Consider the following 57,671-nt stretch of genomic DNA (forward strand, 5'->3'; position numbering starts at 1 on the left):
GTCCACAAACGGTTGGGTTTAAAACCTGTGAGCAATTTTCCAAAAGATGAAACCGGACTGTCCATTTCGATGGAAGTATTGCCAGAATACGATGCAGATCACCTGATTATCCAGCTTGATGATGAGGAAAATCCGGAAATTCAGAAGAAATATAATGACATGATGAGTACATCCATCTGGAAAAACCTGAAGGCTGTTAAAAACAATCATGTGTATCTCGTAGGCGGCAAAGAGTGGTTCAATCTTGGAATGGCACCGATGTCAGATAATTATGCAATCGATGATCTTGTAGCTGCTTTTGAAGAGAAAAACAAATAAACATCTGGAAATGGCTTCGATACCTTGTGGTTAATATGAGCGGTGAACATAAGATAGGAGGTGTTAAGTCATGCATGATCAGGATATTTTTGATGTAACGATTATTGGCGGTGGTCCAGCAGGAATGTATGCGGCTTTTTATGCAGGCATGCGTGAAATGAAAGTGAAGCTGATTGAAGGAAAGGATCAGTTAGGTGGTTTTCTGCACACGTATTCTGATAAAACGATATGGGATGTGGGCGGATTACCCCCAATGAAATGTGCCAAGCTGATCGACTGGCTTGTTCAGCAAGCGGGTACTTTCGAACCGAATCTGGTGTTCGGCCAGAGTGTTGATGCAATAACCCGGCGGGACGATGGAGTAATTGCATTACACACACTTACAGGTGAGGTGCATTATACGAGGAGTGTCATTGTTGCCATTGGTCGGGGGATCGCCGAGGTGCAGAAACTTGAACTGGACAGTGCACATCATTATGAACGGAGTAACTTGCATTATACGGTACAGAATCTGAACTATTTTGCTGAAAAAAAAGTATTAATCTCGGGCGGTGGCAATAGCGCCGTGGATTGGGCTCTTGAACTTGCGGACTTGGCTGACACGGTAACCGTAGTTCATAGACAGGATGCGTTCCGTGCAATGGAGCATAATGTGAAACAGATGAAAAGCAGGACGAAAGTGCTCACACCCTTTAAGATTGATCGCTTGTATGGCAATGGAGAATGTATACACCAAGTTGCCATATCCAATGTGGCTACAGGTGAAAACATAAAACTAGAAGTCGATGAGATCATCGTAAGCCATGGTTATACGAGTCAAGCAAGCAATCTTGCCCGCTGCGGTCTGGATATGGATGAAGGGATGATTGCCATGAACCAACGGGGTGAAACCAATATACCTGGTATTTTTACAGCAGGAGACTGTGCGATACGCGAAGGCAAAGTGCGTTTGATCGCAGGAGCTTTTAATGATGCGATTGTTGCGGTCAACAGTGCCAAAACATACGTTGAACCAACGGCAGCTGGAATGGCCTACGTTTCGTCCCATAATGAACTGTTTCGGGAGAAAAATCGTGATTTGGAGAAAAGTGACTTATTAAAAGGATAAATTATAAAAAAGGAAAAATTAGGTTGTATGCTTCTTTAATTTTTATATCCTTAAAAATGGGAGGAATGGAAAGAGTATCGAATCCAAGAATGTAATTTGTAAAATTTGATCGAAAAAACACAAAAAATCTTGTAAAATTCACAAGAAAAATAGGGAGTACTCTTGCAATCTTTAACCAAAACCCCGAAAATAGAGAGACAGATATAGAAGATTTCTCTTTGGGAGGATTGGAAAGAACATGTGGGGTGCTCCTTTTTCGGCTCAAGCCAAAAAAATGCTGCTGCTAGGCAGCGGAGAATTGGGTAAAGAGGTCGTGATTGAGGCTGCACGTCTCGGTGTGGAAACAATCGCTGTTGATCGTTATGAGAACGCACCGGCCATGCAGGTCGCACATCGATCTTACTGCATCGACATGTTAGATGGCGAGGCATTGAAACAATTGATCCGTAAGGAACAACCGCATTACATCGTACCTGAGATTGAAGCCATTGCTACTGAAGCATTGCTGGAACTTGAGGAAGAAGGCTTTTGTGTCGTGCCAACGGCCCGTGCCGCTCGTTTGACTATGGATCGTGAAGGCATTCGTCGTCTGGCGGCCGAACAATTGAATCTCCCTACAGCCGCTTATCTCTTTGCGGATAGTTTAGAACAGTTGCAAGAGGCTGTTCGTGAACTAGGTACACCTTGTGTTATCAAACCATTGATGAGTTCATCTGGTAAAGGCCAGAGTGTATGCCGTATACCGGATGATGCAGCAAACTGCTGGGACATAGCTCTTTCGGGAGCGAGAGGCAAGTCTGTTCGTGTTATCGTGGAAAGCTTTGTGAAGTTTGAGAGTGAAATTACGCTACTTACCGTCAGATCGGCATCAGGCACTGTATTTTGTCCGCCGATCGGTCATATTCAAAAAGATGGGGATTATGTCGAATCATGGCAACCTCATGCGATGACATCGGAGCAATGGAAGCAAGCTTGTCACATCGCAAAAACGGTTACGGATGAGCTCGGCGGGTACGGCCTTTTTGGCGTTGAACTCTTTCTCACAGCTGATGGAGTGGTATTTAGTGAAATCTCGCCACGTCCACATGATACAGGTATGGTCACGATGGTTACACAGGATAATTCAGAGTTCGCGCTTCACGTGCGTGCCATTCTTGGATTTCCCGTCACAGAAGTACATTTGCTGACACCAGGAGCCTCAGCCACGCTGAAGGCCGATGTCGAAACATCTGATTTCACCATAGGTGGAATTGAAGATGCACTTGCATTACCTCGTACTCAGGTTCGTGTGTTTGGCAAACCTGAAACGAAACAAGGACGCCGAATGGCTGTAGCCCTTAGTGCTGGAACAGATGTGGAAGAAGCTCGTAAAACAGCGGTTCAAGCCGCAAATATGCTGAAAGTGGAGGTAAATCATGTCCAATAATGTGGAGGCCCCTGTACTGATGATCCGAGAGTGTGAACTGCGAGATGCTGAAGCGGTAACAGGATTGATGCGAGAGGTTAGCTATCCGACAACCACCAATGTAATGAAAGAACGCATTGAAGGTTTGGAGAGCAATCCGAACGCGTGCATGCTCGTTGCCGAAGTGGATGAACAGATTATTGGTGTGATTGGCTTGCAATGTGTTCAAAGTCATGCATATCCGGAACCTGCTGCCCAGATTACTTCGTTGATCGTAGGTCAGGAACATCGCGGTAGCGGAATTGGTCGCCGTTTAATGGCTCGTGCTGAAGACTGGGGCAAAAAGCAAGGTGGTAAGCAATTGTTTGTCACTGGGGCGAATCGTGAAGTAACTTCAACGACGTATTCCTTCTATGAGCATATTGGCTTCCAGAAAAAAGGCTATCGTTTCAGTAAAGTTCTTTTATAATAGATGAAACGGCATTCAGCAAGTGAAAACTTGACTGAGTGCCTTTTTTTATATGGTGTGTACATCATTTTATTGAAAAGACACACTAGGAACTCCGTTATTTGTGACTCATAAGGCCGAGCGTAGAGCCTATATATATAAACTGTCCAAGGTTGCTTTGAAACAATCAATAATGACAAAAAAGTCATTTTTCCAGTATTTACGGGTTCACAATCTCCTAATGAATTGATATACTCCTAGAGTAGACATTACAAAGTTGTAATAATTAATTCTAAGGAGATGAATGAATTTGAAGAAGAACTGGATGAAAAAAGTTGTGACAGGCAGTCTGACAGCTGCACTCGCCGTAGGGATTATGCTTCCTGCCTCCGCGTCTGCTGCAGATTCAACATATAAAGCAACGACGGTTACAACGTATAAAGTGGTCAATGCGGATAGCTTGAAAGCTTATATTGAGCAATGGCTGAAACAAAACGGATACAAAGTCTCGGAAGGTCAAACAGCTGAGCAACCAACAACGCAGCCTGTAACCAAGCCTGAACAACCAAGCACACCTGCGAAACCAGTACAAGAAGAAAAACCAGCTACGACTACACCAGCTAAAGATCCTTCAAGCACAGGTAATAACGGTGGCACACAAAGCACACAATCCGATTTTGCTACACAAGTGGTGAAACTTGTGAACGCTGAACGTGCCAAAGCAGGTCTTGGTGCATTGACATCCGACGCTCTTCTGGACAAGGTCGCTATGGCAAAAGTAAAAGATATGAGCAACAACAACTATTTTGATCATCAGTCTCCAACGTACGGTTCTCCGTTTGACATGATGAAACAATTCGGAGTAACGTACAGCTACGCTGGTGAAAATATCGCTAAAGGTCAAAAAACACCTCAGGAAGTTGTAACAGCCTGGATGAACAGTGCGGGTCACCGTGCAAACATCCTGAGCAAAAACTTTACGCAAATTGGTGTAGGCTACTATAACGGATATTGGGCTCAAGAGTTTATCGGTAAATAAGAGTTGGAAATGAATAATATATAACTTATTTTATAATAAAAGAAGTCATATGTGCACATAGCCGAAAAGCTGTGTGTACTATGGCTTTTTTCCATTTTTTGAGTTGTGGAAATGGCTGCTTTCCGAATATAACAGCAAAATTTGCAAATTAACGACAGAAGACTTATGTTATTTAGAATAAGCAATATCTTGATGTGAAAGCCATTATAAATTATTTGTAACTGACTGGAGATGTGATGGATGAAAAAGAACAAAAATCTTGATTCAGCGCCTTGGATCTGGAGAAGTGTAAGCACGATATCCATAGTAGCAACACTGCTATTGATATTTGGATTTGCTTACGCCATAAAAGATGTTATTTTTCCGCAAGGGGATTCAACGTTAAATGAGGGACAGAAGGCTGCGGCTCCAGCTAAAGATGCTCAAAATGGGGGCAATAAAGCGATTGTAGAAGACGGCAAAATCCGAATGGCTGTCATTGGCGATTCCCTTGCAAGAGGAACGGGGGATGATGAAGGACTTGGATTTGTTAGACGGGCGGCTAATCTGCTCAAAGATGAGGGTCATGATGTACAGGTACTTAACAATCTGGGTGTAAACGGTCTGCGAACAGATGCGTTGTTAAAAAAGCTGGATGAACAAGGGGTTCAATATGTTTTGCAACAATCCAACTTTATTTTACTCTCTATCGGTGCGAATGACCTGTTTCAAGGTGGACAGGTTCTTCAAGGTGAAGACCCGCCAACAGCCGAGAAACTGGCTGCCGCCTTGCCGGAGACATCCAAACGTCTACAGGAAATTTTGAAGAAAGTGAAAGAAATCAATCCGAATGCTCAGATTGCATATATCGGATTATATAATCCGTTTGGTAATGTGAAGGAACTGGAGAAGCCGGGCAATGCTGTTGTTGCAGCCTGGAATGACGCGGCGATGTCCATCTTGAACAATGAAGATAACATGACACTTGTGCCAACCTTTGATCTGTTTGAGAATCATCTGGACGAGTATCTTTCATCTGATCACTTCCATCCGAATGGACAAGGTTATCAGCAGATGGCCGTTCGCATTGCACAGGAATATAAAGGGAATAAACCGGCAGAAGGGAGCGCGAAATAAATGGCAGAGAAGCAGTATGATTCCGTCTTGTCCGTACAACACCTGAAGAAAAAAATTGGACGGAAATGGATTATCAAAGACGTCACTTTTGATGTCAAACCTGGTGAAATTTTCGGTTTTTTGGGGCCGAATGGTGCGGGGAAAACGACAACGATTCGTATGCTGGTTGATCTGATTAAACCTACAGAAGGAAAAATTTCGGTCTGTGGTTACGACGTGAATCGTGATCCCGAACGAGCGCTCAAATATGTCGGTTCCATCGTGGAAAATCCTGAGGTATATACATATTTGACCGGGTGGGAAAACCTGGAGCACTTTGCCCGGATGCAACCAGGCGTTGATCATGACCGTATTCAGGAAGTGGTCAATATTGTGCGTCTGGATCAACGTATTCATGATAAAGTTAGAACCTACTCACTAGGTATGCGCCAGCGGCTCGGAATTGCCCAGGCATTACTTGGAAGACCACGGTTGCTGATTCTGGATGAACCAACGAATGGACTTGATCCCAAAGGGATTAAAGAGTTACGTGAATTTATCAAACAGCTCGCCAGTGAGGGGATGGCAGTGTTCGTCAGCAGTCACTTGTTAAGTGAAATTCAACTTCTCTGTGATCGGGTAGCCATAATCAGTACCGGCCGTGTGCTCGCAGTTGGTGGTGTGAATGAACTGATCGAAGACCATTCCAAGGTGGCGATATGGCATCTTACACCTTTTGATGCAGGCCGTCAGCTTTTACTTGATAAGGGGATTACGCTGGTTAGCCGCCCCGGTGATGTGATGGATGATACGATTGTTGCAGGGCTCGGTGCGAATGCTGTTGTTGCCGAGATGCATGAAGAACGGATACCGGAGCTGGTACAGCAGATGGTTGAAGCAGGCATTCAGGTTGAGGGCGTACAACGGATTCAGCCTACACTTGAACAACTATTCTTAAAAATGACAGAAGGTGAATCCATTGAATAATATCATGCCGCTCATTCGTAATGAGACCATTAAAATGGTCAAGAAGAAACGTCTTTATATTATTTTTATCGTTCTGGCCATCCTTGTTCCGATGTTCACGTATGCACAGATGAAATCGGCTCAGAATAATCAAGACAAGTTCGGTGGTGACTGGAGGCTTGAATTACAACAAGCGATTACGGATAATCAGAACTCACTAGGCAGTGATCGGGTTCCCGAGGAATACAAAAAGTATAGAACCGTCTATATCCAGCAGATGCAATACTATCTGGAAAATAACATTAATCCCAAAGAACCAGGCGGTGTGACGTTTACAAGGGAATTTATGAACAATGCCGTTGGATTGTTTATCCCGCTTTTGATTATGGCAATTGCTTCAGACCTGGTGTCAGGAGAACGGACAACAGGCACGATCAAAATGTTGCTGACTCGCCCCGTTAGACGGTGGAAAGTGCTTCTAAGCAAACTGATCACATTGATCATGTTTGTTTCGATCATCGTCGTTTCTGCTTATGTGATCTGTTACGGGATATCGGGGGCCGTTTTTGGTTACAAAGGTTTCGGCATGCCTGTCTTCACTGGATTCAAAGTGGTTGGCACCGAAGTGGATATGTCTGCCGTACATGCGGTAAGTCAATGGCAGTACATGCTGATGCAAGCAGGTTTGATCTGGTTTGTAAGTATCATCGTGGCTATGCTGGCGTTTATGGTATCGGTTCTTGTTCGCAGTACAGCGGCAAGTATCGTAATTATGATGGCTGCGCTGATCGCTGGAACGATTCTAACCAACATGGCAGCTTCGTGGGAAACGGCGAAGTATTTGTTTATGGTGAACCTGGAACTGCCTGATTATTTGTCCGGCGGATTGCCACCAATTGAAGGCATGAACCTTGGATTTTCCCTTATTGTGCTTAGTGTTTGGGGCGTTGCATCACTCATTGTATCATTCCTTGTCTTTACGAAACGGGATATCTTGAATTAAAATGGACAAGGATAAGAAAACATCTGTTTGCATTTCAGGCATTTTTGTAGTTTCAAGTTAAGAAGGGGGAGCATGAATGGTCGAGCAAATCGATATGTCGGCAGGTTCGACAGGCGGAGGACAGGGCGCCTCGGGCTACGACGCGGACGACATTCAAGTACTTGAAGGACTGGTAGCGGTTCGGAAAAGGCCGGGGATGTACATCGGCAGCACCAGTACTTCAGGTCTACATCATTTGGTATGGGAGATCGTAGACAACGCTGTCGATGAGCACCTAGCCAAATTCTGCTCCAAAATCGATATCACGCTGCATAAGGACGGTTCTATTACAGTTCAGGATAACGGAAGGGGAATTCCGACAGGTATACATAAAACAGGGATTCCCACTCCCCAGGTCGTGTTTACGATTTTGCACGCAGGCGGTAAGTTCGGTGGATCAGGATATAAAAAATCAGGTGGTCTGCACGGTGTAGGGGCTTCGGTCACCAACGCATTGTCAGAGTGGCTTGAAGTCGAAATTTTCCGTGATGGTAAGATCCATCGTCAACGTTTTGAATATTGGCAGGACAAAAAAGGCGTCGAACATGTAGGAGAACCCGTGACTGGTCTTGAAGTATTGGGTAATACCAATCGCACAGGCACCAAAGTTACGTTTAAACCGGATATTCGCGTTTTTCAGAATGGAATTCAGTTGAATTATGATACACTGGCAGAACGCCTTCAGGAGATTGCTTTCCTGAACTCGGGTCTGAAAATTGTGCTTAAGGACGAACGTTCAGGCAACCAGGATGAGTATATGTACGAGGGCGGCGCGAGCCAGTTTGTTGAGTTTTTGAACGAAAATAAAGATGTACTTCATGACGTTATACACTTCTACGCAGATAAGGACGATATCGAGGTAGAAGTGGCAATCCAGTATAATGCGGGTTATACAGAAACACTTGCTTCCTTTGTCAATTCGATCCCGACCCGTGGTGGAGGAACGCATGAGACCGGATTCAGGGCAGCCTATACCCGTGTAATGAACGACTACGCTCGGCGTACCAGCATGATCAAGGAAAAAGATAAAAATCTGGAAGGTAATGATCTGCGTGAAGGCATGATGGCGGTAATTAGCGTCAAAATGTCTGAAGTGGAATTTGTCGGTCAGACCAAAGATCAGCTCGGAAGTGCTTCTGCTCGAAGTGCAGTTGATTCAGTGGTCTCCGAAAATATTCAACGTTTTCTGGAAGAGAACCCGCAGGTTGCACAGACCTTGATTCGCAAAGCAGTGCAGGCGTCCAAAGCGAGAGAAGCCGCGCGGAAAGCCCGTGACGAGATGCGAACAGGGAAAAAGCGCAGTGAAAGTTCTAACTTGAATGGCAAGCTGACGCCTGCGCAATCGAAAGATTTTACACGCAATGAATTGTTTATTGTGGAAGGTGACTCTGCAGGTGGTTCAGCCAAGCAAGGACGGGATTCTAAAATACAGGCGATTCTGCCGTTAAAGGGAAAACCGTTGAATCCGGAAAAATCGAAGCTTGCGGATATTTTGAAAAATGAAGAGTATCGTGCAATTACAGCAGCAATAGGCGCAGGAATCGGAACGGAGTTTGCCGTAGAGGACAGCAATTATTCCAAAATCATTATCATGACGGATGCAGATACGGATGGCGCACATATCCAGGTGTTGCTACTTACGTTCTTTTACCGTTACATGAAACCGTTAATTGATGCAGGGAAAGTATATATTGCGCAACCGCCTTTATATAAACTCACTCGTAAATCCGGCAAAATGGCAACGGTAAGATATGCCTGGACGGACGAAGAACTTGCGAATTATATGAAAGAGTTCGGAAATAATGTCGAATTACAGCGTTATAAAGGACTTGGTGAGATGAACCCGGATCAACTGTGGGAAACAACGATGAACCCGGAGACACGCGCTATGTTGAAAGTGGAGATTGTGGATGCAGCCAAAGCAGAGCGTCGTGTATCTACATTGATGGGTGACAAAGTGGATCCACGCAAACGCTGGATTGTAGAGAATGTCGACTTTACAGAGTACGAAGAATAGAAGGTGCTTGGAATGAGTCTATCAGAACAATTTATGCCGGCCTTTCTTGAAGAGGTCGTTGGTGACCGTTTTGGTCGCTACTCCAAATATATTATTCAGGATCGAGCGATTCCCGATGTGCGGGATGGATTAAAGCCAGTACAGCGGCGTATTCTTTACGCCATGTACGACTCGGGCAATACACCGGAGAAGCCATATCGTAAATCTGCCAAAACGGTAGGAGACGTTATGGGTAATTATCACCCTCATGGTGACTCCTCGATCTATGAAGGTATGGTACGAATGGCACAGCCATGGAAAATGGGCCATATGCTTGTAGACGGACACGGTAACTGGGGCTCACAAGACGATGATCCGGCTGCAGCTATGCGTTATACAGAGGCTCGTTTGTCATCTATTGCAATGGAGATGCTTCGTGATATTGAGAAACGCACCGTGTTGTTTAAAGATAACTTTGATAATACAGCCAAGGAACCGGTTGTGTTACCTTCCCGTTATCCCAACCTGCTGGTCAATGGGGTAAGCGGAATTTCTTCCGGTTTTGCAACCGAGATTCCACCGCATAATTTGCGTGAAACGATTGATGCTTGTATTGCTGTCATGGAGAAACCGTCCATTGAACTGGACGAAATCATGATGTTCATCAAGGGACCTGATTTTCCAACAGGCGGCTTAATTATGGGCGGCGACGGTATTCTGGATGCATATCGGACAGGTAAAGGACGAATCTACATACGTTCCAAAACCGAGATCGAAAATATGCGTGGCGGCAAGCAACAGATCGTTATTACGGAGATTCCTTATCAGGTGGTTAAATCCCGTCTTGTTACGGCGATGGAAAATATCCGCCTGGAGAAAAAGGTTGAAGGTATCGCAGAAGTTCGGGATGAAAGTGGACGCGAAGGATTACGGATTGTTGTTGAGCTGAAAAAAGATGCGGATGCACAAGGGATTTTGGCTTATTTGCTGAAAAAAACCGACCTGCAAGTCACATACAACTTCAATATGGTCGCGATTGTGAACAAAGCGCCGCAGCAACTTGGTCTAAAAGCGATTCTGGAAGCTTATATTGCTCACCAACGCGAAGTAGTAACTTTCCGAACCAAGTATGAGCTGGAGAAAGCGGAAGACCGTGCTCATGTCCTGGAGGGGCTGGTGAAAGCCCTTAACATTTTGGATGAAGTAATCGCAGCGATTAAAGCTTCGAAGAATCGTCAGGATGCTCAAAACAATCTGATCTGGATGTTTGGGTTCACGGAACGTCAAGCGGATTCTATTCTCACCTTGCAATTGTATCGTTTGACGAATCTGGAGATTAATTCGTTGCAAAAAGAGCTGGATGATCTCATGAAGAAAATTTCACAGCTACGCTCGATTCTCGATAGTGATCGGAAGCTGATCGGGGTCATTCGTAAAGAACTGCTGGAGATCAAAGAGAAGTACGGAATTGAGCGCTGCTCCGCCATTCAGGGTGAAGTAGAGGAACTTAAGGTTAATCTCGAAGTATTGGTCAACGCAGAAGATGTATTTGTGACATTGTCCAAAGAAGGATATGTCAAACGTTCGAGCATGCAGTCCTTCACACGTTCTGGCGGTGAGCGAAGTGCTAGCGGTGTAAAAGAAGGAGATTATATCTCCCAGGTGCTTGAAGTAAATACATTGGAGAATTTGCTTGTCTTCACACAAAAAGGGCAATATTTCCTCCTGCCTGTGCATCAGGTGCCGGAGTTTAAGTGGAAAGATCCGGGTACCGCCATTGTTAATGTAATTCCTCTGGCGAAGGATGATCGGATCACCAGTGTACTGGCGATCAAATCGTTCGAGGAACCAGATCACAGTCTGGTATTTGTAACCCGCAAGGGACAGGTCAAACGAACTGAACTTAAGGAATACATTACAAAGCGCTCGGGTGCCGTAGCGGCATGCAAGGTTGCTAAGGATGATGAAGTGCTGTCCGTACATCTAAGTACGGGCGGGAAAGATATCATGCTGATTACCAAAGAAGCGATGGCGATTCGTTTCCGTGAAGATGAAGTGAATCCGATGGGACGTGTCTCTGGTGGTGTTCGTGGTATTCAATTGAAAGATACGGATGAAGTAGTCTCTGTGTTATGGGTAGAGGGAGATGAGGGAGAGGTAGCTGTATTGAGTGACCTCGGTTATGGTAAACGATCCTTGCTTCTGGACTATGCCCCGCAGAGCCGTGGTGGTAAAGGCGTGGTTACCTTTGAATTCAAGGAAGGTAAACGTGTTAAACCGAATGGTAGCCGTATTGCAGGTGCATTCTACTGTAAAGAGCAACGTCAGTTGACGGTGATGACCAAAGAGGGACAAGCCCATACGGTCTCATCCGAGAGCGTTCCACTCACAGAACGTAAACACATCGGTAAATTACTTGTTCCTGTAGACAAACAGGACGAAATTACCGAGCTTATTCAGGATTTTAATGAGAATCAACCGGGGACAACCTCCTAAAAAAGATAAAAGACTCTCTGCCGACAGTGCTGATTCTGTCGGGTGAAGAGTCTTTTTTTGTTGTTCTTGGGCGGATGAGAAGTGCATCATCAAGCGAAGTTTAACAACCTTCGTCGATTACAGTCGATCGCTGGGAAATTGAAAAAATGCAGCAGGAATGCGGCTTTGAAGCGCGAAAACTTAAGCAAATGAAATGATTATCCGTTGCAGGAGGAGTGATGTTCGATGTATAATTCCGATTTTGCTAAATGCTGGTCCAGATTAACCAAAGATTATAAACTGCATATGGATCAGGAATTAGCCCCTTCGTTAACAGAGGCACAGCTTGCGGTACTTGAGGTGCTCGAAGATCATGCAAAGATGAAACCATCTGATTTGATTCCATTTCTTGCGACAACACCTGCTGCAGTAACGATGTTATTGGATCGAATGGAGAAAAATGGCCTCATATGCAGAGTTCGTGATGATCAGGACAGGCGGATTGTGTGGGTTTCATTATCCGATAAGGGCAGAATGGAAACCACGCGTGGTATCACGATCCGCAATGAGTTTATGAATTCCGTACTGAGCAACATCTCGATGCACAATCAACAATTGCTTGTATATCTGCTTGGGAAAATGACTGCACCCAAAACGAATGCGCAAGAGCCTGCCTTAACGAGTTCAGGTTAAACGAGCAAAATCTGATCGTGAAATGAGTGTAGTAAATAATCTGATGATGTTAAAAAACAAAACGAATAATGCAATGATCATAAATAAGCATACTTCTGGTCATTAGGGCCAGGTGTATGCTTTTGTCTTTTTATTTTGTTGAGTATGGTTTGTAAAGAATACACATTGACAACTAAATCATTATATCGTAATATTACGTTATAACGTTTGAGGAGGAATCATTTTGGAGTTGCCTGCGTTCGATCGGAATCAATTAAAACAGTTTGACGAGCCAGCAGAGTTTCTTAAAGCGCTGTCTCATCCCGTACGTTTATGTATCGTCCGTGGTTTGATGCGCAAAAAAAAATGTAATGTTTCATATATGCAGGAATGTCTGGATCTCCCGCAGTCGACGGTGTCACAGCATCTGCAGAAGCTTCGCAGTGCGGGTATTGTTGCTACAGAGCGAAATGGCCTTGAAGTCAATTACGTACTGGCTGACTCACGCGCGGAGCAGTTAGTCATGATTTTATTTAAAGAGGATGGTTGCGAAGATGAATAAACCTAAAAAAGTGTTAATCGTGGGGGGCGTAGCAGGCGGTGCATCTGCTGCTGCACGCCTCCGTCGTCTGGACGAACATGCCGAGATTATTATGTTTGAAAAAGGCCCATATATCTCATTTGCCAATTGCGGATTGCCTTATTACATTGGAGGTACGATTGAAGAACGGGGGCGATTGCTCGTACAGACACCGAAGGGGATGGAGGATCGTTTCAATATCGATGTTCGTACACAAAGCGAGGTTATCGCTGTTGATCCAAGTAAACGAACCGTGCAGGTACGTAGTGCCGAGCGTGGTTTATACGAGGAAAACTATGATGAATTAATTTTGTCACCTGGTGCTCGTCCACTTGTGCCCGATCTGCCCGGCAAAGAGAATCCATTGATATATACCGTGAGGAACATTCCTGATATTGATCGAATCAAAGAACAGATAAGTTCTGATAACAACAGTACTTCGATTGTCATTGGCGGTGGGTTTATCGGTGTAGAGATGGCTGAAAATTTGAAGGAAGCTGGACTGGATGTAACTTTGATTGAGGGGAATGATCAGCTGTTAACCCCGTTTGATCCGGAATTGGCAGCTATGCTAGCTCAAGAGATGGAGCAAAATGGAGTAAAGCTTTTATTTTCACAGCGGGTTCAAGGCTTCCGTACGTTAGATCAAGGTATTGGTGTGGAATTGTCCGATGGCAAGATATTATCTGCAGATATGGTCATTCTGGCCATTGGGGTTATACCCGACACCTCATTTTTGCAGGACAGTGGTCTAGCTCTTGGTTCACGCGGACACATCATAGTTAATGACAAAATGGAGAGCAGTGTTCCGCATATTTATGCCGTGGGCGATGCCATCGAAGTGAAGGATTACATTCATGGCACGCAGACAGCAATTCCCCTTGCCGGTCCTGCCAACAAACAGGGACGGATCGTAGCGGATCAGATTGCCGGTCTTCCCACCACCTATAAAGGCACTCAGGGTACATCGATTATCAAAGTGTTTGGTTTGACAGGGGCATCTACGGGCACTAATGAAAAAACGCTGAAACGAATGCAAAAAGACTATCGAAGTGTTATCGTACACCCTGCATCTCATGCTTCCTATTATCCTGGTTCTAGTGCAGTTACGTTGAAATTACTCTTTGCTCCGGATGGGAAGATTCTAGGTGCACAAGCTGTGGGCTACGAAGGTGTGGACAAACGAATTGATGATATTGCAGTGGCGATTCACTTCGGGGGAAATGTACGAGATCTTACGGAACTGGAACTCAGTTATGCACCGCCATACTCTTCTGCAAAAGACCCGGTTAATATGGTCGGATATGCTGCCGAGAACATCTTGGACGAACGAGTGCATTCCTACACGTATGATCAACTTGCAGAACGTGACCCTGCCCAGTCCGTATTAGTGGATGTTCGGAGTGATCTGGAACACCGTAACGGTAACATTCCCGGGTCTCTATCCATTCCGGTGGATGAGCTTCGTCAGCGGCTTGGAGAGCTGGATGTAACCAAAGAAATCTGGGTTTATTGTCAGGTTGGACTTCGTGGTTATACCGCTACACAAATTCTACGTCAGCATGGCTATCAGGTGAAGAATTTAAGCGGGGGTTACAAGACGTATCGTCAGGCACAATTCAAACCTGCAGGCGTAGAACCCCAAAAAGAGCAAGGGAGAATTTTGATGAATGGGAATGCAAATGAAAACAAAGGATCAGGAGAAGATGCATCTAGGGAGCTCCATATTGATAATGAACTGAATGTATGTGGTTTGAGTTGCCCTGGCCCGCTAATCGAGGTTAAACAAAAAATGGATCAGTTGGCAGACGGACAGACCCTACGGGTCAAAGCTTCAGATCCAGGATTTTATGAGGATGTGAAGGCTTGGGCAACCATGTCGGGGTCTGACGTACTCAAGCTGGAGCGGGATAAGGGCGGGGTAATCGAGGCCGTTCTGGCCAAGAATACTTCGCCTGTCACAAGCGGTTCAATGCAACTTGAAAAAGCAAGTACAATGGTCGTATTCAGTGGTGAACTCGATAAGGCCATCGCCTCCTTCATTATTGCTAATGGAGCAGCAGCCAGTGGGCGGAAAGTTACGATGTTTTTCACCTTCTGGGGCTTAAACATGATTCGTAAACAAGAGATGCAGCAGGCACCTGTCAAAACAGGCATGGCCCGTATGTTTGATCTGATGTTGCCGAGCAACAGTCTGAAGCTGGGACTCTCCAAGATGAATATGTTTGGTGCAGGACCGAAAATGATTCGAGGGTTAATGAAAAAAAATAACGTAGCTTCGCTGGAACAACTCATGCAATCGGCTATCGCTCAAGGGGTTGAGATCGTAGCTTGTCAGATGTCGATGGATCTGATGGGCATACAACGTGAGGAATTGATCGATCAGGCTGTCATTGGCGGTGTGGGTTATTATCTCGGACAAGCGGATCATGCAAATCATAATTTGTTTATCTAGAGCGTGTATATTAACCAAAAGCTAAAACTGATCTTATGTTCAAACTTATTAACCGTATCAAACCTCTATTTCACCTAAAGTGGAATGGAGGTTTTTTTTATTTTACATGATGACAAGAACATCAACATCGAAGGTCTACACTACGGTGCATAATCTTATCACTCAGGGAAAAGCTACAACCAAACTGATTAGCTGCTATTGGGCTTGCTTATATAATGTATATATCAAATATAATATGTCTTAATATTATTTTCTTAAAATCATATGTAAAGAGTTGACTATGTAAATATTTTTGTTATAATAAGTAATTGTTCCCCTGATATTTCGTGTACGAAATATTATATTCCATAAGTAAAAGGATGAAACAATGACGGATACGTACGAGGTATTTTACATTATCAACTCATTTCGACAAGTGAATCAGATGCTTTTCCGGGCATTCTGGAATGAAAACAAGGAGATCGAGCTCACTTCGATCCAGTTTATGGTGTTATCCATCCTTAAGGAGCGACCTGCAATTGGCATTAACGAGATTGCTGATCTGTGCCATATGGGTAGTAGTTCGATGAGCGCTGTAGTAGAACGTCTCGTGAAAGGCGAGTACATCGTACGGACACGATCTGATGCAGATCGCCGTTCTGTGGTACTACAGATTACAGCCAAAGGGGAAAAGGCTCAACAGGAGACACAACAGCTCTGGATGGAGCGTGTATCACCTATACTGGATATTTCGAAGGAAGATCTAGAGCACCTGCTTCGCATTCATAGTCTGATGATTGAAAAGTTACAAGGAAGAGAGATGAACAACTTATGAGCACAACAACTGCTACAGCTCCGTCCTCTGCGATGGACAACATCAAGAAAGGCCCCATTGTAGCGGCCTTGTTAATTGGTGCCTTTGTGGCATTTTTGAACCAGACCCTGATGAACGTGGCTCTTCCTAAAATTATGGAGGATCTCGGCATCGGGCCGAACAAAGCCCAGTGGCTTACGACGGGTTACATGCTTGTCAACGGGGTGTTAATCCCGGTTACGGCATACTTGATTGCCAAATTTTCAACACGGCAAATTTTTATAACAGCTATGACCTTATTTACGATCGGTACGCTAGTCTGCGGACTAAGTCCGAACTTCTCGATTCTTATGGTGGGTCGTGTTATTCAAGCCGCGGGTGCCGGTATTCTGATGCCGCTGATGACCGTGGTATTTCTGACGATTTTCCCGATTGAGAAGCGTGGGCAGGCGATGGGAACGATGGGGATAGCCATGATTCTCGCACCAGCAATTGGTCCTACGTTGTCCGGTTATATCGTTGAGCACTATTCCTGGAGATTGTTATTCTACATCATTCTGCCATTCTCCGTGATCGCAACAGCGATTGGTATTGCATTTGTCAAAAACGTAACACGTCAGTCCAAGCCGAAACTGGACTCTGTTGGCGTAATTCTATCCACACTCGGATTCGGTAGCTTGCTGTATGGTTTCAGTGATGCGGGTACAGACGGATGGGGAAGTGCTGTTGTCATCAGCTGCCTCGTCGTTGGTGTCATTTCCCTGATTCTGTTTGTTATTCGTCAGTTGACGACCGATCATCCGCTTTTGGAGTTCCGTATTTTCAAATACAACATGTATACCTTAACAACCATTATTAATATGCTTGTTACGATGGCTATGTTTGCAGGCATGATCTTGCTCCCAATCTTTCTGCAAAATATCCGTGGGTTCTCACCGATTGAATCCGGCTTGCTCATGATGCCAGGTGCCATCCTAATGGGAATTATGTCTCCGATTACAGGTCGCATCTTCGATAAAGTCGGTGCACGCTGGCTCTCCGTTACGGGTCTGGCTATTACAGCGGTTACCACATGGGGACTCAGCCGTTTGGCCATTGACACCACGTATGGATATATGATGTTTATCTACACTGCTCGTATGTTTGGTATGTCGATGCTGATGATGCCGATTCAGACGGCTGGTCTGAATCAGTTGCCTCAACGACTTAATGCTCATGGTACAGCGATGTCGAACACACTGCGTACAGTGGCAGGTGCGATTGGTACAGCGATTCTCGTAACGATCATGAGTAGCAAGCTCAAGTCGCATCTGGCGGAAACGATGGCTACGGGTACAATTGACCCGAACAACAAAACAGCGGTGCTGGCTGCTACAGCAGATGCAACCATCTATGGTGTCAACTATGCCTTTACGGTAGCCACCTTTATGACAATTGCAGCGCTGATTATGGCTTTCTTCATTCAGAAAACCAAACCAGCTACCGAACCGGTAAACGCAGAGAAAGAAAAAGCCAAAAAAGTAGCAACAGCTTAAAATTAGACTTGAAATCTATAACGAATAAATAAGAAAAGAGAACTCTCAGGCTGCCAGTAGGACACATCTTCTACGGCAACGAGAGCTCTCTTTTTTTGTTTTACAGATGACATATCACTAAGCAAACGAAAGAATATACTGTCATTCATTTTCATCTTTAATTGAAGTCACATCATGCAGTAACCAATCTGGATCAGGTTCATAACCGAAACGTTGGAGATCGATGCTCCCATCCAGCTGGAATTCCACACCTTCACTGACAAGCTCGGTTTCCTGCATCATGCGTGATGCTTCATCGGTTATGGCAATTTGTCCTTTCGCATTGACGACCCGATGCCAGGGTAAGCGTTCCTTCCGGCTCATAGAGTGCAGAATACGAACGACCTGTCTTGCCGCCCTTGGGCTTCCAGCGCAGGCTGCAATCTGTCCATACGTCATTACCTTTCCTTCAGGGATCGCAGCAATAATGGCGACAACCTGCTGTGTGAACGGGGTCATGAATATCGGCTCCTGTCTTAGAAGATTAAATATTGAACGCAGATAGAAGGAGTTGTTATATGATTTTTCGATTAAAAAAGTGTCGCCCGGATGTAGCATCCGAACGACACGTTACAGGTGCAGAAAGCTACTGCTTCTAGTTGATCCAATCTGCTTATATGCAGTTTATATCTTCAATGTGAAAGCTTTTTCGTATATATCCATAGGCCATTCAGCCCAAGGAAATTCTCGCGCAGGCAGGGACTGTAGCACAACTTCCTCTTTGGTGACAGGATGGGGGAGTGCAGCAATGACAGACCATAACGCGATCTGTTGCCCCGGTTTGTTTATTTTGGCGCCATATTTCTGATCTCCGAATAGTGGACAGCCGGCTTCTTTCATCTGCACACGTATCTGATGGGAGCGACCTGTATGAAGCTCGATATGCACAAGGCTGTAACGATCGGTTTCTCCGACGACCTCGTAGTCTAGAACCGCATCTTTACCGCCAGGCGTACCTTTGGGTACAGCGGTTACGGTGTTTGTTTTGCTGTCTTTTAGCAGGGTGTGCTTCAACGTGCCCTGACGTGCTGGCAACTTGCCATGAACAACAGCTGCATAGATTTTACGGAAATGACGTCCACGCACGGTTTCGGACAATCGGGAAGCTGCTTTGGAGGTTTTGGCAAAGATCATGGCACCTCCAACCGGGCGATCCAGGCGATGCACCAGTCCCAGATATACATTGCCAGGTTTATTATAACGTTCTTTCAGATCCTGTTTGAGTAAAGTGAGCAGATCCGGATCACCGGAAGCATCTTCCTGCGTCGGGACATTCACCGGTTTTGTGATGCCTAACAGATGATTATCCTCATACAGAATCTCGATATCTCCAGTTTTTTGCACATCATGAGACATAATCAGGACTCCCAGCGGCCCAAAATACCGCAAGGCAGATCGAGACCGCTGCGTGTAATCGGCAATCCGATTTCTCCGGCAGTAATCTCTCCACCATACTTGGCAGACATCGTCATCGTCAGCATGTTTCGTAATACCGTTGAAGAGATACCTGTGGTATAAGAGTTCACTAGCATAAACAACGGATTATCCGAAAGAATCGTCATACAGGATTTCAGGAAAGGATAGAGGTTTTCCTCCAGTTTCCATGTTTCACCGTTCGGGCCACGTCCATAAGAAGGAGGGTCCATAATAATCGCATCGTATTTGTTACCACGGCGCTGTTCGCGCTGTACAAATTTGAACACATCATCGGTGATGAAACGAACAGGTCGATCAGCAAGTCCGGACAATTGCACATTTTCTTTCGCCCATTGGACCATACCTTTCGCTGCATCACAGTGTACAACAGAAGCGCCAGCGTACGCGGCTGCTACGGTTGCTCCGCCAGTGTAGGCAAATAGATTCAAGACAGAGATGGGGCGTCCTGCATTCGAAATTTTATCCATCATCCAGCTCCAGTTGGCAGCTTGCTCCGGGAACAAGCCGGTGTGTTTGAAGCTTGTCGGTTTAATATGGAATTTCAGGTTTTCATATCCGATCGTCCAGCGTTCAGGAATGGGCTTTTTCATATCCCAGTTTCCGCCGCCAGAAGAGCTGCGGTGATAGTGACCGTGAGCTTGGCGCCATTCATGGGTTTCTTGTTCAAGTGGCCAGATGATCTGTGGGTCAGGTCTGCGCAAGATGACATCTCCCCAGCGTTCGAGCTTCTCGCCGCCTCCTGTATCAATTACTTCATAGTCTTTCCAGTTCTTAGCTACGTACATAGTGGTTTATCCATCCTTCAAAATTCATTTGGATACTATTGTACAACAAAAAAGGGGCTGTACGCCAGTTAGCCTCAGGGGATTAAGGCAATGTGCAGACGAATTTCGACATATCATAAAATGAAGATCTGAATAAAATTAATTTGACAATGATAATCATTATCACTTATGATTTTGATATTGCAATATGCAATCGACGCGAAACGTAATTTAAGGAAATTCAATCCATATAACGAAACCAAAGTGAGGGACAATAGATGGCTAAATGGTTAGTGGCGTACGCCAGTATGACAGGCAACACAGAAGAGATTGCGGAACTCATTGTGGAAGGCATTACAGCAAGTGGTCATGAAGCTGACTTGAAATCCGTAACCGACTTTAATGCCGCAGAAGTTTTGAATTATGAGGGCTTTATGATTGGTGTGTACACATGGGGAGATGGTGAACTGCCGGATGAATTTCTGGACTTCTATGAAGAACTGGATGAGCTTGATTTGCATGGAAAGAGAGCGGCTGTCTTCGGAAGCGGAGATACGTCCTATGAACAATTTTGCGGAGCAGTTGATCTAACAGCGGAGAAGCTGAAGGAACGTGGGGCGGAAGTATCACCAGAGATGTTGAAAATTGAATACAGTCCGCTGGAGCAGGAAAAAGAATCATGCCGGGATTTCGGCAGACGTTTTGTTACTGCTGGTGCGGAGATATCCTGATCGAAATGTTACAGCGTGATGCCTATACAGCAAAGGCTCAGGGGAGCGATGGGCTCCCTGAACGTTTGCTTGAGGACTATAAGCTGGAAGAGATGTTGCGTAGCCCGCACCGGTTTATCCGCCCTGAACCTTCGGCTGAGCAACGTCCAGCGCTACAATGGAGACATCGTGTGCAATATGCGGTGAGCCATGCCATTAATCATTTTTACAGTGTGGACCCTGACGTACGCAAAGAAATTCCGATTCAATATGTACTCGAAAAATGGTGGCCTAGAAAAGCGGACGGTTTTGATTCCGTTCTACATTACTGGGATGTAAAGCACAAAATGATTGATGAACTGTCCCTGGCCATTGCAGCGAATGATGACTTGAAGCGGCCTGCGATCTTGTTTGAACAATGGAAAACAGAAGTACCTTCTTTACAGATGTCTTTATCCGTCATCTTTCAGGCGGCTTGGCAGCCGGAAGGCTGGGATGCACTGCTTGTTCAGAAATATATGGTGGTCCATGATGCCAACGTTGTGGAAGCCTTTCAACATATGGTCAGTGTGTTTTGCTGGGAAGCATTTGGCAAGTTGCCAGGTATGATTGAAATTTACTGTCTGCTGGAAGGGCGGAAGATCAGGTACATACCAGGTCGCCAATCATTACAGCGTTCGATGGATTATATCCGTCTTGTTCGGGATAGCATTCCCAAAGCCGAGAAGCAAGAATCAGAGCACTTTACCTCAAAGGATAAGATCCGTGTGCATGAAGAAGTGGACCGTTGGAGAACGGAAGGGACGAAGCCACAAAAAACATGGTTGATGTGACACTCGAAGCTGTTGATAACACTTATTTCGGAGGAGGGAGTACAGGTGACGACGTTATTCAGGCAAGATATCGGTAATGGAAAAAGAAGAGCAGGAACATGTGAGTTCAGCTCCATGCCTGTACCTCAAGCTGTCATAAGAAAGTTGCTGGATGAAGCTGATCCATCATTATATGTTATGAGTTCAGCGCCCTGGCGTTTTATGCTGTTTTCCGGTGAAGGGCGACAGCTCTATATGGAAGCTGTCAGACAGAGCTATCCGCCTCATCTTGCAGATTCTCACGGGAGCTGGGCTGCGTATCAATACACCGAAGCGATCCCAGCTCATTTGGTGGTGGTTGCCCCCGGCAATTCTCCAGAGGATCATGTTTTGCCTGCGAAGGCATGGAGCAAACGATTCTCTATTCTGGCTGCTGAACAGGGGGTACACGCCGTCTGGAAGATGAATGATTATCAGCAACATCCCGTATTCATGAACTTGATGGGACTTACATCGAGCGAAAGGGTGCTTGGTGTATTTCACATCGGTTACGGTGAGCAGTGTGGATTACCCAGTGTGGCAAGAGGTAGACCAGCTTCAGAACTCATGACGGTATATGACCATTTGGTGTGAAGGGCAACGAGCCTAACAGCTGCGTTGCCGGGGTGCGCTTACGGATATTTGATTCAGTGAATGTTACCGTGCAAGGTTTCCGAGGAACTGACGAACACGTTCTCGCTGAGAATGATCTTGAGAACTGGCTTTATATAAGCGATTTGAAACGGTAATGTTGTTACCAAAGAAAAATCGTTCAAACTGAGTCTGTCTGCCTCCAAATGAACCTGCACCAAGTTCCCAGATCAGGCGAAACAGTGCGTTTCGTTCTTTGGATTCCATGTCGGAGCCTTTGAGGTAGACGTTTAAAGAGTCAGCTGTTCCGGACTGGAAATCCTCTTCCTGAGGAACCATGATCATGCCGCTGGAACTGAGCAACTGCAATATCTCGATCATTTCAGGATACAGTTTCGGATAGAGAAGATTGGCAGCCATAAGCGGTTTAGGCGCTGGCAGGATATATCCTCGTCCGTCCGGTATTGCGCCTGCCTCAGCAGCTAGAGCAAGTGCTTTTAAGGATTCAAGACCTGCGAGAGCACGTGCAGTTTTTTCTAAAACATGCGCCTCGTTCGACAGATCAAGCGTATCGGTTAATAGTTGAATGGTGCCGAGCATAAATTCGGTTTTGGCAATATAACGACATAACACCTGATGCCCCGCATGGATATGGAAGTTACTGCCGCTGAAAAGAGTCGAAGACATCTGCTCATGACCTGCAAAAAAAATGCGGTTATGCGGCACAAGCACGTGGTCAAAGATGACGATATTGTCCATTTCCTCATATCTGGAGCTTAAGGGGTAATTGTAGTTGGATTCAGCTGCATACGTATCTCGGCAAATCAGAGTGATGCCAGGCAGATCATTAGGAACTGCAAACGAAAAAGCAAATGGATTTTCATCATCAAAAGGTGCAGGAGAAGGTGATGGATAGACAAAAATTTCATCTGAAGTAGCAGCCTGTGTGGCCATCATAAATGCACCGTTTATAATGAGTCCTTCATCAGTCCGATCAACAACCTTGGCAGCGATGGCATCTTCAGTAGCATCCATCTGTCCTGAAATTTTACTGGCATGTGGCTGAATAAAGGCATGGGATAGTGTGATGTCATGATCACGACAATAGGCGTAGTAATTTCTCAGATTTTCAGCATATTGTGGAGAGAGATCGTTCAATAAGTCGGCAGCGGTAAAAAACGCCATCATCGCTGTGTTCATGTAATCGGGTGAGCGTCCCAGAAAACCGTGATGAGTCTGAGCCCATATCGTCATCGCTTCACGGCGTTTGCGGAGATCGTTGACGCTGGTTGGAGGCAGGAAGGACATTCCTACAGGCTTTCCATCGGTAGGAGAAGGATACGTCATAAGTTCTGTAAGCTGCGGGTCATACTGCAGGTCGTACATATTCATTTGAGTTTTCATCAAACCGGAGAAGGCGATGTGCTCGGAGCGTTTAGCAGTAAGCAGTTCTCCTTTATACCAGCAGGGTACGGTCTGGGCGTTAATTCGTTCACAATACTGCATGCCGGTTTTAGCGGGCATAGTTCTTCACCTCTTGGTCATGGTTCATGAGCACATTTATTTCTATCCTATACTACGTGAAGCTGTTGTCTAATGTGCTACGGACCTTGGGGTGAAAAATTTGCATCGAGGGCTTGATAATAATTATCATTCTTGCTACAATAAACAAAGAAAAAGGAACCCGAGTGGGCTCCTTGGAATGAAACAGATCTTTTTATTTAACTTCAAACGTTTTGCAGTCTGTTTCAGCAGACTCGCTTGCTTCTTTGGAAGCGTGGCTCACGATGTAGATGGAAGAAGCATTACATTTGTTTTCTTGAGCCCAGTGACGACAGGAGTTTACTTCACACAATACGTCTTTTGCCATGATTGTTAACCTCACTTTTAGTTGGATTTACATTCGTTGGTATAAAGATCCGGATTCGCAAGTTGCCGCTTGAGAATCTGGAACCATTTTCACGCTCTCATGAATTTGGAGGGCTTTTTTGTGTTATACACAACGATGCACTTTCAGAATAGCAAATTTTGCTTTCCCATGCAACTGAATGGCGGCTCAGGAGACATACGGATGCAGATCAGGAGTCTAATCTTTGCAAAGAGGCATCTGTATGTTATTATTTAATAGTAATAATTACGATTAATTAGCAAGCAGTCCGCAACAACAAAATCTTTAACAATAAATAACGACGATACGAATGACTATCTTTTTTGAAGGAGCTACATATACACATGAGTAAAATGAATCACGCAAACCGCATCCCTCGTGCAAAAGGAATCGATATGGCGGCATTCTTCACGCCGAAGGAATGTAAACGAAAAGCACAACATATTGTCTTCTCGGCGGAAAATGAACGCATTGTCGAAGAGTTCATTACGATTCTTGGCATGAAAGAAAAGTTCAGGGAACATGATGTATCCATCCCTAATAAAATGGTCATGTTTGGCCCTCCCGGCACAGGGAAAACGTTAACCGCGTCATATCTGGCTCAGAGATTGGAACTGCCTCTTGTACTGGTCAGGCTGGATGCCCTTATTCACAGCCACTTGGGAGAAACGGGAAGTAACGTACGCAAGTTGTTTGAATATGCTCGCCTTAATCCTTGCGTATTGTTTCTTGATGAATTTGATGCCATTGGCCGAACAAGGGAAAGTAACGACGAGGTAAAAGAGATGGCCAGGGTGGTAAATACCCTTTTGCAATGTTTGGATGAATTCGAAGGGGACAGCATTCTGGTTGCTGCCACGAATCTGGAGACACAGCTTGATCATGCGATCTGGCGCCGATTTGATACCAAGATGACGTACGCGATGCCAGATGAAGATAGCCGCAGACTGTACATTAGCAAACTGGTTGGAACGTTTGAACAGGAGCACAAGCTGGAGGATTATATTTGTGAACGTCTGGCTGGCTGCAGCTATGCGGATGTGGAGCAGATTGTGTTAAAAGCAAAGCGTAAAGCTATTATTGGAAGCAGTGCTCTGCACAGGCAGTTGATCTCTGATGCGTACGAGGAATACAGACCCCGAGTGCTACAAGGGTAGAGGTGAAGTCAGTACCTCGGCGAATAATGAAAGCCCGGCTTCCTTTTTGTAAGGAATACCGGGCCTTTTTATTACAATGCTGATTTGGCTTTGACAGGTGAACGATAGGTTTTCTCTGGAATAGATGTTTCCTGCTGAGCAATCCAGCGTGGCAAGCTTAATCTAAACGTACTTCCATCTGGACTGCTGGAAACGAGGGTTAACGTACCACCTTGCTCCTGTGCAAGAAGACGGCTGTATGTTAAACCGAGACCCAAGCCACGATTACGGCGTTTTTTCAACTCTCCCCGATAGAATCGTTCGAATATGTTATGCTGATCCTCTATGGAAATTCCCGTGCCGTTGTCCTGCACATCGACATGTAACATGTCTTCCTCTACGCTTAAATGCATCTGGAAGAGGGCTTGTTGGCCAGGTATTGTGGCATGCAGTCCATTGTTAAGCAAATTTACAATAATCTGCTGGATCCGGAGCGCATCACCCATCACGTATAGTGCGTCTGACGGCGCATGAAGCTGAACTTCTGGCATATGTTCCTCATAGGCAATTTTCCATTGGTAAATGATCTCGCCAACAAGCAACTTCAGGTCGGTACGTTCCTTCCGAACAGCAACACTTCCAGCGGTCATGGCATTATAATCCAGTAGATCCGCAATCATTCGTTCCATGCGTTCAGATTCTTTCAGAGCAATATCCAGAAACTCTTTGCCTTCCTGCGGACTGACGACATCGTCGCGAACAGCCATCACCAATCCTTTGATCGAGGTGACAGGCGTTTTTAGCTCATGACTAACGCCTGCGAGAGAAAGTGCACGCCATTCTTCGAGTTGACGCAGACGGGTTGCCATATCCCCAAAAGAACCTACAAGTTCGTTCATTTCCCGTTCACGTGTTTTAATATCTAGGTTTACATCATAATTTCCACCTCGGATCTGTTCTGCCGCGTAAGCGACCTGACGAATCGGTCTAGATAGTTTGCTCGACAGGAGATAAATCGTGAACCAGCCGCAGAGAATAAGGCCTCCAAAAATCAATGCGACGAGCCAGACCGTTTCAGGACCGAAGGTGATAGATTGTTTGGATTGCATGACCCATACTTTGCCAATCGTTTGATTCCCGTCAGCAATATCTACCGTTACACCAGCATACTTGCTGTTACGCGGTTCAAGAAAATCATCGGACAGTCGGTAATAAACATCCTCTTGTTGCATTTTTGGCTGGGAGAAAATCAGTTTGTTGTTATTGTCGAGCACCATGACGCAAAAATAGTTATCGGTATTAAACAGCTTCTCCCGGCTGCTTACGATCGTATTCAGATCAGGTGGTACCTGAAGCTTATGATCCTTCACTGCTACTCGATCAGCAATCTCCCAACCGAGTAGCTCAGCCGTTTTCAAACTTTTCTCAATCGATGTTGTTCGTATCCAGTACAGCGCACCCGCGGCAATCACGGAGAAGCCGATACATAAAATCAGAAAGTAACGTAGTGTCCAATGTGACAAAATCGATGTTGTTCGTTTGGGTTTGGTTGATGTTAGTTGGCGATCCAAAATTGATACCCCATTCCTCGCAACGTCCGGATTTCTCCTGTGTCTGTTGTCCAGTGAGAGAGTGCCTGACGCAGTCGTTTGATCGATAGATCTACAGCACGATCACTGCCTTCATAATCGAGTCCCCAGACTTGTTCAATCAGATGATCTCTAGTGAATGTGCGGTTGGGATACTCGGATAGAAAAATCAGTAGAGACAGGTCACGTGGTGTAAGTGCGACCTCCGCACCGTTCAGTAGCACTTGCTTAGCCGCAAGGTCAATGACCAGATTGCCAAAAGAACGTTTGTCCTGCCCTCCGGAAGTCCAGTGCGGGTTCCGCCGCAGTACAGCGTTCACGCGTGCAACCACTTCTTCAGGTACAAACGGTTTGCTCATATAATCGTCAGCACCGGCATTCAGACCGTTAAGCCGATCTGTAATATCGTCCAGTGCAGTTAACATAATGACGGGACAAGCACTCTTTTCCCGAATAATTCGTAACAGATCCCATCCATCCATTCCGGGTAGCATAACATCGAGTAATACGATAGAAGGATTTTCGGAATCAAAAAGGGTTAAAGCAGTCTTGCCATCCGCTGCATGATGAACTTCAAATTCAGCTTTTCTCAGATAAGCAGCCAGAACGCGTGCGATTGCTTGCTCATCCTCTACGATGAGTACAGATTTCAAACAGGGTGTTCTCCTTTCACAGACAAGCTTGTGTACTGATTTTACATGAGGCGGGACATAAAGCCAATCCTGTTTTCACATTTTGAAAAAAAATGAAAAAGAATTTCATCTTGACTTCTTCCTGACACATTGGACTGTTACTATCCATATCAAGAGGTAACGAAACCATACTGTACTGGAGGAATAATAGAGATGAGTAAAAAGGCCAAAACGTGGATTATTACAGGGGTAGCAGCAGTAGCCATTATTGGTGGGGGCGGTTATTACTTTGCAAATAGTTACTTGGGTAACAATGTTGAGATTGAACAGGTGCTTCCGGCAAACGCGGCTGCATCCACTACAGCTGCAGATAGCGGCACGGGCAAAGCAGTGGAAAATAAAAAGGTTGGAGCAGACCAGCTGAACGGAGACTGGAATATCAGTCAGGGGTCGAAAGTATATTTCTCAGTAACCACTTCACAAGAAACCGTAAATTTTGTGGACGAGCAGGTTAGCGGGAAATGGACGATTAATGTGAATGACCCGGCCCAGTCGAAAGCAGAAGGAACAATCGAGGTAAACGGCATTGATTCCGGTAATGGACAGCGCGACGAGCATGTGAAAAGTGCAGACTTCTTCGATATGGCTAAACATCCGCAAGCAACATTCAAAGCCACTTCATTTGAAGGTATGCCTTCCGAATGGACAGAAGGACAGACGGCTGATTTGAAAATGAAAGGCACACTTACCGTAAGAGGTATTGAAAAGGAAGTTACGTTTGACGCTAAAGCGGCTTATCAAAATAATGAAGTGCTGCTGTCCGGCACAACGATGGTTACATTTGAAGATTTTGGCATGAAAAATCCACACTCGGTTGTACTTTCTACTGAAAATGATATCCAGGTTCGTCTTGAATTGAAGCTGGCGAAATAATAGATGGATTTAAACTATTCTATTGAAATATTCTAGTAAACAATTCTATTAAACGATTTTAATATAGTAAGCCACTAAATCTGTTGTGTTCCGCCTCCGGGCGGGCAAACAGATTTTTTGCTTTTGGTAAGCTTTTGCCGGAAAAAGAATACACATGTTCATCTCCCTGAGGCTGGAAAATAAGGATTACGCTAGGCTGGATTATGTTTAGAAAAGTCGACATTGTTAAAATAACTGCTGTTTCCTTTGCATAATGCCGTGTTGCTAAGGATCATGAAGCGCTTACAATGGGGAGGATTCATGACATTCATTGATCCAAGCACAAACAAACACAAGAAGGGGAGATCAAGGGTGAACAAAAGGTACATAAGCGGCTGTCTTGTTTTGTTGTTGTTATTCTGTGATCTGGGTCTGATCGCCAGGCCCGCAGAGGCGGCAAAAAATAATATCGCGCTGAACAAAACGGTAACGGTGAGTTCGGATGAAAAAAGATGGGGAGGCGATAAAACGCATCTGGTAGATGGGGATGCGAGCACCTATTGGAGTACAGAAACGGGAGTAACTGCTGAAAAACCGGAGTGGGTCATCATAGATCTGGGTGAAACGTACAATCTATCCGGAGCGGAAATAACATGGAGAGACAGTACGGTAGTGAAGTATACGGTTGAAACGTCTGCTGACCAGCAGCATTGGTCTACCGTTACGGATCAAAGTGATAATGCAGATGCGAAACAGATTGCTGATCTGACATTTCAACAAAATAATGTACGATACATTAAGCTCAACATAGCCTTTTATAAAGAGGGCGGAGCGTGGCCACAAATATTGGAGTTTAAAGTGTGGGGAGAATCGGAGGGCATGGAACCGGCTAATATTACCCATTTTGATTCCGTTCAAGTGAGCACACTTCCACGAAGTGCGCCGGTTCTGCCGGCAGAAGTCAAAGCCAATTTTACGAATAATAAGTCGGGTCTCGTTCCTGTCACATGGGACAGCATTGATCCAACGAAATATGAAAAAACAGGTTCATTCTCTGTCACGGGTGCCGTATATGGTACGAATCTTAAACCCGAAGCAACAGTTGCTGTACAAGGTTATCGTTCCGATTATGTGAGGGGCGTCGATATTTCCACACTCACGGCTATCGAGGATAAAGGTGGAAAATACCTGGATATCAACGGCACCGAGCGGGACTTGCTTGATATTCTCAAAGATCGAGGTGTCAATTATGTACGTCTGCGGTTGTGGAATGACCCACAAAAATCAGGCGGCTATAACGATAAAGCTGACGTCATCACCATGGCCGTACGCGCGAAGCAAAAAGGGTTAAAGGTGCTGCTGGATTTCCATTACTCCGATGAGTGGGCACACCCGGGTCAACAGCTCAGACCGAAAGCGTGGGAAAAGTTAAGTTTCGAAGAGCTTAAGCAAGCGGTGTATGATTATACGGTTGAAGTCGTTGGGGATCTGAAGAAGGCAGGAGCCATGCCGGATATGGTGCAGATTGGTAACGAGATCAACAGTGGTCTCCTCAATGGACTAAGCAGCGATGTGAATTTTGAGGAAAATGCAGCTTTGCTGAAGCAGGGAATCAACGGGGTTCGCGCAGTTGAAGGAAACGTTAATGCAGCTGATCGGGCGAAGATCATGATTCATCTGGCTGAAGGTGGCAAGGCAGAGACATTCAAATGGTATTTTGAGGAGTTGAAAAAACAAGGACTGGGCTCCGATTATGACATCATTGGACTATCCTATTATCCGTTCTGGCACGGGACATTTGCCGATGTGCAGAAAACGATGAACGAAGTTTCAGCAGCCTTTGGGAAAGATGTCATTATAGCTGAAACGTCTTATCCGTTCACTTATAAAAACGGGGACGCGCATGGAAATATTATCGGTTCGGATCAAGCGCTCTTTCATGGTGGAGCCACATTCCCGGCAACAGTGCAAGGTCAATACGATGCCATCGCTGGCATCATGGATTTGATTGCCAATGTACCGAATAATCGCGGTGCAGGTTTCTTTTACTGGGAGCCGGCATGGATTCCGGCAGATGTAGGCTGGATTGCATCCGAAGGCGATGCGTGGGAGAACCAGGGCATGTTTGATTACGATGAGTATCCAGCGAATGGCGGGCATTCTTATGAAGGAAGAGCGTTATGGTCACTCGATGTGTACAAAAGAGGAATGGAACAGATGCCGACAGATCGGCAGCAGCTCGCAGCGGCACTGACACGAGCAAACTCGCTTGTAGAAAGTGATTTTACACCAGAAAGCTGGGGCAGTCTGGCTCCTGCAATTGTTGAAGCTAAAGGGGTATACGCCAAAGCGTATACGTCAGGTGGTGTGAGTCAAGAGGAAACCGATGCTGCATCAGCATCTTTGGAAAATGTGATGTTACAGCTTGGCGTGATTACACCAGAACTGGAGCCACTTCAAGCGGCAATTGCAGAAGCAGAGAAGATTCAACGGAATAACTGGTCGGATGCAACATGGAGCGTATTCAGTAAAGCACTGGAACATGCAAAATCCGTTGTGGCTAACTCACGAGCTACTCAGACTGATGTAAATAAAGCGGTAGAGCGTCTCGAAGCAGCCATTAAGGGCTTGTCTGACGTGGATAAAACAGAACTGCACCAGTACATTCAGCTCATGCAGCTGGAAAATGAATCTTCATATACACACCGCAGCTGGTCAGTTCTACAGCAAGCTTTACAGGCTGCTATTCAGGTGAGAGACCAAGCAGATGCGATGCAATCTCAGGTGAATGCAGCACTGGATACATTAAAACAAGCTTTTACAAATCTGGTTAAACTAGAAGCCTTGACCACGGGTAAAACCGCTACTGCATATAGTAGTGCTGGAAATGGAGGCGGTAAAGACAACGCCCCGTCAGGTGCAATTGATGATAATCCAAATACGTCATGGGGAACGGATCAGGGCCCGGGTAACGATACTTGGTGGAAGGTGGACTTGGGACAGGTTGCCAATCTTCGGAAAATTGAAATGTCGATGTGGAGCGGTGGGATCAAATACAGAATAGATGTCTCCGATGATAATGAGCATTTCAAGACCGTAGTGGATACAACCAGTGATGTTGTCGTATCGACATCCCCAAGTCATGTTCTCCCCGAGGGAACAGATGGGCGTTATATTCGTGTAACCATTACAGCTGGTCCGACATGGGTTGGATTCATGGAATTTGAGGCATATGGCACAATTCCGGGTGACAGGACCGTATTGAAATCAACCGTTGCATCTGCGGAAGCATTGAAACAAACGGATTACACGGCCTCAAGCTGGAGTGTGTTCAGTAAAGCGTTGGGGCAAGCGCAGCAGTTGGTTCTGGATGCGGAAGCTACAGAAGAAGAGCTCACCATTGCGGAACAACTTCTGAAGGAAGCCATGGCACAATTGGCACGTCAGACGACAAATCCGGGCACAGGACAGCCATCTCAGCCTAGTAATCCGTCCGGGTCATCGGCACCTTCAACAAGTACGGACAACCCATCAACAACTTCTCAGCCAACACCTGGTAGCGAAACTGCGAGCGGTTCTATTATTGTAAAAGGAACAGCAACTGGAGATGGCACATATGCGGTGCGTCCAAGTACAGCGGAGCTTGCTCAGGCCTTGAAATCAATGGACACAGGAAAACGTACATTGAAGCTGGTGGCCGATGTACCAGACAGTTCCAAAACAGTGAAGTTCCAAGTACCAGCAGGTCAGCTCTCTTCATGGGTTCGTTCAGAGGAAGTGCAGTCTATTGAGGTGGTTGCAGGCAAAACGACAGTTCGGATCCCGCTTCGGTCCCTGCCCCTCACGATTGCCGAGAACACAGGTGCGTTTGACGTTATCGTTGCGGAAGGCTCAGCTGCGCAAGTGAACGATACCCAGCGAGCCAATATGGGCAATCATCCTGTAGTTGATGTGCAGATGCTGCTCAATAACAAGTCAATCCAGTGGGCTGACAAGACGGTTGAAGTGCTTTTGTCCGATGTGCAACCTGTCAAAGCAGGTCACACGGTCATGGTTGTCAACTCCATCTCAACAAACGGTGAACTCCATCCTGTGACGTATACGAAGTATGAGCAGACCACAGCTACGATGGCATTCAAGCCGTCTAAGCCTGGAAGTTACGTTATAACCAATATTGAAGTGCCGTTAACCGACTTGCAGCAACACGCCTGGGCAATTCAAGAGGTTCAACATCTCTATAGCAAAGGCATCATCGCGGGAATGAGTGACACACGTTTTGAACCGCAGGGTGAACTCACCCGTGCCCAATTTTTACAGATGCTCGTTAAAGGGATTGGCAAAACAAATCTCACTGATTCTTCGGCTACCCAACTACCGACAGACGTCAAGTCAGATCAATGGTATGCGGATGCGGTTCGCGCAGGTCTTGCAATGAACATTATTCAGGGCAGAGCGGACGGAACATTCGGTGCGAATGATCTCATTTCCCGGCAGGATATGGGTGTTATGCTACATCGAGCGATGGAAGCAGCAGAACGTAATAACAACTCTGCTACTGTAAACACGGGTCAGATGAAGTTCAGAGATCAAGCAGATATTGCCGATTATGCCAAAGACGCCGTGGCATTCATGTCGCATCTCGGTGTGCTAAACGGCTTGCCTGATAACACATTTGCTCCCAAGCAAACCGCTAATCGTGCGCAAGGCGCCGTTGCAGTAGCGAGATTGATGGAACAGCTGTATTAGAAACGGTAACTTGATTTAATGGAAAGTAAATAACATGTAGACAAGAAAGAGGTCGAATCCAAGATTCGGTCTCTTTTTTCGTGCGGAATTTGTTAATGTCGTATTGACAATATCGAGATCGTTTGTTATCATTTCGATAATATCAAAACGACATTAATAAGAAATGAGGAATGAGCCATGTTAGGATTCCGATTTGTAAAGTTTCAGCCGAGTGAATATGTTATGAAAGTGAAGAACGGCAAGGTACAGCGCCAAGGCGTGGGCTTATCTTTTTATTATTATGAGCCGACGACTTCGGTGGTTGTATTGCCTGTTTCTTCGGTGGATGTGCCGTTTATGTTTGAAGAGATTACAGCGGATTATCAGACGGTTACCGTACAGGGACAGCTTAGCTATCGCATTATGGATTACAGCAAGATTACACAGAGCCTGAATTACACGTACAATTTGCGCAAAAATCAATATATGTCTGACGATCCTCACAAGCTGGATCAGCGGGTGATTACCATAGCAAAAGTGCTCACGAAGAAATATTTGGAGCAGTTGCCGTTAAAAGAAGCGATTCAATCCAGCGAACGGCTTGCCAGCAACATGAAACGAGAGGTCGCACAACATGAAGAGTTGGAAAAGCTGGGCGTAGAGCTGATGAATCTGTCCATTTTGGCTATTTTGCCTAATAAGGAAACGATGCGTGCGCTGGAAGCACAGGCGCGGGAAGAAATTCTGAAGCAGGCCGACGAAGCTTTATATGTGCGGCGCAATGCTTCCATTGAGCAGGAACGCCGTGTGAAAGAAAATGAACTGAATACCGAGATTGCGGTGGAGACGAAGAAACAACAGATTCGGGAAACCCAATTACAGGCCGAACGCTCGGTGAAACAGAAGCAGAACGAGATGGAACAGGAGCAGCTCCAGTTTAATACCGCGATGGAAGAGCGCAAGCAACAGTTAATCGAGCTCACCATTGCGAATCAGAATGCGGAAGCGGATGCCAAAGCGTATGAGATTGCAGCAGTCATGAATTCGCTTCAGCATGTACAGCCGAACGTATTACAGGCCATGGCCAATATGGGCATGAATTCGGATAAACTGATTGCACTTGCGTTCCAGGAACTGGCCGAGAATGCTGGCAAAATCGGGCAGCTGAATATCTCACCAGATCTGCTACAGGGTCTGATGGCACCAGCAGAAGGAAGAGGTAAGGGAGGGGCAACACGATGATTGTTGGATGGGGGAAACAAACCAATCTATCCGCTTCCAGAACACGGTTTATACGATCCAGTCGAGTTAGTCAAAACGTGTCAGATAATCAAGTCAATCTGGTGAGTCGGGCAAGTGAGACAAGTGAGACAAGTGAGACAAATGAAACAAGTGAGACAAGTCGAAAAATTCAAAAAAACCAAAAAAATCAATAATGGTTTTCCTCAAGTCAAAGGGAAAGCGGGAGGTGGAATCACAGATGGTTAAGATAAATGAACCCATGAGTGAGCATAAATTAATTTTGGTTAAGCGCAGAACCCGGCTGGAGGAATTGATTGTACGTTACAACACTGTACAGCAGGCTCAGTTTTACATTGAACGTCTTGGTGCTGACTTTAGCGATTACGTCGAGGAAGATCGCCGTTATAAGCAATCGATACAGCTTGCTCAGCAACAACTGAGTCAACTTGGACGTGTTCAGATGATTGACCGAGAGCATGTGCCAAACTTTATTTTTGGAGAGCAAGATATTGTAGTAGTGGTCGGACAGGATGGTCTGGTTGCCAATACGTTGAAATATGTTACCGAGCAGCCGCTTATCGGTGTGAATCCAGATCCGATGCGGTGGGACGGGGTGCTGTTACCTTTTACAGTGGAGGATTTAAGCTTCATTGTTCCAGACGTGATTCGTAGACAGCGCGCGCTTAAGGAAGTTACACTTGCCAAAGTTGAGTTAAATGACGGACAGGTGCTGTACGGTGTCAATGATCTCTTTATTGGTCGGAAGACACATGTATCTGCCCGTTATGAAGTGCGTTTGGGAGCCTCTACTGAAAATCAATCATCCAGCGGTATTATCGTATCTACAGGCATGGGATCAACCGGATGGTTTAAGAGTGTGCTGGCTGGTGCTTCAGGTATTGTCCGTTCAGCGGCTTGGCAACATGTGAGCAGGGGGGAGCACCAGCAATTGACTAGTGATGAAAGATCAGTTGATTTAAGAGGAACGGCTTCTGAGGGAGGATTGAACAAGAACGAGTTTTCGTGGGATTCCCCTTATTTATATTTTACGGTACGTGAACCGTTCCCGAGTCGAACCACGGCGGCAAATCTCGTGTTTGGACAGATTCATGCGAAGCAACCCCTTCACATTGTTTCACAAATGCCGGAGGATGGAGTTATTTTCAGTGACGGGGTGGAGCAGGATTTTCTGGAATTTAACTCGGGTGTGCAAGCAACGATTGGTTTGGCGGAAAAGAGAGGACAATTGGTAATATGAATGAGTTTCTCCTATTATAATATGGATATATATTATATTGGTATTTGTTCTTGTATTTACTGATATATAAAACAAGTGATATTTTAGAATGTAAATCCTGAATTCACGCCTGCATTTTCTTGATTTGAATCAAGGAGTTGCAGGTTTTTTTGCGTTAAGATGAATACATAACCAGAACAAATACAGGAGGATGATGATCATGAGTATCACGTCATTACAAGAAGTTAAAGCATACAGTACGGAACGTTTCACGAAACGGGTGTTGTTTCAACAAGGAGGCGGTGTAACCTTCATGCTTCATTTTCTGCCAGGACAACAGCTTCCCGTTCACAAACATCCCGGTGCAGACCTCACGTTGCTTGTTGTTGAAGGCAAGGGCACACTGATTCTGGACGGAACAGAGCATGAGATTCAGGCAGAAGATGTGGTATCCTGCGGAGGAGAGACGGAATTCGCGTTCCATAACACAAGTAATGCGGAAGTTCGTTTGTTCGTGGTATTGAATAAAGTGCCGGAAGCTTCTTACGCCAAGGATATCTAATATCCGATAGAGCCGGATGAATAATAGGGAATGGGGACTCCGCGAGGAGTTCTTTTCTTTGGTGCGGTGCATCTCTTTTCCGTGCAAAAAGGAACACATACAAAAACGTACCTTTGGCCTGACTGGATCAGAGCTTGGGCACGTTTTTTTGGGTATTGATGTTCATCAGACAGGGTTGTTTGGACATATATCCTTCTACCAACATCCTTGATGATCAGCACGGTTTAAAAGTATCCGAGCATTACTTTGGCTTCTCTGGACATCAGCTGCGGAGACCATTGCGGTTCCCATACCACCTGTACGTCAATATCGGTTTTGTCCGTATTTTCTTGTAAAACCCATTTCACCGCACCAACAATGGTGTCATGCAGCGGACATCCTGGCGTAGTCAGCGTCATACGCACCTGAATGTGATCCGGCTCTTCCTTTACTTCATAAACAAGGCCGAGGTCAACGATGTTGACACCAAGCTCCGGGTCATATACTTCTTTTAAATACTCTAGTAACTGTGAGGTTTGTTCCATCTTTTCCACGCTCCAATCCATCTTGTTAACGTCTGAATACCAAGGCGATATTTGAAATATACACGATAGAGATCATAGACAGTAATGTTCCGCCAACCATCATCACTTCCGCCAAATTAATCAGAATACCGCTGACTAAGAGCAGACTGGCTGCGACCATCGCAAGTATTCCATGATTGATCCTTTTTTCACTTAACATGCCGGCCATGAGTGGAGTGCCAGGACGTCCGGCAAGCTTGCCGTATTTGTGGGTCCACCATAGAAAAGGCACGATTTTGGAAGCATACCCGAGGATCGTCAGAGATACCCAGCCTCCAAGGTATACCCAGCCAGTCAGAAGCACAACGCGTGAATCAAGGAGTAGCTCTACATCTTGCGCACTATAGATTAACAGAGCCATGGAATATACGAGCAAGGCACGGCTTACATAGACCGTCCAGCGGATTCCGGGTCCAGGGTTGCTTTTATGCCGTTTCTCCTGAATTTGCTCCAGGTGGTATACGTAACAGATCAGTGCTCCTGTCAAAAGCAAAAGCGCAAACCAGAGCAAGCCACCTTGGATACCTGTCAGGAATGCAATCACTCCTGTAATAACAGCAGCATTCCACAGGACCAGAACCATCTTTTGCAATCGGATAGAGAAATCATGGGACAAATAAAACATCGGCAGCATTTTGTAACTGAACCCGGTAATTAACATGCCAAACCATCCAAGGGTTCCCATCCAGATATGTGCGCCAAACAATCGTTGATGCAGACCATTCCAGTCGCCAAAAGCAAAATTCAGTCCCATCAGCATGCCGGATAATCCGGTAAGTACAAGGTACAGACAGGCACACGCTGCACTGATCGTTACAGGGTTCCATATGGAAGCACGGTAGAGGGTGATACCCATGTTCAAGCCAAATAACAAAATGCCGGATAGTGCAAGCGTTGCTGAACCTGCAATCCATATTACATCTGTGCGAATAAAACCAATCAACATGCCTGTAGCACCGACGGTGAACAAGAAATAGTGACAGTAACCAAGCACTGTACTATATATATTCGTTTGTAAAATGACATGTATCAACTGATAAACTGCACCCATCGCCAGCATGGTGGCCCATCCGAGTACGAACAAATGCGCATGAAACCAGCCTTCGGGTCCCCTTAATTCATCACCTAGCCAGCCTGTCAGGGAGAGCAGGGAGAATGCGTGATACATTACAAATCCAACGATGCCCGTGATGATAAAAAGAAACGGCAACCTGGACATGGCTTTCGCCCCCTTACCCTTTTTCAATTCTGACTTTGGCTGTGCCATCCGTCTGGTCCTCAACGCTGTAGAAACAACCGAGCTGATTCAGTTCCTCGATCAAAAAAACGGGTACGCGGTCATTATGAATAAGTACAACTTCTCCCGGTTTGCAACGTTCAAGTGCAGCTAATGTGCGCATCATTGGCTGGGGCGGCTCCAGTCCGCGATTGTCCAGTACAATGGTTGGCTCTTTCTGTTCCTGTGTTATGGGCTCATCTGACAAAACTGCGGATTTCGAAGGTTCAGCTATTGCTGGAGGTTGCCCTTCACAGGAATTCATGGCATCCTCTGAACCCGAATCCTCAATCGACGATGAAGTTAATTCAGTTCGAGCCAACGTATTGGATTGAACCGCCGCAGAAATCTTCTCTGCAGCGGTTTTATTTTTTTTATGCACAAATGTGGTCACCCAATGATTGGATTCCAGACGCTCCGATGTACTGGAGTATCCTTTCATTTTCAGAATGCCAAGCAATGGAGTCGGCTTGAACGGTGCATGCAGGACCAATACATCTTCGTGTTTCAGTTCTTTAACGGTATCCATAATGAGCTGAAAAGGCTCCAGTTTTTTGCTCAGATGAGGGCGTACGTCCAGTTCAACAATATTAACGTCGGTTTCAAGCATGAACGTTCACATCCGTTTCGGTGCTGACTGCCGTAGCTGCTTGCGTCTGCTGAACCAGCTTGATCGAAGATTCATATAAAGCGGCCATGCCTCCGTACAGGGCATAGAAGAATGAATCAGGTGCATCCAGGGAGAAGGAGAGATAGGTTTTGGGGTCCATCTCAAGCACACGCTCAAACAGTCTCGCACTGTCATAGGCATAGAAGCAGAAATGAGTGAATTCGAACACGGGCATTTTCTCGTAAATCGTAATGATCTCCTGTGCATAGGCTGCCTGCTCACGCTGAGCGATCTGAATCATGGATACAGCATCTTCGAGTCCCAGCGTCAGACGCAGTGTAGTCTCGTTAATGATTTCAACATGCGCCATTCCCGTTCAACTCCAATCTATCGTTTAGTGATTTTGACCTGAAACGTTATAGGACCTTGTTCGATATACTCCCAGTCAAAGCCGTCAGGATGTGTCGATTGAAACTGGAAGCGGAGCGGTTTTGGATCGTGATCGTTAACGAGTAACATCGCTTCCTCAGGCTGAAGAGCTTCAAACGTTTCAAAGATAATTTTATGTTTCAAATGAGGTGGATACTCTGTGGCATTAATGGTTGCAGCGTATGTGTTCATGGGTCATTCCTCCAAATTGGGATTAGTGTGGTGTTGCAACTTGATTATAGAAAAGCAGACAGCGGGGCTGTGTGAGCCTGCTCACACCTTTATTTTTGTCATAATCTCGCCTTATTTGGACTGAAATCCTGTTCGGAAAAGGCTTGCGGAGCTTTCATAAATGTGCAACTGTGCGTTATGTTTCAGTTCTTGTGATATTTTGCACAGTTAGCAAAGCCAGACATCATTATGCTTAGCCCATGATTGACAATACATGTGAGGAAGCGAGTGTTCTCCTTTAGCGATGTCATGACAGCACCCGAGAGAAAGGAGGTACGTGTATGGAATCAAAACTAATAGACCCTTTTGGACGTGTGCACGATTACTTGCGTATATCCGTTACGGATCGTTGCAATCTGCGGTGTGTGTATTGCATGCCGGAAGAAGGAATGCAGTTTGAACCGACAGAACGCATTTTGTCCTATGAAGAAATTACATCGATTGTCCAGGCACTTGCTCCGCTAGGCATACGGAAACTGCGATTGACTGGCGGAGAACCTCTCGTTCGCAAGGGGCTGGATCAACTGGTTGCGATGTTATCCGCTATTCCAGGGATTGAAGACATTGCATTGACAACCAATGGCATATTTTTGGCAGCTCATGCCGAGATGCTGAAAGCGGCAGGTCTGACACGCGTGAACATTAGTCTGGATTCGCTCAAGCCGGAGCGATTTGCGCGTATTACACGGGGCGGTAAGGTACATCGCGTGCTGGAGGGCATCAAAGCCAGTCAAAAGGCTGGATTCAAGCCCATCAAACTAAACGTTGTACTGATGAAGGGTGTAAATGACGATGAGGTGGAGGACTTTCTACGCATGACGCTGGAAGCCCCAATTGATATTCGTTTTATTGAATACATGCCCATCGGAGACAGTGGAACCGGTTGGAAGTCGAGTTATTTGCCGCTTGAACATGTACTGAAGACTTGCGGAACCAAGTGGAACTACGAAAGTTGCGGTGATGTGTATGGCAATGGCCCAGCAGATAGTTACCGGATCGTTGGAGCCGCTGGAACATTCGGACTGATTCATCCGGTCAGCAGCCATTTCTGCGGTAGCTGTAACAGGCTCCGGTTAACGGCCGACGGTAACATTAAGCCTTGTCTGTACTGGTCAGATGAGTACAATGTTCGCCCGCTCGTTGGTGACGACAAAGCGGTGCAGGATTTATTTTACAAGGCGCTCGGCTCCAAACCCGAAACTCATGACATGGTAAAAGCCTTACAAGGGCAAGAGATTAACGGAACACCTACGCTGCGGCATATGTCGCAGATTGGAGGATAGGAAGACCAGCATCAACAGGTCACAATTGTGGGAGGACAACAATGAGCAGCAAAAGCATGCCCTGGATGGGCAAACTGAAGTATTTTGCCAAACGTGAAAAAAACGCGGAAGGCTGGAGTGAGATGTCCCCGGTAAACCGGGACTGGGAAGATGTATATCGCCGTCGTTGGCAACATGATAAAGTGGTGCGTTCCACACACGGCGTGAACTGCACGGGTTCGTGCAGCTGGCAGATTTATGTGAAAGATGGCATCGTGACATGGGAAACACAGGCGACGGACTATCCATCAACCGGACCTGATATGCCTGATTTTGAGCCGCGTGGATGTCCGCGTGGAGCAAGCTTCTCATGGTATCTATATAGTCCATTACGTGTGAAACATCCTTACGTGCGTGGGGCGCTCCTTGAAATGTGGCGTGAGGCCCTGAAGACTCATGGCGATCCAGTAAAAGCATGGCAAAGTATCGCGAATGATCCGGTGAAAGTGAAAAGATACAAATCGGTACGCGGTAAAGGTGGACTGGTTCGTGCATCATGGGGCGAAGTAACACAGATTATTGCTGCTTCCATGATTCATACGATCAAAGATTACGGCCCCGACCGTATCATTGGTTTCTCCCCGATTCCAGCAATGTCGATGGTCAGTTATGCTGCAGGATCCCGTTTCTTATCTCTGGTAGGTTCACCACTACTCAGTTTCTATGACTGGTATGCGGATCTGCCGCCGGCATCCCCGCAAATCTGGGGAGATCAGACAGACGTGCCGGAGAGTAGTGACTGGTACAACTCAGGATACATTTTGGTCTGGGGTTCCAACCTGCCAATGACCCGTACACCGGATGCCCACTTCCTCGCTGAAGCACGTTACAAGGGAACAAAAGTGGTATCCATCAGTCCGGATTATGCGGAATATGTGAAGTTTGCAGACACATGGATGTCCGTAAAACAAGGTACAGATGGCGCGCTTGCCATGGCAATGGGGCACATCATCCTGAAAGAATTTTATCTGGATCATCCTACGCAGTACTTCATGTCTTATGCGAAGCAATATACAGACTTCCCGAATTTGTTGATTGTCGAAGAGAAGGATGGCGTGAACACTGCAGGACGATTCCTGCTTGGGGAAGACCTGGGCATCCAGGGCAACAACATGGCATGGAAGACCCTTGTATATGACGAAAATACGGCATCCTATGCGATTCCAAAAGGCAGTATGGGCTTCCGCTGGGGTGAAGAAGGTACATGGAATCTCAAAATGGAGCAGGTGGATACCGGCGAGCCGATTGATCCAAGACTTTCCATGCTCGGTGTGCACCATGATCTCGTAACCGTGCAACTGCCTTACTTCGATGACGAAGGAAGTCACGTAATGGAACGTCAAATCCCGGTCCGCCGCATCTGGGTTGATGATCGCTGGATTACGGTTACTTCGGTTTACGATCTCGTGCTGGCGAAGTATGGGGTTGATCGTGAAATGACGCGTTCAGCAGACTCTACTGAAATCGTTGCAGGAGTCGTTATGGAAGCGGAAGAGGATAAACCATTTACACCTGCTTGGCAGGAAAAAATCACTCGGGTTGACCGGGATACCGTCGTTCAGATCGCACGTGAGTTTGCACAAAATGCCGTGGATACACAAGGTCGCTCTATGATTATTATGGGTGCCGGCATCAACCACTGGTACAACTCTGACGTAATCTATCGTGCCATTATCAACCTGCTACTGATGACAGGCTGTCAGGGGGTTAACGGTGGTGGTTGGGCTCACTATGTAGGTCAGGAGAAACTACGTCCGGCGGAAGGCTGGCAGACGATTGCGTTTGCGCGTGACTGGAGTGGACCTGCGCGTCTGCAAAATGGTACATCCTTCTTCTATTTTGCAACAGATCAATGGAGATATGAGGAGACTAAGGTCGGAGAGCTGACCTCGGCACTTGAGGGTGATCCGCGCTTCGAGCACGTTGCTGACTATAATGTTATGGCTGCACGCATGGGCTGGCTTCCATCTTATCCGCAATTTAACCGGAACTCTATTGATTTGCATCAGGATGCACTGGATGCGGGAGCAAAAACGAATGAAGAGATCGGAGCTTACGTGGCATCCGAACTGCAAAATAAAAATCTGAAATTCTCCATTGAACAGCCTGATGACCCGGCGAACTTCCCGCGTGTGCTGTTTGTCTGGAGAGCCAACCTGATCTCAAGCTCAGGCAAGGGACATGAGTATTTCCTCAAGCATTTGCTTGGTGCCACGAACGGATTGCTGAATGATGATGATCTGGGACTTCGTCCAGAGCATGTGGAGTGGGTGGAACATGCTCCGGAAGGCAAGCTGGATCTTATGGTCAATATGGACTTCCGGATGGCGGGTACAGCAATGTATTCCGATATCGTACTGCCAGCAGCCACATGGTATGAAAAAAGTGACCTGAGCAGTACGGATATGCACCCGTTCGTGCATCCATTCAACCCGGCAGTAGCCACACAGTGGGAATCCCGTTCCGACTGGGATACGTTTAAGGAGATTGCACGTGTGTTCTCCGACATGGCTGCACAGCAGTTCGACGGACCGCAGAAGGAGATTTTGACTACACCACTGCTGCATGATTCACCGGATGAACTCGCGCAGCCGTATGGTGAGATCAAAGACTGGAGTGCTGGAGAATGTGAAGCTATTCCGGGCAAAACGATGCCGCATATTCAGGTCGTAGAACGTGACTATGCTGCGGTTTACAACAAAATGATCAGTCTCGGACCTAATGTGAAGGATAAACCGATTGGTACGAAGGGTATCTCATGGTCTGCAACCGAGGAGTATGAGAAGTTGAAAGGCATTCTTGGTGTTAACCGAAAAGATGGTATTGGACAAGGATGTCCAGATCTGAGTACAGATCGCAACGTTGCTGAAGCAATTCTGACGCTCTCTACCACCACAAACGGCAAGATGGCTGTACGTGCGTGGGAGTCACTTGAGAAGAAGACGGCACTGCACTTGAAGGATCTGGCAGAAGAGCGCTCGGAGGAGTGTTTCACATTTGATGAGATTACTTCAAAACCGAAAACAGTCATTACATCACCTGCATTCAGCGGATCGGAAAAAGGCGGACGGCGTTATTCACCGTTTACAACCAACGTAGAGCGTCTGATTCCATGGCGGACATTGACGGGCAGACAACAGTTTTATATCGACCATGCGATGCTGCGTGAGTTCGGTGAGACGCTGGCGACCTTCAAACCAATTCTGAAACATACACCGTTCCATCCAAACAGCAAACGTCCGATCGAGGGCGGCAAAGAAATCGTACTGAACTACATGACACCGCATAACAAGTGGTCCATTCACAGTATGTACTATGATGCACAGCCGATGTTGACGTTGTTCCGCGGTGGTCCAACGATCTGGATGAATCATGAAGATGCTGAGGACGCCGGCCTGGTGGATAATGACTGGATCGAATGTTTCAACCGTAACGGGGTCGTTGTGGCAAGAGCAGTCGTCACGCACCGGATTCCACGCGGAGTAGCCTTTATGTATCACGCTCAGGACCGTCACATTAACGTTCCGGGTACGAAAATATCACAGACACGCGGTGGTACGCATAACAGTCCGACTCGTATTCACGTGAAACCAACACATATGATCGGTGGTTATGCCCAGTTAAGTTATGGTTTCAACTATTATGGCCCGACAGGCAACCAGCGTGACCTGAACGTCATCATTAGAAAACTGCAGGAGGTGGATTGGCTTGAAGATTAAAGCACAAGTCAGTATGGTCATGAACCTGGATAAATGTATCGGATGCCATACATGCAGCGTTACATGCAAAAACACCTGGACGAATCGTCCAGGTGCAGAGTACATGTATTTTAACAATGTCGAAACGAAACCGGGTGTCGGTTATCCGAAACAATGGGAGGATCAGGAGCGTTATCGCGGCGGCTGGGAGATGAAAAATGGCAAGCTGGAGCTGAAATCCGGTACACGTGCCAGACGTTTGCTTAACATTTTCCACAACCCGGATCAACCAACGATTGACGACTACTACGAGCCTTGGACTTATGATTACGAAAAACTGACCAACAGTCCGGAGAAAAAACACCAGCCGGTCGCAAGACCGAAATCCCAAATCACGGGAGAGTACATGAACCTCGAATGGGGTCCAAACTGGGAAGATGACCTCGCCGGTGCTCATATAACGGGGATGGAAGACCCGAACATGAAAGGTGTCGAGGAATCGATCAAAATGGATTTTGAACAGGTATTTATGATGTACCTGCCGCGAATCTGTGAACACTGTCTGAACCCGTCTTGCGTGTCCTCTTGTCCATCAGGTGCCATGTACAAACGGGAAGAGGACGGTATCGTACTGGTTGACCAGAATGCTTGTCGTGCATGGAGATTCTGTGTATCCAGTTGTCCTTACAAAAAAGTATATTTCAACTGGCAGACGAACAAAGCCGAAAAATGTACACTATGCTTCCCGCGGATTGAAGCGGGTCTGCCAACGATCTGCTCCGAAACTTGTGTCGGACGTATCCGTTACATCGGTCTGATGCTCTATGATGCAGACCGCATTGAAGCGGCAGCATCGGTTGAGAATGAAAAGGATCTGTATGAGTCACAAATGGATGTTTTCCTTGATCCGAATGATCCTGAAGTCATCCGTGAAGCACGGGCAGCAGGCATTCCAGAGGATTGGATTATAGCAGCGCAGCAGTCCCCGATCTACAAAATGGTGATTGACTGGAAGATCGCACTTCCACTGCACCCTGAATACCGCACGATGCCAATGGTATGGTACATTCCGCCGCTAAGCCCGATCACGAACCGGGTAGAAGGCCAAGGAAGCTCGCTCGAAGCAAACGATATTTTCCCGGCGATTGATAACATGCGTATTCCGGTTGAATATCTGGCGAACCTGCTTACTGCTGGAGATACAGGACGTATTCGTGAAGTACTGCGCAAAATGGCTGTAATGCGTATTCATATGCGTAACCAGCAAACCGGCAAAACAAGTGAGTCCGACCTGTTGGATATGGTAGGCATGAGTGCGCAGGAAGTTGAAGATATGTATCGTCTGCTCGCTATCGCGAAATACGATGATCGTTTTGTGATCCCACCAGCTCACCGTGAGGAAGTGGCGGATCTCTTCAGTGAACAAGGCAGCTGTGGTCTTGACTTTGCAGGCGGCCCGGGTTCTTGCGGCGTATTCTCATAGGAGAGGAGACAACAACGATGACAATTGATATCGATCCAGAACCAATCGTTAAGCCGGTGTACGACACGGAAACAAGACGAATGGTCTGCAAACTGATCTCCTATCTGCTGCAATATCCGGATACCGAGTGGAGAGAGGGATTACAAGGCGTACAGGAAGCTGTTCTTTCGATCTCTGATGAAGAAGTGAAGCAGACCGTGTTAACTTTCATCAGTAGTGCTCAGGCTCTAGATGCCATACGGTGGCAAGACGCGTATGTTCGTTCTTTTGACTTTGATAAAAAATCGAATCTATATCTCACATATGCTTTACATGGTGATGAGCGAGATCGCGGACCAGCACTGATTGATTTGAAACGCAGATATGAAGCGGCTGGTTTCTATATGGAAGCTACCGAACTCCCGGATTACTTGCCCATGGTGCTTGAATTCATTGCCGAGGCTCCTGAGCAGGATGCCATTGGAGTTCTGGATAGTTGCCATAAAGCACTGGTATCGATGACCGAAAGTATTGCAGGACAAAACAGTCCATACGGGCCGCTCCTTACGCTGATGTTACAGGTGATGCCCGAGCCGTCTGTTTCGGACGTACCTGAACCAAGCAAAGAAGAACAGAAACAACCGCTTGGCGGTCTGAACGAGATCGTTGAGCTGATGAGGAGGGGCAGTCGGTGAGTACACTGGAATTCATGTTATGGGGTGCTCTCCCGTATATGGTCATCGTGTTTTGTATCACAGCGACCATCTGGAGATATGTAACCAATCCGTTTAGTTGGACATCCAAATCAAGTGAGATGCTGGAGAAACGTATGCTGCGATGGGGAAGTTTACTCTTCCACATCGGCATTTTCGCCGTCATCTGCGGACATATTGCCGGTTTGCTAGTACCGATCGAATTTTACCACTGGATCGGTCTGAGTGACGAAGCCTATCATATGGGCGCTGTGTTCGGCGGATTACCGGCAGGAATTATTGCATTTGCCGGTTTGGTTATTCTGTTGGTACGCCGCTATACGGCTCGTAGAGTGCGCGCAACAAGCAGCGTTGGGGATTGGCTGGCCCTCGCCATGTTGATTATTGTTATTGTGACGGGTATTTTGGCAACTTCAGCCAATGCGGTAAATCACAGTGGGTTTGATTATCGTACAACGATTAATCCATGGCTGCGTGGACTTCTGGTCTTCCAACCTGATCCGGCTCTAATGCAAACTGTGCCAATGAACTTCAAAGTTCATATCTTGCTTACATTTGTGCTGTACTGTGTGTTCCCATTCACACGTCTCGTTCACATGCTGAGTATGCCTCTCGGATATCTCAGACGTAGCTACGTGCTGTATCGCAGAAGAGATGGGGCAGTGTATCCGAATCAGAATCAAGAACAACATAAGGAAAGGGCGATGTAAATGCAACAAAAAGGTAAAGTTCAACTGCCCTTGCAAACCGCAAGTCTGATTCTCGGTTTCATGGTATGGGTGATTCTGTCATCACTCATGCCTTTCATTAAAGAAGACATCGTACTTACGTCATCACAGCTGGCTTGGGCAACGGCTATTCCGGTATTGATCGGTTCGATTGCCCGTATTCCAATTGGGTATTGGACGAACCGATACGGGGCACGTAACATTTTCATGATCAGCTTTGTATTGTTACTCGCTCCAGTATGGTGGGTAAGCCGTGCAACATCTTTCAGTGATCTGATCATTGGGGGATTTTTCCTCGGGATCGGTGGAGCTGTGTTCTCTGTCGGAGTAACCTCGTTGCCGAAGTATTATCCCAAAGAGCGTCACGGTTTTGTTAACGGGATCTATGGTATTGGTAACTTGGGTACGGCGCTTTCGGCGTTTGGAGCTCCTTTGGTTGCTGCTCAGGTCGGTTGGTCCAAGACCGTATTATTTTACAGTATTCTTTTAATTGGTATGGCGGTACTCAACTTTGCATTGGGAGACAAAAAAGAAACTCGTGTCACCCTTCCTCTAATGCAGCAGCTAAAAGACGTATCACGCAATAACAAGCTGTGGCTCTTGTGTCTCTTTTATTTCCTGACGTTTGGTTCGTTCGTGGCGTTCACCGTTTACTTGCCGAACTTCCTCGTAACCAATTTTCAGATGGATAAGGTTGATGCCGGACTTCGCACCGCAGGATTCATCCTGGTCGCAACGATCATGCGTCCAGTTGGCGGATGGCTGGGTGATAAATTTAATCCGTTTAAAATATTAATGTTTGTATTTGGCGGATTGACGGTAGCGGCGATTGTGTTATCTTTCGCGCCATCCTTCTATATCTATACCGTGGGCTGTCTGACTGTAGCGCTTTGTGCGGGGACAGGTAACGGTACGATTTTCAAATTGGTGCCAATGTATTTCGTCAAACAAGCAGGGATCGCTAATGGTATGATCTCGGCTATGGGTGGTTTGGGTGGTTTCTTCCCCCCATTGATGCTGACACTGTTGTACAGTATGACAGGGCATTATGCGATTGGATTCATGGCGTTGTCCCAGATTGCACTGGTAAGTCTCGTGCTTGTCATCTGGATGTTCTATCAGGAGAAACTTCAACTGTCTGCCAGTATTTTGGAAAATACAATTGAAGCGATTCTGGTGACGGATACGAACAGTGTTATTCGTTCTGTGAATCCAGCCTTCACGGCCGTTACAGGTTATTCAGCTGAAGAAGCGGTAGGACAGAAGCCAAGCATGCTGAAATCAGGCAAGCAGGATAAAAAGTTCTATGACCAGTTGTGGCAGGAACTGCGTGACAAAGGATACTGGCAGGGAGAGATCTGGAACCGGAAGAAAAACGGTGAGGTCTATCAGGAATGGCTTAGTATTACAGCGATTCGTAATGAAGCTGGAGAAGTCAAATATTATGCCGGTATGTTCAGTGACATGAGTAAACCCGATCTTACGATTGCCTGAGCAAATCACATAAACGGAACAGGTTTTGAAAAAGTGATCCAACATACAGCAAGAGACCTTAACTTGATTTACAGTAGTTAAGGTCTCTTTTTGCACAAGTGGCAGTCTCCACACTCGGATAGAAGAAAGAAGAAAGAAGAAAGAATAAACAAAATGCATGCAGCGGCTTATCGTTATGCTCAGGCGTCTCGTTGTTCCTTTAAAGCCTGCAAGTTATGAATGATAATTCGACTACGATCAACCTCAAGCAGCTCATCTTTGGAGAGCTGGTTCAGCAATCGATTGGCCGTTTCCCGAGTCGTTCCAATGGAATTGGCAAATTCCTGGTGGGTCATGGGCAGATTGATGACGATCTTGTCCGCTTGCTGCTGACCATGTTGCTCTGCCAGCATGAGAAGGAAGGAGAGCACACGATTACGCACATCCTGACCGGAAAGCACTTGTAACTTATCTTGTAATTCGCGTATTTTATCGCCAAGTACACGCATAATTTTGATGGCAATGGAAGGTGTGCTGAGCATGAGCCGTTCAAAATGACGGACAGGAATCGCTAGCAGACTTGTCGGCGTAATCGCAACAGCGGTAGCGGGGTATGGATGCGCATTGAAAAATCCGGTATGTGGGAACATATCTCCTGTTTTGAGAAAGGAGACAATCTGTTCATGTCCGTTCTCGTCTGTTTTGTACGCTTTGACAATGCCGGTACGGATGAAGAAGACCGCTTCTTTTTCACTGCCTTCACTAAAGATCACTGTTTTTTTGCTGATGCTGCGGGATATGGCGATTTCTTCAACTTGTTTCAACTCTTCAGGGCTGAGATCCTGAAATATAGGGAATTGCTGCAGAAATTCAGCTGCGTTTTCTTTATTTACCCGGGTCATACGAGTTTCATCCTCTCTAAAGCTCTAATTTTGTAATGGTAAATCGGATAGGAGGTTATGATTGAATTGAAAATCAATGCAAGTACGAATCTAAAACCAATCGTTATCCCTCATGAGCACGGTGGGTGGGCGATGGTTAGTGTGCCCTTCCTCGTCGGTGTGGCGGCAAGTAGTCCCCAGTGGCTTCATGTGCCTCTGTTCATAGCCTGGCTTGGCCTATATCTGACCGCATATCCTTTGCTGCAATCGCTCAAACGAAACGCGAATCGGCATCGCTTGTACACATGGGCCGCCATATACGGCACGGTAGCTTTGGTCTGTCTCATACCGGCCGTCGTTGGGCAATCCTCGCTGTTATGGTTTGGCCCTATGCTCGTAGGCCTACTCCTGGTTAACATCTGGCATGTGAGACATAGGGCAGAAAGGTCACTGACCAATGACCTTTGTGCGATGTTAGTGTTCTCCCTTGGCGGAGCAGCAGCTTATTTAATTGGCAGTGGTGAATGGGATTATGGGATGTTGATCGTTGTATTATTTTCCTTTTTACATTTTACAGGAAGTACGTTCTTTGTGAAATCTGTCTTTCGGGAACGCAACAATCCTCGCTGGATCAGGTTGTCACGTCTTGTGCATGTTATACTGTTATTCATTCCGGCTATCGTTGGGTATCCATGGATGGGGCTGGCCTTCGTCTATTCTGCTGCGAGAGCGTTCCGATACGCAGGTCAAACTCTGCGTCCTATGAAGGTGGGCATCATTGAGATTATTGGAGCGGTGCAGTTCCTGCTCTGGTTTATCCTGCTATAAATCACATCATGTTATCATAACGTGATTTAAGTCCACATCAGGTGACATAGGTCACATCGTCATCGGATTGACATGGAATGATGCTAAACGTTTACTAACCATGAAGACATGCCCAGGGACAAGAACATATTCCCATTGAAGTCGCTATTCAAAAAAACGTTAGAGGACAGATCGTTTACAGCGATCAGTCCTCTAACGTTTTATGCCTACCACGACAGACTGCCAAAGGTTGACGCCGGAATCAGCAATAAAGCATATATCCGTTTTTACAACCAATATCGACCCAAAAATGTTCACCCAAGTAAGTAAAACGCGAGCAATAGGTGTTTATTTCCAGTATAATTGGATAGGGGGAATTATACATTTTTTCGGGGGAAGATCTTAAGTATGAGTATAGGAAAGAACAAGCGGATCTAGTACAATTACACTAGATATTGTAAGCGCTTGCTTTGATTTCAGAGGGAGGTACGCTGCATTCAATGAATTACCGTAATCCCGTAATCGCCGGATATTTGAGCACTATTTCGGGACCGAGCAGGAAGGCCTACACGCTGGACGATGAGGGGCCAACCATGTTCGCGTGCCTCACCAGTACTATCTCATGATGGAGACGGTCTTAGTTCTGAACTTCACGCCTCGGGCAACGGTATAAAGAACGCTAGTCCTGCTTATTATGAAGGATTCTATTATTCCAATACCAAAGGAGATGCCTTATGAACCAACAACATTTACCTAAGCCCCACCAGCCGCTTGTAACCCACATCTTCACTGCGGACCCGTCCGCCCATGTCTACGAGGGCAAAATCTATATCTATCCTTCCCATGACCTTGATCATGACGAGCCGAGCAACGATAACGGTGACCAGTATAAAATGGAAGACTATCATGTGCTCTCGATGGACAACTTCGATTCCCCGGTAGTCGATCACGGCGAAGCGTTGCATCTGAGAGATATTCCGTGGGCTTCCAAGCAGCTCTGGGCTCCGGATGCCGCTTATAAGAACAATACCTATTACCTGTTCTTCCCGGCACGTGATCATGACGACATCTTCCGTCTGGGTGTGGCAACATCAGAGTCTCCGGCAGGACCGTTCACGCCGCAGCCGAATTACATGGAAGGCAGCTTCAGTATCGATCCGGCCGTACTGGTGGATGACGACAATCAGTCATACATCTATTTCGGCGGACTCTGGGGCGGCCAGCTGGAGAAATGGCAAACCGGAAGCTTCGTACCAGATGCAGAAGGACCGGCTCCTGACCAGCCGGCGCTTGGACCGCAAGTTGCCCTGCTCAGCGACGACATGCTGTCCTTCCAGGATAAACCTGTCGAGATATCCATTGTCGATGAAGATGGGAATCCAATTCTGGCCGGAGATGAGGAACGGAGATATTTTGAAGGCCCATGGATGCATAAATATAACGGCTATTACTACCTATCCTACTCTACAGGAAGCACGCATAAGCTCGTATATGCGATCGGCAAGAACCCGATGGGGCCGTTCACATTCAAGGGTGAGATTCTCTCTCCGGTTATCGGCTGGACAACCCACCATTCCATTGTGCAAGTCGAAGACAAGTGGTATCTGTTCTATCACGACAGCTCCCTGTCGGAAGGCGTCAACCATAAGCGCTGCGTTAAATATTCCGAGTTGAAATACAACGAAGACGGAACGATCCAGAAGATCAATCCTTATCCGGATGCCGAGTAAGCTGGCGGGTTAGCGGAAACAGATCAGATTACAAGATACGGCATGACATGAGGCAGCTCCTGACGGGGCTGCTTTCTTTAGCATACAGCGCAGTCTGAAAATAGAATCTATTGAAACAGGTGATTGTTTTTAATCTGTCACGCCGGGTTAATGGGAGATAAAACGATCTGGAAAAAGGGAGGGCCTACCCAAATGTGGACTGCATTGATGTGGGGCGGCATCTCCGCCTCAGCGGTTGTAATTGGTGCTCTTGCCGCATTATTCATGAAGATTCCGAAAAGGGTTATCGGTTGGATTATGGCTTTTGGAACAGGCACGCTGATTGGTGCAGCAACGTTTGAGCTTCTTGGAGATGCATTGAATGATGGAGGCATGTTGCCAACTGCTGTCGGTTTTACCGCAGGAGCTGTGGTGTATACCCTGTTTGATTGGCTCATCTCGGCCAAAGGCGGGTCCAATCGGAAACGTTCCAGCAAAAAAGATTCAAGCCAGCAAAGTGGACTCGGCATATTTGCAGGCACAGTGATGGATGCCATTCCCGAATCGATCATGCTGGGTGCCAGTTTGCTAGCAGGTAAAGGTGTCAGTGTGGTGCTGGTGGTATCGATCTTTGTCAGCAATATTCCTGAAGGGTTGTCCAGTACGGCAGGACTGAAAAATAGCAAATATAGCAAAGGCAAAATTCTACTGATGTGGCTTGGTGTATTGCTGATCTCTGCCCTTGCCGCAATGGGCGGGTATCTATTTCTGGAACAGCTTCCGAAAGAGATCGGAGCAGCGATTGGCGCTTTTGCCGGAGGGGGTATCATAGCTATGCTTTGTTCAACAATGATGCCTGAGGCTTTTGAAGAAGGAGGGCCTGTGGTAGGGTTGATCGCATCAATGGGACTGCTGGTGTCCTTGATGCTGGATATTTAGTTTGGGTGTACTCTGAAACATCATATAAAACTCTTATCGCATCAAACCGAAGTCTGAATCTATCAAAGCAAAAGAGTATCCTAATCAGTTCAATTCTGAATGGGATACTCTTTTCTTATAGATTGATGATGGAGTTTCAACTTTATATTGAAATTAATGACCCGAGCAGCTTCCACCGCAACCACAGGCTTCTTTACCTAGTTCTTTGGCTTCTGGTAGCCGATTCAATTCAACGGATTTAGTAAAATAGTTGCTGATCTGCTGATGCAATTGGCTGAATTCACGCTGTGCATAGATAAATCTGCGAATCAGCGGATGATCGTAAAGCGCACGTTCTTCCTCTTCGTAGATTTTAATCTCGGATTCGAGCAACTCAATATTTTGACGTTCTTTCTCTTCAAGGGCCTGATGTTTCTCCATGAAGCGTTCATACTGCTCTGTCGCTTGTTCATCTGCGGCAAATTGGTCGATCATCTCACGCATCTCTTTGTAGCCTTCATCCTGTAATAATAGGGAGCATAGCTCCTGCATTTTATGCATAATGAGTTGTTTGTCCAATTTAACAACGGTAGTCGTCATAAGGTTAGCCTCCTGAAAATTCTTTTCTTGTTATTCACTTTATACTGTAAATCAGACGTTCACTGTGACGATACTCACAACCTGGGTTAAATAGTTTACATATGCAAGCAGACGAATCGATCAGGAGATCATATCTTTCAACTCCTGTAGCTGCAGAATCCGAATCTCATTGCCGTTTACTTGAAGCAGCATTTGATGTTGCATCATGTTTAATTTCCGGCTTAACGTCTCTGGAGTAATTCCTAAGAGCAAGGCTATATCCTTTTTGAAAACAGGCAGTCGGATCTCAGGGTTGGCATGATTCCGGTTATGGAAATCAAGAAGAAGCTTTGCAATTTTTTGCTCCGTCGTCATAGCGCTGAGGGAGCTGTTCCACTCGTCGGTTTCATTGAGCAGACGGGTGATGGCAAGCAGGAAATGGTAAGCAAGTTTGGGGTCTTGCTCAAGTAATTGGTCGAAATCCTCTTTGCGGATAGAACATATCGACGAGGTCTCAAGAACCTCCGCATTCGATTGATGCGGTGTCTGATGCAGTAATGAATTCTGTCCGAAAAAATCACCGGAGAACAGGAAGCGAATAATATGTTCTTTGCCATTCTCATTATACTTGGAGAGCTTTACACTGCCCTGATGTATCACAAAGAGGGTGTCTGAACGTTCGCCTTCCTGCACGATATATTCTCCTTTATGATATTTTTGGGTATGGAGAAGCGAGGTCAGCAATGTAGCGTCCGCAGGGTCCAGATGCTGAAAAAGCGAAACTTTGGTGAAACAGGCATCGTTTTTTCCATGGGTACAGATCATTTCTTAGTCACCTCTTTGTATATTTAATGAGCCATGGTCTTACCACCGTGATTTTTACCATCTTTCGTGACACGGAGCACGGCAGAAGCACCTTTGTCTACATGTTTGAATTGGTGGGTTACGATGGGATAGTCACCTTCCTCAGTGACGGTAAACTCGACAACCGCTCCTCCGCTGGCAGGTAGCATAACGGTCTGAATACCATACTCGATGTTTCTTGGATTGCCGTCCTTGTATACACGATCCATAATCGTCCCTACGACATGGAAGGAAGAGACTTCATTTGGACCAGCGTTACTAACATAAATGCGAACGGTATCTCCTACTTTGGCAAGTAGCGGATGTTCTTTAAGAGTATAGGTATTGCCATTAAAAACAACATACTCAGGTTCCCCGTTAACAAAAGAATTGTAATCGTGCTCTTTGTACCATTCGCTTTGCACAAGGGTATACGAACGATCAACGAGGTGATCCGAAGGATATCCTGCTTTGGGCTCAACAATGATCATTCCGTACATGCCATTGGCAATGTGAGCTAGGGTTGGTTTGCTACCGCAGTGATACATAAATACGCCAGGATTGGAGGCCGGATAAGTGAAAGTACCTTCTTCCCCCGGCATGACATCAATGAATTTACTGCTCGGAGAAGCATGAACGGCATGCATGTCCATCGAGTGATTCATGCGCGTATCTTTATTTTTCAACGTAAAAACGATCGTGTCGCCCTCCTTCACACGCAGGACTGGGCCAGGTGACGTTCCATTAAACGTCCAGGCGTTATAGATGACTCCTTTTGAAATTTCAATATCTGTCACTTGAGAGGTCATTTCGATATATACGGTGTGGCCATCTCTGCGTATAACCGGATCAACGGGCGGCTGGCTGGGTGCAGTGCTTGAAAAGGCTTCTTCATTTTGGCTCTGCTGAATTGGACTTGTCGAACTGCAATGAGAGAGTGCAGCAGTAAAGATGGTCAGGATCAGCGTGTATTTATAAATGTTGGGAAACGAGAGCATAGATTCACAACCTTTCAATTAGCAAGTGATGATTTTCACAAAAACGAACTTGTGCAAGTAATATTTCAGGAATCTCCTAAGTCCAGATTACGATATCGATGGGATCATCGGTGTGATGAAGCACACATTTGTGTAGGACTAAGGGCGTTATTTTTAGACAATGCGCCAGCATTTGTTGTGCTTGGGTAAAGAGTTTCATATAATTTTATTAACGGCTCATTTGGAACAATGTGGGATAAACGACTGTTTCAGCGTAAGGTTCAATGAAAGGAGAGGGTTATTGTGAAACGTTTCGAAGACGAGGGGGCATACAAATACAGCTTTTATTCTGTGCTTTACCGGGGAGAGCGAGTTGAAGTCAAATGTCCAGAATGCGGCGGGTACGCTTACATAGAACGCTCTAATGGAAAAGTGCAGTGGAGATGTAGTCAGTGCTACGCTCATGCAGTCAAAGAAGCTGACTACGAGTATGCAGCTAAGGGATATTGTACAGTATGTGAGCGGTGGTTTACGGTGCTGGTAACAGATGAGAAGATGACCCCTCATCCGCTAGTCCATATTACATGTCCACACTGCGGGGCGAACAATCGAGCTACACTGCACAAAAGGCAGGTCAGTCGAGGTTATTACAACGAAATTCAAAAGGGCAGGGACCCGCTTTTTGGTCTGGAACTCTATTTTCTGGACCACATTCGAGGCAAACAGATCTGGGCGGTCAATCGGAAACATCTCAATTATCTTCTGCAGTATGTATCGGCTGATTTACGTGTGAAATATGGAGGCAGATCTCAGAAGACTGCATCTCACAGTATTCCTGTCTACATCAAGGAGGCCAAGAACAGGGAAGCTGTAACCCGCGTGTTAACGAAGATGCAGCATAACTTCAGATAAATGATTATCATCAGGAACAGGGGAAAAAAGATGAATAAGCGAATTAAATTTAGTGTTTTTCTGTTTGTGTTTGCCATGATGTGCATACCTGCTTATTTTATTATGCAGACGTATGGTGTATTTCAAAAAGAAAAGGTGTTATCAGGCTACGCCGTTGCTGTGGATGTCGAAGGTAAATCTTATCAGACATGGCCGCTGATCAACGGATATACAGCAATGGACAAACGAGGAGACGACCGCCAGCTGTATTACCGTATTGACACGAGCGGTCTACAGTATTTGTTTCAATTGGCTTATAAGGAGTACGAAGTTCAACCGGGGGGAAACAACCCGTATTTAGCAGGTCAAATCGATTACTCGCAGAGCGATCATGTGTATGTGCGAAGCGAAAACAAATATACCAATGCGAATGACTTTGTTACGGTAATCACGCTGCTGGACCGTGAGGGAAAGATAATCTATACCTATGAACAAACGGGTAAAGGGGACGATAAGCTGGTGAAGTCTATCATTCATCAAGGCATGAGCCGGTCTAGCAATCGCGGCACGGAAGCCGCACGTGATCCCTACCTGAATATTACGGCGTTGTTTCGTGAAAAGCTGGGCATTGATGTAAAATTGACCGTGGATGATGAGCATAAGGTTGTCACAATTCGAATGAACAAAGTGGAGGCAAAATGATGAATATGTATGGTGTAGAGCATGGACCTGTATATCTGCAAGGGCTGACAAAGAGCGTGGCGGCAGAAAAAACACATGAAGTGGAATGGCAAGGAAAACTGCAAACCGGCGATGGACATGATCAGTTTCATATTTTTTATTATGGTGACCTGGATGAAGATGATCTGATTATGTGGCATGATATGACACCATTGTTGGTTTATGCAGAACACGCGGTTACTGGGGAACGCTATCTGCTCATTGATGCAGCGAAGCATGGTTACGATGCGATGGTGTGTGAGACGTATCCCGAGGAAGAATTGAACAACAGGCCGCTTCGTCCTTATCTTGACGTTGAGGGTGAGGATACATTTGAAGTATTTTTGACGGCATATTACAACGTGCCATGGGATGAAGAGTTTGGCGAGGATGTAGAGGCAGATGGGACGTATGAGCTGATTACAGGTGAACGTGTGCATTTCAATGAGGTAAAGCGTAATGGTTATGATGCTTTTGCCATCCGCATTCGTAATCGCAAAGGCGTAGAGACTGAAATCGTACAGGAAGAGTTGGCCTAATGTGTTTTGTCTATCCATCATCTTATGAATTTGATGATTCTAATGTTAGGAGCTGATGCT

At 46.1% G+C, this 57,671-nt stretch carries 52 protein-coding genes (1 of these 52 running past the window's edge); 36 read left to right on the forward strand and 16 right to left on the reverse strand.

Going from position 1 to position 57,671, the window contains the following annotated elements:
* The 15 genes from J2T16_RS00565 to J2T16_RS00635 form a co-directional block, all read left to right on the forward strand.
* On the forward strand, positions 1 to 318 hold the 3' portion of the coding sequence (locus tag J2T16_RS00565) for an ABC transporter substrate-binding protein (RefSeq protein ID WP_154983643.1). Its footprint begins 684 nt before the window's first position; only the last 318 of its 1,002 coding nucleotides appear in the window; the start codon falls outside the window, past its left edge; its stop codon occupies positions 316 to 318.
* Between the two features lie 70 nt (positions 319 to 388).
* The gene (locus J2T16_RS00570) at positions 389 to 1,426 is read left to right on the forward strand and encodes an NAD(P)/FAD-dependent oxidoreductase (protein ID WP_308723379.1); all 1,038 of its coding nucleotides are present in this window, start codon (positions 389 to 391) and stop codon (positions 1,424 to 1,426) included.
* A gap of 238 nt (positions 1,427 to 1,664) precedes the next feature.
* A complete protein-coding gene (purT, locus tag J2T16_RS00575; RefSeq protein ID WP_145331682.1) occupies positions 1,665 to 2,852 on the forward strand; it encodes a formate-dependent phosphoribosylglycinamide formyltransferase in 1,188 nt (395 codons plus the stop codon).
* Positions 2,842 to 3,300 (forward strand): GNAT family N-acetyltransferase, encoded by a 459-nt coding sequence (locus J2T16_RS00580; RefSeq protein ID WP_090917074.1) that lies wholly within the window; start codon positions 2,842 to 2,844, stop codon positions 3,298 to 3,300. The genes purT and J2T16_RS00580 overlap by 11 nt, the downstream gene beginning before the upstream one ends.
* 304 nt (positions 3,301 to 3,604) lie before the next feature.
* Complete coding sequence (locus J2T16_RS00585; RefSeq protein WP_499017452.1) at positions 3,605 to 4,318, forward strand: CAP domain-containing protein; 714 nt, start codon at positions 3,605 to 3,607, stop codon at positions 4,316 to 4,318.
* Between the two features lie 240 nt (positions 4,319 to 4,558).
* Positions 4,559 to 5,434 (forward strand): GDSL-type esterase/lipase family protein, encoded by an 876-nt coding sequence (locus tag J2T16_RS00590; protein WP_154890574.1) that lies wholly within the window; start codon positions 4,559 to 4,561, stop codon positions 5,432 to 5,434.
* Positions 5,435 to 6,400 carry an ABC transporter ATP-binding protein gene (locus tag J2T16_RS00595; protein WP_154890573.1) on the forward strand — a complete coding sequence of 322 codons (966 nt, stop codon included), beginning with the start codon at positions 5,435 to 5,437 and terminating at the stop codon, positions 6,398 to 6,400. It begins immediately after the preceding gene.
* Positions 6,393 to 7,382 carry an ABC transporter permease gene (locus J2T16_RS00600; RefSeq protein ID WP_090917066.1) on the forward strand — a complete coding sequence of 330 codons (990 nt, stop codon included), beginning with the start codon at positions 6,393 to 6,395 and terminating at the stop codon, positions 7,380 to 7,382. Before J2T16_RS00595 ends, J2T16_RS00600 begins: the two co-directional genes overlap by 8 nt.
* A gap of 76 nt (positions 7,383 to 7,458) precedes the next feature.
* The gene (gene parE, locus J2T16_RS00605; RefSeq protein ID WP_090917064.1) at positions 7,459 to 9,438 is read left to right on the forward strand and encodes a DNA topoisomerase IV subunit B; all 1,980 of its coding nucleotides are present in this window, start codon (positions 7,459 to 7,461) and stop codon (positions 9,436 to 9,438) included.
* A 12-nt stretch (positions 9,439 to 9,450) separates the two neighbouring features.
* Positions 9,451 to 11,913: a DNA gyrase subunit A gene (gene gyrA / locus J2T16_RS00610; protein WP_499017456.1), complete on the forward strand. Its 2,463-nt coding sequence runs from the start codon at positions 9,451 to 9,453 to the stop codon at positions 11,911 to 11,913.
* 225 nt (positions 11,914 to 12,138) lie between these two features.
* The gene (locus tag J2T16_RS00615; protein ID WP_154890571.1) at positions 12,139 to 12,585 is read left to right on the forward strand and encodes a MarR family winged helix-turn-helix transcriptional regulator; all 447 of its coding nucleotides are present in this window, start codon (positions 12,139 to 12,141) and stop codon (positions 12,583 to 12,585) included.
* Between the two features lie 223 nt (positions 12,586 to 12,808).
* Entirely contained in the window at positions 12,809 to 13,126 is a 318-nt protein-coding gene (locus J2T16_RS00620; RefSeq protein WP_090917058.1) for an ArsR/SmtB family transcription factor, read from the forward strand.
* Positions 13,119 to 15,599: an FAD-dependent oxidoreductase gene (locus J2T16_RS00625; protein ID WP_308723377.1), complete on the forward strand. Its 2,481-nt coding sequence runs from the start codon at positions 13,119 to 13,121 to the stop codon at positions 15,597 to 15,599. Before J2T16_RS00620 ends, J2T16_RS00625 begins: the two co-directional genes overlap by 8 nt.
* A gap of 367 nt (positions 15,600 to 15,966) precedes the next feature.
* Positions 15,967 to 16,413 carry a MarR family winged helix-turn-helix transcriptional regulator gene (locus J2T16_RS00630; RefSeq protein ID WP_253493588.1) on the forward strand — a complete coding sequence of 149 codons (447 nt, stop codon included), beginning with the start codon at positions 15,967 to 15,969 and terminating at the stop codon, positions 16,411 to 16,413.
* Positions 16,410 to 17,927, forward strand: coding sequence for a DHA2 family efflux MFS transporter permease subunit (locus J2T16_RS00635; protein ID WP_253493590.1), 1,518 nt, complete (start codon positions 16,410 to 16,412; stop codon positions 17,925 to 17,927). Before J2T16_RS00630 ends, J2T16_RS00635 begins: the two co-directional genes overlap by 4 nt.
* A gap of 141 nt (positions 17,928 to 18,068) precedes the next feature.
* On the opposite strand, the gene J2T16_RS00640 is transcribed toward J2T16_RS00635, so the two are convergent.
* From J2T16_RS00640 to J2T16_RS00650, 3 genes are all read right to left on the reverse strand, one after another.
* Positions 18,069 to 18,425, reverse strand: coding sequence for an MGMT family protein (locus J2T16_RS00640; RefSeq protein WP_154983637.1), 357 nt, complete (start codon positions 18,423 to 18,425; stop codon positions 18,069 to 18,071).
* A 165-nt stretch (positions 18,426 to 18,590) separates the two neighbouring features.
* Positions 18,591 to 19,322, reverse strand: coding sequence for an RluA family pseudouridine synthase (locus J2T16_RS00645; protein ID WP_253493594.1), 732 nt, complete (start codon positions 19,320 to 19,322; stop codon positions 18,591 to 18,593).
* Positions 19,323 to 19,324: 2 nt separating this feature from the next.
* Positions 19,325 to 20,188 (reverse strand): class I SAM-dependent methyltransferase, encoded by an 864-nt coding sequence (locus J2T16_RS00650; RefSeq protein WP_090917045.1) that lies wholly within the window; start codon positions 20,186 to 20,188, stop codon positions 19,325 to 19,327.
* A 257-nt stretch (positions 20,189 to 20,445) separates the two neighbouring features.
* Here J2T16_RS00650 and J2T16_RS00655 point away from each other — a divergent pair, with 257 nt between their 5' ends.
* From J2T16_RS00655 to J2T16_RS00665, 3 genes are read left to right on the forward strand one after another with little or no spacing between them, the layout of a single operon-like run.
* Positions 20,446 to 20,898 carry a flavodoxin gene (locus tag J2T16_RS00655; RefSeq protein ID WP_221788235.1) on the forward strand — a complete coding sequence of 151 codons (453 nt, stop codon included), beginning with the start codon at positions 20,446 to 20,448 and terminating at the stop codon, positions 20,896 to 20,898.
* Positions 20,847 to 21,710: a hypothetical protein gene (locus J2T16_RS00660; protein WP_253493596.1), complete on the forward strand. Its 864-nt coding sequence runs from the start codon at positions 20,847 to 20,849 to the stop codon at positions 21,708 to 21,710. The genes J2T16_RS00655 and J2T16_RS00660 overlap by 52 nt, the downstream gene beginning before the upstream one ends.
* Before the next feature lie 45 nt (positions 21,711 to 21,755).
* Complete coding sequence (locus J2T16_RS00665; RefSeq protein WP_499017462.1) at positions 21,756 to 22,322, forward strand: nitroreductase family protein; 567 nt, start codon at positions 21,756 to 21,758, stop codon at positions 22,320 to 22,322.
* A gap of 63 nt (positions 22,323 to 22,385) precedes the next feature.
* Here the strand turns inward: J2T16_RS00665 and J2T16_RS00670 are convergent, their stop codons facing one another.
* Positions 22,386 to 23,843 (reverse strand): 4-hydroxyphenylacetate 3-hydroxylase family protein, encoded by a 1,458-nt coding sequence (locus tag J2T16_RS00670; protein WP_154983632.1) that lies wholly within the window; start codon positions 23,841 to 23,843, stop codon positions 22,386 to 22,388.
* Between the two features lie 193 nt (positions 23,844 to 24,036).
* On the reverse strand, positions 24,037 to 24,189 hold the full coding sequence (locus J2T16_RS00675) for a DUF1540 domain-containing protein (protein ID WP_090917035.1): 153 nt from the start codon (positions 24,187 to 24,189) through the stop codon (positions 24,037 to 24,039).
* A gap of 362 nt (positions 24,190 to 24,551) precedes the next feature.
* On the opposite strand from J2T16_RS00675, the gene J2T16_RS00680 reads away from it, so the two are divergent.
* Positions 24,552 to 25,364, forward strand: a complete 813-nt coding sequence (locus J2T16_RS00680; protein ID WP_499017464.1) for an AAA family ATPase — start codon at positions 24,552 to 24,554, stop codon at positions 25,362 to 25,364.
* 71 nt (positions 25,365 to 25,435) lie between these two features.
* On the opposite strand, the gene J2T16_RS00685 is transcribed toward J2T16_RS00680, so the two are convergent.
* Together J2T16_RS00685 and J2T16_RS00690 are read right to left on the reverse strand one after the other, a co-directional pair.
* Complete coding sequence (locus J2T16_RS00685) at positions 25,436 to 26,914, reverse strand: HAMP domain-containing sensor histidine kinase (protein WP_464677533.1); 1,479 nt, start codon at positions 26,912 to 26,914, stop codon at positions 25,436 to 25,438.
* Complete coding sequence (locus J2T16_RS00690; protein WP_090917028.1) at positions 26,899 to 27,585, reverse strand: response regulator transcription factor; 687 nt, start codon at positions 27,583 to 27,585, stop codon at positions 26,899 to 26,901. Before J2T16_RS00690 ends, J2T16_RS00685 begins: the two co-directional genes overlap by 16 nt.
* 192 nt (positions 27,586 to 27,777) lie before the next feature.
* Between J2T16_RS00690 and J2T16_RS00695 the strand changes: the two genes are divergently transcribed.
* The 5 genes from J2T16_RS00695 (at position 27,778) to J2T16_RS00715 (ending at position 36,242) form a co-directional block, all read left to right on the forward strand.
* Positions 27,778 to 28,497 carry a YceI family protein gene (locus J2T16_RS00695; RefSeq protein WP_154890564.1) on the forward strand — a complete coding sequence of 240 codons (720 nt, stop codon included), beginning with the start codon at positions 27,778 to 27,780 and terminating at the stop codon, positions 28,495 to 28,497.
* A gap of 351 nt (positions 28,498 to 28,848) precedes the next feature.
* Positions 28,849 to 33,222 carry a glycosyl hydrolase 53 family protein gene (locus J2T16_RS00700; RefSeq protein WP_499017468.1) on the forward strand — a complete coding sequence of 1,458 codons (4,374 nt, stop codon included), beginning with the start codon at positions 28,849 to 28,851 and terminating at the stop codon, positions 33,220 to 33,222.
* A gap of 177 nt (positions 33,223 to 33,399) precedes the next feature.
* A complete protein-coding gene (locus J2T16_RS00705; protein WP_154890562.1) occupies positions 33,400 to 34,443 on the forward strand; it encodes an SPFH domain-containing protein in 1,044 nt (347 codons plus the stop codon).
* Between the two features lie 238 nt (positions 34,444 to 34,681).
* Entirely contained in the window at positions 34,682 to 35,701 is a 1,020-nt protein-coding gene (locus tag J2T16_RS00710) for a diacylglycerol kinase catalytic domain-containing protein (RefSeq protein ID WP_499017470.1), read from the forward strand.
* A gap of 199 nt (positions 35,702 to 35,900) precedes the next feature.
* Positions 35,901 to 36,242 (forward strand): cupin domain-containing protein, encoded by a 342-nt coding sequence (locus J2T16_RS00715; RefSeq protein WP_499017472.1) that lies wholly within the window; start codon positions 35,901 to 35,903, stop codon positions 36,240 to 36,242.
* 224 nt (positions 36,243 to 36,466) lie between these two features.
* Here the strand turns inward: J2T16_RS00715 and J2T16_RS00720 are convergent, their stop codons facing one another.
* Genes J2T16_RS00720 through J2T16_RS00740 form a run of 5 tightly spaced genes read right to left on the reverse strand, consistent with a single transcriptional unit; the run spans position 36,467 to position 39,312 of the window.
* Positions 36,467 to 36,766, reverse strand: a complete 300-nt coding sequence (locus J2T16_RS00720; RefSeq protein ID WP_499017474.1) for a metal-sulfur cluster assembly factor — start codon at positions 36,764 to 36,766, stop codon at positions 36,467 to 36,469.
* A gap of 25 nt (positions 36,767 to 36,791) precedes the next feature.
* Positions 36,792 to 38,024, reverse strand: coding sequence for a hypothetical protein (locus J2T16_RS00725; protein WP_154890559.1), 1,233 nt, complete (start codon positions 38,022 to 38,024; stop codon positions 36,792 to 36,794).
* 13 nt (positions 38,025 to 38,037) lie between these two features.
* Positions 38,038 to 38,691, reverse strand: a complete 654-nt coding sequence (locus tag J2T16_RS00730; RefSeq protein ID WP_499017476.1) for a DUF2249 domain-containing protein — start codon at positions 38,689 to 38,691, stop codon at positions 38,038 to 38,040.
* Complete coding sequence (locus J2T16_RS00735) at positions 38,684 to 39,061, reverse strand: hypothetical protein (protein ID WP_090917011.1); 378 nt, start codon at positions 39,059 to 39,061, stop codon at positions 38,684 to 38,686. Before J2T16_RS00735 ends, J2T16_RS00730 begins: the two co-directional genes overlap by 8 nt.
* A 17-nt stretch (positions 39,062 to 39,078) precedes the next feature.
* On the reverse strand, positions 39,079 to 39,312 hold the full coding sequence (locus tag J2T16_RS00740; RefSeq protein WP_090917009.1) for a DUF2249 domain-containing protein: 234 nt from the start codon (positions 39,310 to 39,312) through the stop codon (positions 39,079 to 39,081).
* Positions 39,313 to 39,632: 320 nt separating this feature from the next.
* Here J2T16_RS00740 and moaA point away from each other — a divergent pair, with 320 nt between their 5' ends.
* The 6 genes from moaA to J2T16_RS00770 are packed head-to-tail and all read left to right on the forward strand — an operon-like array spanning position 39,633 to position 48,768.
* Complete coding sequence (gene moaA / locus J2T16_RS00745) at positions 39,633 to 40,634, forward strand: GTP 3',8-cyclase MoaA (protein WP_336120197.1); 1,002 nt, start codon at positions 39,633 to 39,635, stop codon at positions 40,632 to 40,634.
* Between the two features lie 41 nt (positions 40,635 to 40,675).
* Entirely contained in the window at positions 40,676 to 44,392 is a 3,717-nt protein-coding gene (locus J2T16_RS00750) for a nitrate reductase subunit alpha (protein WP_336120196.1), read from the forward strand.
* A complete protein-coding gene (narH, locus tag J2T16_RS00755) occupies positions 44,382 to 45,854 on the forward strand; it encodes a nitrate reductase subunit beta (RefSeq protein WP_090917004.1) in 1,473 nt (490 codons plus the stop codon). The genes J2T16_RS00750 and narH overlap by 11 nt, the downstream gene beginning before the upstream one ends.
* A gap of 17 nt (positions 45,855 to 45,871) precedes the next feature.
* Positions 45,872 to 46,528 carry a nitrate reductase molybdenum cofactor assembly chaperone gene (gene narJ, locus J2T16_RS00760; protein WP_090917002.1) on the forward strand — a complete coding sequence of 219 codons (657 nt, stop codon included), beginning with the start codon at positions 45,872 to 45,874 and terminating at the stop codon, positions 46,526 to 46,528.
* A 14-nt stretch (positions 46,529 to 46,542) separates the two neighbouring features.
* Entirely contained in the window at positions 46,543 to 47,256 is a 714-nt protein-coding gene (narI, locus tag J2T16_RS00765; RefSeq protein WP_090917322.1) for a respiratory nitrate reductase subunit gamma, read from the forward strand.
* Positions 47,257 to 48,768, forward strand: a complete 1,512-nt coding sequence (locus J2T16_RS00770) for an MFS transporter (protein WP_154890555.1) — start codon at positions 47,257 to 47,259, stop codon at positions 48,766 to 48,768.
* Between the two features lie 179 nt (positions 48,769 to 48,947).
* Here the strand turns inward: J2T16_RS00770 and J2T16_RS00775 are convergent, their stop codons facing one another.
* Entirely contained in the window at positions 48,948 to 49,649 is a 702-nt protein-coding gene (locus J2T16_RS00775) for a cyclic nucleotide-binding domain-containing protein (protein WP_154890554.1), read from the reverse strand.
* Positions 49,650 to 49,706: 57 nt separating this feature from the next.
* Here J2T16_RS00775 and J2T16_RS00780 point away from each other — a divergent pair, with 57 nt between their 5' ends.
* The 3 genes from J2T16_RS00780 (at position 49,707) to J2T16_RS00790 (ending at position 53,083) form a co-directional block, all read left to right on the forward strand.
* Positions 49,707 to 50,456, forward strand: a complete 750-nt coding sequence (locus J2T16_RS00780; RefSeq protein WP_154890553.1) for a YwiC-like family protein — start codon at positions 49,707 to 49,709, stop codon at positions 50,454 to 50,456.
* Between the two features lie 713 nt (positions 50,457 to 51,169).
* Positions 51,170 to 52,165, forward strand: coding sequence for a glycoside hydrolase family 43 protein (locus tag J2T16_RS00785; RefSeq protein ID WP_154890552.1), 996 nt, complete (start codon positions 51,170 to 51,172; stop codon positions 52,163 to 52,165).
* Between the two features lie 192 nt (positions 52,166 to 52,357).
* The gene (locus tag J2T16_RS00790) at positions 52,358 to 53,083 is read left to right on the forward strand and encodes a ZIP family metal transporter (protein ID WP_499017886.1); all 726 of its coding nucleotides are present in this window, start codon (positions 52,358 to 52,360) and stop codon (positions 53,081 to 53,083) included.
* Positions 53,084 to 53,236: 153 nt separating this feature from the next.
* Here J2T16_RS00790 and J2T16_RS00795 read toward each other — a convergent pair whose 3' ends face one another.
* The 3 genes from J2T16_RS00795 to J2T16_RS00805 all read right to left on the reverse strand — a co-directional run bounded on the left by J2T16_RS00795 (position 53,237) and on the right by J2T16_RS00805 (position 55,482).
* Positions 53,237 to 53,662, reverse strand: a complete 426-nt coding sequence (locus J2T16_RS00795) for a YlbF/YmcA family competence regulator (protein WP_154890551.1) — start codon at positions 53,660 to 53,662, stop codon at positions 53,237 to 53,239.
* A 120-nt stretch (positions 53,663 to 53,782) separates the two neighbouring features.
* Positions 53,783 to 54,466: a cyclic nucleotide-binding domain-containing protein gene (locus J2T16_RS00800; protein ID WP_154890550.1), complete on the reverse strand. Its 684-nt coding sequence runs from the start codon at positions 54,464 to 54,466 to the stop codon at positions 53,783 to 53,785.
* Positions 54,467 to 54,489: 23 nt separating this feature from the next.
* Complete coding sequence (locus tag J2T16_RS00805; RefSeq protein ID WP_154957522.1) at positions 54,490 to 55,482, reverse strand: multicopper oxidase domain-containing protein; 993 nt, start codon at positions 55,480 to 55,482, stop codon at positions 54,490 to 54,492.
* A 282-nt stretch (positions 55,483 to 55,764) separates the two neighbouring features.
* Between J2T16_RS00805 and J2T16_RS00810 the strand changes: the two genes are divergently transcribed.
* The 3 genes from J2T16_RS00810 to J2T16_RS00820 are packed head-to-tail and all read left to right on the forward strand — an operon-like array spanning position 55,765 to position 57,611.
* The gene (locus J2T16_RS00810) at positions 55,765 to 56,373 is read left to right on the forward strand and encodes an FmdB family zinc ribbon protein (protein WP_154890548.1); all 609 of its coding nucleotides are present in this window, start codon (positions 55,765 to 55,767) and stop codon (positions 56,371 to 56,373) included.
* Positions 56,374 to 56,403: 30 nt separating this feature from the next.
* A complete protein-coding gene (locus J2T16_RS00815; RefSeq protein ID WP_154890547.1) occupies positions 56,404 to 57,054 on the forward strand; it encodes a hypothetical protein in 651 nt (216 codons plus the stop codon).
* On the forward strand, positions 57,051 to 57,611 hold the full coding sequence (locus tag J2T16_RS00820; protein ID WP_154890546.1) for a hypothetical protein: 561 nt from the start codon (positions 57,051 to 57,053) through the stop codon (positions 57,609 to 57,611). The genes J2T16_RS00815 and J2T16_RS00820 overlap by 4 nt, the downstream gene beginning before the upstream one ends.
* The last annotated feature ends 60 nt before the right edge of the window (positions 57,612 to 57,671 follow it).

The sequence above is a fragment of the Paenibacillus intestini genome (assembly GCF_030803945.1).
Classification (GTDB): Bacteria; Bacillota; Bacilli; order Paenibacillales; family Paenibacillaceae; genus Paenibacillus; species Paenibacillus polysaccharolyticus.

What these genes read in the sequence shown, in the direction of transcription:
- J2T16_RS00570 (WP_308723379.1), top strand. Translation starts at nt 389, where the DNA reads ATGCATGATCAGGATATTTTTGATGTAACGATTATTGGCGGTGGTCCA.
- purT (WP_145331682.1), top strand. Translation starts at nt 1,665, where the DNA reads ATGTGGGGTGCTCCTTTTTCGGCTCAAGCCAAAAAAATGCTGCTGCTA.
- J2T16_RS00580 (WP_090917074.1), top strand. Translation starts at nt 2,842, where the DNA reads ATGTCCAATAATGTGGAGGCCCCTGTACTGATGATCCGAGAGTGTGAA.
- J2T16_RS00585 (WP_499017452.1), top strand. Translation starts at nt 3,605, where the DNA reads ATGAAAAAAGTTGTGACAGGCAGTCTGACAGCTGCACTCGCCGTAGGG.
- J2T16_RS00590 (WP_154890574.1), top strand. Translation starts at nt 4,559, where the DNA reads ATGAAAAAGAACAAAAATCTTGATTCAGCGCCTTGGATCTGGAGAAGT.
- J2T16_RS00595 (WP_154890573.1), top strand. Translation starts at nt 5,435, where the DNA reads ATGGCAGAGAAGCAGTATGATTCCGTCTTGTCCGTACAACACCTGAAG.
- parE (WP_090917064.1), top strand. Translation starts at nt 7,459, where the DNA reads ATGGTCGAGCAAATCGATATGTCGGCAGGTTCGACAGGCGGAGGACAG.
- gyrA (WP_499017456.1), top strand. Translation starts at nt 9,451, where the DNA reads ATGAGTCTATCAGAACAATTTATGCCGGCCTTTCTTGAAGAGGTCGTT.
- J2T16_RS00615 (WP_154890571.1), top strand. Translation starts at nt 12,139, where the DNA reads ATGTATAATTCCGATTTTGCTAAATGCTGGTCCAGATTAACCAAAGAT.
- J2T16_RS00625 (WP_308723377.1), top strand. Translation starts at nt 13,119, where the DNA reads ATGAATAAACCTAAAAAAGTGTTAATCGTGGGGGGCGTAGCAGGCGGT.
- J2T16_RS00630 (WP_253493588.1), top strand. Translation starts at nt 15,967, where the DNA reads ATGACGGATACGTACGAGGTATTTTACATTATCAACTCATTTCGACAA.
- J2T16_RS00635 (WP_253493590.1), top strand. Translation starts at nt 16,410, where the DNA reads ATGAGCACAACAACTGCTACAGCTCCGTCCTCTGCGATGGACAACATC.
- J2T16_RS00640 (WP_154983637.1), bottom strand. Translation starts at nt 18,425, where the DNA reads ATGACCCCGTTCACACAGCAGGTTGTCGCCATTATTGCTGCGATCCCT.
- J2T16_RS00645 (WP_253493594.1), bottom strand. Translation starts at nt 19,322, where the DNA reads ATGTCTCATGATGTGCAAAAAACTGGAGATATCGAGATTCTGTATGAG.
- J2T16_RS00650 (WP_090917045.1), bottom strand. Translation starts at nt 20,188, where the DNA reads ATGTACGTAGCTAAGAACTGGAAAGACTATGAAGTAATTGATACAGGA.
- J2T16_RS00655 (WP_221788235.1), top strand. Translation starts at nt 20,446, where the DNA reads ATGGCTAAATGGTTAGTGGCGTACGCCAGTATGACAGGCAACACAGAA.
- J2T16_RS00660 (WP_253493596.1), top strand. Translation starts at nt 20,847, where the DNA reads ATGCCGGGATTTCGGCAGACGTTTTGTTACTGCTGGTGCGGAGATATC.
- J2T16_RS00670 (WP_154983632.1), bottom strand. Translation starts at nt 23,843, where the DNA reads ATGCCCGCTAAAACCGGCATGCAGTATTGTGAACGAATTAACGCCCAG.
- J2T16_RS00675 (WP_090917035.1), bottom strand. Translation starts at nt 24,189, where the DNA reads ATGGCAAAAGACGTATTGTGTGAAGTAAACTCCTGTCGTCACTGGGCT.
- J2T16_RS00680 (WP_499017464.1), top strand. Translation starts at nt 24,552, where the DNA reads ATGAGTAAAATGAATCACGCAAACCGCATCCCTCGTGCAAAAGGAATC.
- J2T16_RS00695 (WP_154890564.1), top strand. Translation starts at nt 27,778, where the DNA reads ATGAGTAAAAAGGCCAAAACGTGGATTATTACAGGGGTAGCAGCAGTA.
- J2T16_RS00705 (WP_154890562.1), top strand. Translation starts at nt 33,400, where the DNA reads ATGTTAGGATTCCGATTTGTAAAGTTTCAGCCGAGTGAATATGTTATG.
- J2T16_RS00710 (WP_499017470.1), top strand. Translation starts at nt 34,682, where the DNA reads ATGGTTAAGATAAATGAACCCATGAGTGAGCATAAATTAATTTTGGTT.
- J2T16_RS00715 (WP_499017472.1), top strand. Translation starts at nt 35,901, where the DNA reads ATGAGTATCACGTCATTACAAGAAGTTAAAGCATACAGTACGGAACGT.
- J2T16_RS00720 (WP_499017474.1), bottom strand. Translation starts at nt 36,766, where the DNA reads ATGGAACAAACCTCACAGTTACTAGAGTATTTAAAAGAAGTATATGAC.
- J2T16_RS00725 (WP_154890559.1), bottom strand. Translation starts at nt 38,024, where the DNA reads ATGTCCAGGTTGCCGTTTCTTTTTATCATCACGGGCATCGTTGGATTT.
- J2T16_RS00730 (WP_499017476.1), bottom strand. Translation starts at nt 38,691, where the DNA reads ATGCTTGAAACCGACGTTAATATTGTTGAACTGGACGTACGCCCTCAT.
- J2T16_RS00735 (WP_090917011.1), bottom strand. Translation starts at nt 39,061, where the DNA reads ATGGCGCATGTTGAAATCATTAACGAGACTACACTGCGTCTGACGCTG.
- J2T16_RS00740 (WP_090917009.1), bottom strand. Translation starts at nt 39,312, where the DNA reads ATGAACACATACGCTGCAACCATTAATGCCACAGAGTATCCACCTCAT.
- moaA (WP_336120197.1), top strand. Translation starts at nt 39,633, where the DNA reads ATGGAATCAAAACTAATAGACCCTTTTGGACGTGTGCACGATTACTTG.
- J2T16_RS00750 (WP_336120196.1), top strand. Translation starts at nt 40,676, where the DNA reads ATGAGCAGCAAAAGCATGCCCTGGATGGGCAAACTGAAGTATTTTGCC.
- narJ (WP_090917002.1), top strand. Translation starts at nt 45,872, where the DNA reads ATGACAATTGATATCGATCCAGAACCAATCGTTAAGCCGGTGTACGAC.
- narI (WP_090917322.1), top strand. Translation starts at nt 46,543, where the DNA reads ATGTTATGGGGTGCTCTCCCGTATATGGTCATCGTGTTTTGTATCACA.
- J2T16_RS00770 (WP_154890555.1), top strand. Translation starts at nt 47,257, where the DNA reads ATGCAACAAAAAGGTAAAGTTCAACTGCCCTTGCAAACCGCAAGTCTG.
- J2T16_RS00775 (WP_154890554.1), bottom strand. Translation starts at nt 49,649, where the DNA reads ATGACCCGGGTAAATAAAGAAAACGCAGCTGAATTTCTGCAGCAATTC.
- J2T16_RS00780 (WP_154890553.1), top strand. Translation starts at nt 49,707, where the DNA reads ATGATTGAATTGAAAATCAATGCAAGTACGAATCTAAAACCAATCGTT.
- J2T16_RS00785 (WP_154890552.1), top strand. Translation starts at nt 51,170, where the DNA reads ATGAACCAACAACATTTACCTAAGCCCCACCAGCCGCTTGTAACCCAC.
- J2T16_RS00790 (WP_499017886.1), top strand. Translation starts at nt 52,358, where the DNA reads ATGTGGACTGCATTGATGTGGGGCGGCATCTCCGCCTCAGCGGTTGTA.
- J2T16_RS00795 (WP_154890551.1), bottom strand. Translation starts at nt 53,662, where the DNA reads ATGACGACTACCGTTGTTAAATTGGACAAACAACTCATTATGCATAAA.
- J2T16_RS00800 (WP_154890550.1), bottom strand. Translation starts at nt 54,466, where the DNA reads ATGATCTGTACCCATGGAAAAAACGATGCCTGTTTCACCAAAGTTTCG.
- J2T16_RS00805 (WP_154957522.1), bottom strand. Translation starts at nt 55,482, where the DNA reads ATGCTCTCGTTTCCCAACATTTATAAATACACGCTGATCCTGACCATC.
- J2T16_RS00815 (WP_154890547.1), top strand. Translation starts at nt 56,404, where the DNA reads ATGAATAAGCGAATTAAATTTAGTGTTTTTCTGTTTGTGTTTGCCATG.
- J2T16_RS00820 (WP_154890546.1), top strand. Translation starts at nt 57,051, where the DNA reads ATGATGAATATGTATGGTGTAGAGCATGGACCTGTATATCTGCAAGGG.